General features: G+C 68.6%; 45 protein-coding genes and 1 pseudogene (2 of these 46 only partly in view). 19 read left to right on the top strand and 27 right to left on the bottom strand.

Translation table 11 applies throughout. The annotated features are described in order from the left end of the window. Window positions 1–188, bottom strand: the beginning of a protein-coding gene (locus F4X11_11595; protein ID MYN65656.1) for a TVP38/TMEM64 family protein. Its footprint begins 616 nt before the window's first position; 188 of the gene's 804 nt are visible here — the first part of the coding sequence; its start codon is at window positions 186–188; the stop codon falls past the left edge of the window. After that, a protein-coding gene (locus F4X11_11590; GenBank protein MYN65655.1) for a PQQ-binding-like beta-propeller repeat protein crosses the window boundary here: on the bottom strand, window positions 1–1222 show its 5' portion. It extends 56 nt beyond the left edge of the window; the window shows 1222 of its 1278 coding nt (coding positions 1–1222); the start codon lies at window positions 1220–1222; the stop codon falls past the left edge of the window. Before F4X11_11590 ends, F4X11_11595 begins: the two co-directional genes overlap by 244 nt. After that, complete coding sequence (gene msrB, locus F4X11_11585; GenBank protein MYN65654.1) at window positions 1222–1647, bottom strand: peptide-methionine (R)-S-oxide reductase MsrB; 426 nt, start codon at window positions 1645–1647, stop codon at window positions 1222–1224. The genes F4X11_11590 and msrB overlap by 1 nt, the downstream gene beginning before the upstream one ends. Before the next feature lie 128 nt (window positions 1648–1775). Beyond that, on the bottom strand, window positions 1776–4094 hold the full coding sequence (locus F4X11_11580) for a carbohydrate binding family 9 domain-containing protein (protein MYN65653.1): 2319 nt from the start codon (window positions 4092–4094) through the stop codon (window positions 1776–1778). 242 nt (window positions 4095–4336) lie between these two features. Here F4X11_11580 and F4X11_11575 point away from each other — a divergent pair. The 4 genes and pseudogenes from F4X11_11575 to F4X11_11560 all read left to right on the top strand — a co-directional run bounded on the left by F4X11_11575 (window position 4337) and on the right by F4X11_11560 (window position 8594). Next, window positions 4337–4504: pseudogene (locus F4X11_11575) on the top strand (integrase). 70 nt (window positions 4505–4574) lie between these two features. Further along, window positions 4575–5900 (top strand): hypothetical protein, encoded by a 1326-nt coding sequence (locus F4X11_11570; GenBank protein ID MYN65652.1) that lies wholly within the window; start codon window positions 4575–4577, stop codon window positions 5898–5900. Between the two features lie 134 nt (window positions 5901–6034). Beyond that, a complete protein-coding gene (locus tag F4X11_11565) occupies window positions 6035–8041 on the top strand; it encodes a DNA mismatch repair protein MutS (protein MYN65651.1) in 2007 nt (668 codons plus the stop codon). Window positions 8042–8069: 28 nt separating this feature from the next. Further along, window positions 8070–8594 carry a hypothetical protein gene (locus F4X11_11560; protein MYN65650.1) on the top strand — a complete coding sequence of 175 codons (525 nt, stop codon included), beginning with the start codon at window positions 8070–8072 and terminating at the stop codon, window positions 8592–8594. A 119-nt stretch (window positions 8595–8713) separates the two neighbouring features. Here the strand turns inward: F4X11_11560 and F4X11_11555 are convergent, their stop codons facing one another. The 4 genes from F4X11_11555 to F4X11_11540 all read right to left on the bottom strand — a co-directional run bounded on the left by F4X11_11555 (window position 8714) and on the right by F4X11_11540 (window position 12491). After that, entirely contained in the window at window positions 8714–10117 is a 1404-nt protein-coding gene (locus tag F4X11_11555; protein ID MYN65649.1) for a PQQ-binding-like beta-propeller repeat protein, read from the bottom strand. Then, window positions 10003–10233 carry a hypothetical protein gene (locus tag F4X11_11550; protein MYN65648.1) on the bottom strand — a complete coding sequence of 77 codons (231 nt, stop codon included), beginning with the start codon at window positions 10231–10233 and terminating at the stop codon, window positions 10003–10005. Before F4X11_11550 ends, F4X11_11555 begins: the two co-directional genes overlap by 115 nt. Before the next feature lie 26 nt (window positions 10234–10259). Further along, on the bottom strand, window positions 10260–11627 hold the full coding sequence (locus F4X11_11545; GenBank protein MYN65647.1) for a PQQ-binding-like beta-propeller repeat protein: 1368 nt from the start codon (window positions 11625–11627) through the stop codon (window positions 10260–10262). 150 nt (window positions 11628–11777) lie between these two features. Then, window positions 11778–12491 (bottom strand): type II toxin-antitoxin system VapC family toxin, encoded by a 714-nt coding sequence (locus tag F4X11_11540; protein MYN65646.1) that lies wholly within the window; start codon window positions 12489–12491, stop codon window positions 11778–11780. Window positions 12492–12705: 214 nt separating this feature from the next. Between F4X11_11540 and F4X11_11535 the strand changes: the two genes are divergently transcribed. From F4X11_11535 to F4X11_11505, 7 genes are all read left to right on the top strand, one after another. Then, a complete protein-coding gene (locus tag F4X11_11535) occupies window positions 12706–13176 on the top strand; it encodes a BlaI/MecI/CopY family transcriptional regulator (protein MYN65645.1) in 471 nt (156 codons plus the stop codon). Beyond that, the gene (locus F4X11_11530) at window positions 13173–15113 is read left to right on the top strand and encodes a TonB family protein (GenBank protein MYN65644.1); all 1941 of its coding nucleotides are present in this window, start codon (window positions 13173–13175) and stop codon (window positions 15111–15113) included. The genes F4X11_11535 and F4X11_11530 overlap by 4 nt, the downstream gene beginning before the upstream one ends. Before the next feature lie 178 nt (window positions 15114–15291). Then, on the top strand, window positions 15292–16446 hold the full coding sequence (locus F4X11_11525; GenBank protein MYN65643.1) for an ATP-binding protein: 1155 nt from the start codon (window positions 15292–15294) through the stop codon (window positions 16444–16446). 45 nt (window positions 16447–16491) lie between these two features. Beyond that, entirely contained in the window at window positions 16492–16839 is a 348-nt protein-coding gene (locus F4X11_11520) for a PadR family transcriptional regulator (GenBank protein MYN65642.1), read from the top strand. Continuing rightward, window positions 16836–19112 (top strand): FtsX-like permease family protein, encoded by a 2277-nt coding sequence (locus F4X11_11515; protein MYN65641.1) that lies wholly within the window; start codon window positions 16836–16838, stop codon window positions 19110–19112. Before F4X11_11520 ends, F4X11_11515 begins: the two co-directional genes overlap by 4 nt. 20 nt (window positions 19113–19132) lie before the next feature. After that, window positions 19133–19897, top strand: a complete 765-nt coding sequence (locus F4X11_11510) for an ABC transporter ATP-binding protein (GenBank protein MYN65640.1) — start codon at window positions 19133–19135, stop codon at window positions 19895–19897. Continuing rightward, window positions 19894–21696 carry a hypothetical protein gene (locus F4X11_11505; GenBank protein MYN65639.1) on the top strand — a complete coding sequence of 601 codons (1803 nt, stop codon included), beginning with the start codon at window positions 19894–19896 and terminating at the stop codon, window positions 21694–21696. Before F4X11_11510 ends, F4X11_11505 begins: the two co-directional genes overlap by 4 nt. A gap of 44 nt (window positions 21697–21740) precedes the next feature. Here the strand turns inward: F4X11_11505 and F4X11_11500 are convergent, their stop codons facing one another. The 3 genes from F4X11_11500 to F4X11_11490 form a co-directional block, all read right to left on the bottom strand. Then, entirely contained in the window at window positions 21741–23210 is a 1470-nt protein-coding gene (locus F4X11_11500) for an amidase (protein MYN65638.1), read from the bottom strand. Window positions 23211–23878: 668 nt separating this feature from the next. Then, on the bottom strand, window positions 23879–25315 hold the full coding sequence (locus F4X11_11495; GenBank protein ID MYN65637.1) for an arylsulfatase: 1437 nt from the start codon (window positions 25313–25315) through the stop codon (window positions 23879–23881). A 107-nt stretch (window positions 25316–25422) separates the two neighbouring features. Continuing rightward, window positions 25423–26013: a nitroreductase gene (locus F4X11_11490; GenBank protein ID MYN65636.1), complete on the bottom strand. Its 591-nt coding sequence runs from the start codon at window positions 26011–26013 to the stop codon at window positions 25423–25425. 177 nt (window positions 26014–26190) lie between these two features. Between F4X11_11490 and F4X11_11485 the strand changes: the two genes are divergently transcribed. After that, window positions 26191–26823 (top strand): SRPBCC family protein, encoded by a 633-nt coding sequence (locus F4X11_11485; protein ID MYN65635.1) that lies wholly within the window; start codon window positions 26191–26193, stop codon window positions 26821–26823. 96 nt (window positions 26824–26919) lie between these two features. Here F4X11_11485 and F4X11_11480 read toward each other — a convergent pair whose 3' ends face one another. From F4X11_11480 to F4X11_11460, 5 genes are all read right to left on the bottom strand, one after another. Further along, on the bottom strand, window positions 26920–27945 hold the full coding sequence (locus F4X11_11480; GenBank protein MYN65634.1) for a DUF4097 domain-containing protein: 1026 nt from the start codon (window positions 27943–27945) through the stop codon (window positions 26920–26922). A 22-nt stretch (window positions 27946–27967) separates the two neighbouring features. Beyond that, window positions 27968–28729 (bottom strand): hypothetical protein, encoded by a 762-nt coding sequence (locus F4X11_11475; GenBank protein ID MYN65633.1) that lies wholly within the window; start codon window positions 28727–28729, stop codon window positions 27968–27970. After that, a complete protein-coding gene (locus F4X11_11470) occupies window positions 28726–29295 on the bottom strand; it encodes an RNA polymerase sigma factor (GenBank protein MYN65632.1) in 570 nt (189 codons plus the stop codon). Before F4X11_11470 ends, F4X11_11475 begins: the two co-directional genes overlap by 4 nt. Window positions 29296–29412: 117 nt before the next feature. Next, a complete protein-coding gene (locus tag F4X11_11465) occupies window positions 29413–30666 on the bottom strand; it encodes a type II toxin-antitoxin system HipA family toxin (GenBank protein MYN65631.1) in 1254 nt (417 codons plus the stop codon). Then, complete coding sequence (locus F4X11_11460; GenBank protein ID MYN65630.1) at window positions 30666–31007, bottom strand: helix-turn-helix domain-containing protein; 342 nt, start codon at window positions 31005–31007, stop codon at window positions 30666–30668. Before F4X11_11460 ends, F4X11_11465 begins: the two co-directional genes overlap by 1 nt. A gap of 199 nt (window positions 31008–31206) precedes the next feature. Here F4X11_11460 and F4X11_11455 point away from each other — a divergent pair, with 199 nt between their 5' ends. Together F4X11_11455 and F4X11_11450 are read left to right on the top strand one after the other, a co-directional pair. Further along, the gene (locus F4X11_11455; GenBank protein MYN65629.1) at window positions 31207–32202 is read left to right on the top strand and encodes a peptidyl-prolyl cis-trans isomerase; all 996 of its coding nucleotides are present in this window, start codon (window positions 31207–31209) and stop codon (window positions 32200–32202) included. Beyond that, window positions 32144–34309 (top strand): DUF3604 domain-containing protein, encoded by a 2166-nt coding sequence (locus F4X11_11450; protein ID MYN65628.1) that lies wholly within the window; start codon window positions 32144–32146, stop codon window positions 34307–34309. The genes F4X11_11455 and F4X11_11450 overlap by 59 nt, the downstream gene beginning before the upstream one ends. A gap of 38 nt (window positions 34310–34347) precedes the next feature. Here F4X11_11450 and F4X11_11445 read toward each other — a convergent pair whose 3' ends face one another. Next, the gene (locus F4X11_11445; GenBank protein ID MYN65627.1) at window positions 34348–34626 is read right to left on the bottom strand and encodes a hypothetical protein; all 279 of its coding nucleotides are present in this window, start codon (window positions 34624–34626) and stop codon (window positions 34348–34350) included. Window positions 34627–34872: 246 nt separating this feature from the next. Between F4X11_11445 and F4X11_11440 the strand changes: the two genes are divergently transcribed. Further along, a complete protein-coding gene (locus F4X11_11440; protein ID MYN65626.1) occupies window positions 34873–35592 on the top strand; it encodes a Uma2 family endonuclease in 720 nt (239 codons plus the stop codon). Window positions 35593–35692: 100 nt separating this feature from the next. Here the strand turns inward: F4X11_11440 and F4X11_11435 are convergent, their stop codons facing one another. Next, window positions 35693–37204, bottom strand: a complete 1512-nt coding sequence (locus F4X11_11435) for a sulfatase-like hydrolase/transferase (GenBank protein ID MYN65625.1) — start codon at window positions 37202–37204, stop codon at window positions 35693–35695. Between the two features lie 120 nt (window positions 37205–37324). Here F4X11_11435 and F4X11_11430 point away from each other — a divergent pair, with 120 nt between their 5' ends. Next, window positions 37325–38848: a VCBS repeat-containing protein gene (locus F4X11_11430; GenBank protein ID MYN65624.1), complete on the top strand. Its 1524-nt coding sequence runs from the start codon at window positions 37325–37327 to the stop codon at window positions 38846–38848. 109 nt (window positions 38849–38957) lie between these two features. Further along, window positions 38958–40688 (top strand): PQQ-binding-like beta-propeller repeat protein, encoded by a 1731-nt coding sequence (locus F4X11_11425; GenBank protein ID MYN65623.1) that lies wholly within the window; start codon window positions 38958–38960, stop codon window positions 40686–40688. Between the two features lie 48 nt (window positions 40689–40736). On the opposite strand, the gene F4X11_11420 is transcribed toward F4X11_11425, so the two are convergent. From F4X11_11420 to F4X11_11400, 5 genes are all read right to left on the bottom strand, one after another. After that, complete coding sequence (locus F4X11_11420) at window positions 40737–40970, bottom strand: hypothetical protein (protein MYN65622.1); 234 nt, start codon at window positions 40968–40970, stop codon at window positions 40737–40739. 173 nt (window positions 40971–41143) lie between these two features. Continuing rightward, complete coding sequence (locus tag F4X11_11415; GenBank protein ID MYN65621.1) at window positions 41144–41902, bottom strand: response regulator transcription factor; 759 nt, start codon at window positions 41900–41902, stop codon at window positions 41144–41146. After that, entirely contained in the window at window positions 41902–42813 is a 912-nt protein-coding gene (locus tag F4X11_11410) for a HAMP domain-containing histidine kinase (protein MYN65620.1), read from the bottom strand. The genes F4X11_11415 and F4X11_11410 overlap by 1 nt, the downstream gene beginning before the upstream one ends. A 146-nt stretch (window positions 42814–42959) precedes the next feature. Further along, a complete protein-coding gene (locus F4X11_11405; GenBank protein MYN65619.1) occupies window positions 42960–43880 on the bottom strand; it encodes an acyl-CoA desaturase in 921 nt (306 codons plus the stop codon). 113 nt (window positions 43881–43993) lie between these two features. Further along, the gene (locus F4X11_11400) at window positions 43994–44158 is read right to left on the bottom strand and encodes a type II toxin-antitoxin system HicB family antitoxin (protein ID MYN65618.1); all 165 of its coding nucleotides are present in this window, start codon (window positions 44156–44158) and stop codon (window positions 43994–43996) included. 164 nt (window positions 44159–44322) lie between these two features. Between F4X11_11400 and F4X11_11395 the strand changes: the two genes are divergently transcribed. Beyond that, complete coding sequence (locus F4X11_11395) at window positions 44323–45552, top strand: ATP-binding protein (protein ID MYN65617.1); 1230 nt, start codon at window positions 44323–44325, stop codon at window positions 45550–45552. A gap of 136 nt (window positions 45553–45688) precedes the next feature. After that, window positions 45689–47065 (top strand): amidohydrolase family protein, encoded by a 1377-nt coding sequence (locus F4X11_11390; protein ID MYN65616.1) that lies wholly within the window; start codon window positions 45689–45691, stop codon window positions 47063–47065. Window positions 47066–47304: 239 nt separating this feature from the next. Here F4X11_11390 and F4X11_11385 read toward each other — a convergent pair whose 3' ends face one another. From F4X11_11385 to F4X11_11370, 4 genes are all read right to left on the bottom strand, one after another. Continuing rightward, window positions 47305–49491, bottom strand: coding sequence for an NTPase KAP (locus F4X11_11385; GenBank protein ID MYN65615.1), 2187 nt, complete (start codon window positions 49489–49491; stop codon window positions 47305–47307). A 103-nt stretch (window positions 49492–49594) separates the two neighbouring features. Then, complete coding sequence (locus tag F4X11_11380) at window positions 49595–53536, bottom strand: N-6 DNA methylase (GenBank protein ID MYN65614.1); 3942 nt, start codon at window positions 53534–53536, stop codon at window positions 49595–49597. Further along, a complete protein-coding gene (locus tag F4X11_11375; protein ID MYN65613.1) occupies window positions 53533–56373 on the bottom strand; it encodes a DEAD/DEAH box helicase in 2841 nt (946 codons plus the stop codon). Before F4X11_11375 ends, F4X11_11380 begins: the two co-directional genes overlap by 4 nt. Then, a partial coding sequence (locus F4X11_11370; protein ID MYN65612.1) for an AAA family ATPase occupies window positions 56370–57671 on the bottom strand: 1302 nt, incomplete at its 5' end. The genes F4X11_11375 and F4X11_11370, both read right to left, overlap by 4 nt.

Raw genomic sequence — 57671 nt, 5'->3', positions numbered from 1 at the left:
GGCCGTCGGGCAACGGAACCGGCATCGACCAGGTGGCCCCGTCCGCCACCTCGTACTGGCGCGCGACGGCGAACGCCTCCGCGTTCGGCTCGGCCACAACCAGCTCGGCGTCGCTGTTCAGCAGCAGGAGATCGTCTCCGGCGAGCAGCACGGACGCGAGGTCGCCCTCCCTTCCCTCGCTCGCCCATTGCACGGCGCCGCTGGCGGCATCCAGTGCCACGAACTGGCCGCTACGAGTGGACGAGTGTCCGTAGAGGGTGCCGGCCACCAGCACCGGCGAGCTCATGTACATCGTGACCCTCGCGTTGCTCCAACCGGGAGCGGCTCGCCAGCCGTCGTTCTCGCGCCGGATCGCGAACGCGTGGGTTCCCTGGCGGGGACCGGAGACCACCAGGTGCTCGCCGGTCCAGACGGGCGTCATGATGTTCTCGTGCCATTCGTCGGTGAACGGCATGCTCCACAACAGTGCGCCGTTCTCCGCGGCGAGCCCGACGACCGACGATTCGGTCAGCGTCACAATCTGGCGATGCCCCTCGATCTCGGCCACGATCGGCGACGCATATCCAGGGCCCACGCCGCGCCAGACCCAGACCTCGTCCCCCGTCGCCGGGTCCAGCGCGAGTACGCGGCCGCCCCCGGCGTCGCTGCCGACCTGCACGATCAGCATCCCATCGGCGACGAGCGGCGAGGCCGATGTGCCGCAGAACAGACCGGTCACCTGCACCGACGCCGAGTAGTCGTTCCGCCAGAGCAGCGCGCCCGACGCCGCGTCCCAGCTCGAGAGGATGCCGGCCGCGCCCAGCGTGAACAGGCGACCACCATCGACCAACGGCGTCGCGAACGGACCCGGCATGCCACCCGGAACGATGTCGTTCTGGACGTAGAGCGCCGGGTAGTCCTGTCGCCACAGGCGCACGCCGCCCGACAGGTCGAACGCGGTCACGACCTCCGCGTCGCCCTCCCGACTGTGGAGGAAGACGCGCCCGCCGGAAACCACCGGCGAAGAGTAGCCCTCTCCAATCTCGACCCGCCAGGCGCGGGCGAACGCTTCGGGCCAAGCCTCGAGCGTCCGCGAGGCCGCCACGATCCCGTCGCGTTCCGGTCCGCGCCATCCGGTCCACTCCTGCGCGGACCCCACCGCACCGGCCGCTACCACGAGCGCCGCGACAATCGCCCGTTGCACCACGACCCGATCGTCACTCGGCATCCCGGTCTCGATCATTACCGCAGCGGGGGCAGCTCCTCGCCGGCGGGCACGAACCGCAGCGCGACGCCGTTGTTGCAGTAGCGCTGCCCGGTCGGCCGCGGGCCGTCCTTGAACACGTGCCCCTGGTGACCGCCGCAGCGCACGCAGTGGTACTCGGTGCGCGGCAGGATCAGCTTGAAGTCCGTCTTCGTGCCGACGCTGCCGGGAATGGCATCGAAGAAGCTCGGCCAGCCGGTGCCGCTCTCGTACTTGGCGGACGACTCGAAGAGCGGCAGGTTGCAGGCCGCGCAGATGAACGTTCCCTTGCGCTTCTCGTGGTTGAGCGCGCTCGAGCCGGGCGGCTCGGTCGCCTCCTTGAACAGGACGGCGTAGGACTCCTGCGAGAGCAGCTCGCACCACTCCGCATCCGACATCTCCACCTTCTCGGCATCGTCACTCATGCGTCACCCGGACCTTTCGCAGCTCCCCAAGTCGGAGCGCCCTCGCTGTGAAGCGTCTACATTCCGCGAGCCGAATCGCCCATTGCCCCCTGCGGCTGCCGGGGAACCCACGTCCGGACTCCTCGGCGTCAGTAGCGGAACAGAATCCGCAGCTTCGTGAAGAGCGCGCGGTTCGTCCGCCGGTAGGCCGTCGACTGGAAGAACCGCGAACCGTGCACGTCGATCAGGTCCTCCTGCCGGTAGTGATCATCGTAGCCGACGTAGAACACGGTCAGCGCGTTGATGCGATAGGTGAAGAGAAGGTTCGTCCCCAGCGTGCCCCGGAACGAGTTGTACTCGGTGATGTTCCGCAGCAGCAGCCGGTCGGTGAAGGTGAATGTCGACAGCGCCCGAAGCACCTGCACGTTGAACACCTCGCGACTGCCGTTGCGGACGTCGAAGAAGCGGCTGGTGACGAGGTCGAGCTGCGAGGTGAGCCGCGGATCCGGCCGGACCGTAGCAGAGAGCGACGCGCTGTTGCCGCGCCCCAGGTACGGATTCCGCCGGTCGATGTAGTAGATCTCGTCCCCCCACCGGTAGCTGCCGCCGAGCGAGAACAGGCGGCTCGTGCTGATGAAGGTGGAGACATCGTAGTTGCGGCGGTCGAAGTCGACGCCCCCGAACCGCTCGTGGGCCTGGATGGCGTTCGCGCCGACGTTGATGTTCCGGGAGAAGTCGAAGTTCACCTCGGCATCGATGATCTCGTCCTCCCGGATGCCCGCGTGGGTGTAGCTGAGCTGGTAGTCGATGGACGGCCCCCAACTGATGAGCCAGTGCTCGGGCCACCAGCGGTATCCGACGTTGGCGCCCCCGAGCCGCTGGTCCACGCGCTGCAGGAACCCGACGTCGGTACGGAAGTCGGGGTCGATGCGCGCTCCGAAGAACCTGGCCTGCAGGTTACGGCCCTCGTGCCCGACCATGGCGCCGAGCATCGGCCCGCTGCGCTCTACGCCCTGCTCGTCCCGGTCCTGCGACTGGAACGCGACGAAGTTGAGCCGGGTGGCCTGACTCAGCCGGAACTGGCCGTCGATGCCCCCCACGCGGTTGTACCCGTCGAGGAACTCGCGGTCCGTCGCCAGCACCCCGATGTGCGACTCCGAGTAGAGGTCGTAGCGCGCCCGGCCGATCGCCACCTGCGCGTTCCTGCCGAACCCCGGATCGTTCGGGTCGTCGCGCTTGCCCGGCGCCTCGTCGTCGGTCACCATCACACCGAGCGTCGTGTTGCCCACCTTGCCGGTCAGCTTGGCGCCGACATTCGGGTCCACCAACGTCCGGGTATGCACCAGGTCGACCGGCGAGACGAACTCGAAGATCTCGGCTCCCTCCAGGAAAAAGGGCCGCAGCTCGGGGAAGAACAGGGGGAAGCGCTGGTTGACCTCGATCTGCGGCAGGTCCGACTCGATCTGCGAGAAGTCGGGGTTGCCGGTGAAGTCGGCGGTCAGGTTCGACGTGATGCCGTACTTGACGTTCACGCCCCCTTCCGGGTCGGTGCCCCGGTTGACGAAGTCGCCGGTCTCGCTATCGATCGAGCTGTACTGGATAGCGGTGAACGACGGCAGGACCTCCAGGTTGCGGCTCGTCGACAGATCGGTCATCCCCTCGAGCACGCCCATCTGCGCCATGAAGCTCTGCACGTCGCGCGACATCGGCGCCCAGACCACGTTCTCCTGGTTCTTGCCCTTGATCTCGCGCACGATCTGGAAGCCCCAGCGGTGCTCCACGCCGGGGGGCTGCTCCGGGTAGCGGAAGCTCTTGAACGGAATCGCCATCTCGGCCGTGTAGCCGTCCTCGACGATCTGCGTCCCGCTGTAGAACAGCGCCTCCCAGGACCGGTCGGCGACCGGGATCGGGCCGCCGCGCGGCTGACTGGCATTGATGATGCCGTCGCCCTGCACGTTGTAGCCGTTGAGATCGAAGTCGTAGCAGACCTGCTGATCCATGAACGTGTCGAGGTAGACCGTCATCAGATCGTCCTGCCACGCCGTGTCGCGGTCCACCCGGCTGGCCCGCATGATGCTCGGGTCGGCGTAGTGCAGGTAGAAGGCGAAGTAGATGTGGTCGCTGTCGTAGGAGATGTAGATCTCGGTCTCTTCCGTCGCCGGGGCGCCGTCGAGCGGGGACTGCTGCACGAACTCCGAGAGCATGGCGGCGGTGCGCCACACCTCGTCGTCGAGGCGGCCGTCGATCTCCGGCGGCGTGTCGGTGCGCCGCACCCTGACGCGCGGCCGGCCGCCGAGGATTCCGTAGCCCGCGCCCGACGTCGCGACGACGGAGTCGTCCACGCGGGGGCGATCGGGCCCGTGGATGCCCATCGGGAACCCTGCGCCGGATTGCGCGCGGAGGTCCACCACCGCGGTTGCGGTCAACAGGCACAGCGAGAGCATCGGTATCTTGATGAGTCGCGGCATTGACGTGGTCCGTGGGGTGGTCGTCACGAAGGCTCGATGCGTGACGCACCCGAACCGGGAAGCTTCGGGAACTACCCCGCTTCAACGAGTCTGACGCCTCGCGCCGGTCTACAGTTTACAGGGTGCGCCAGCCGGCCAGCGGATTCCGCATGTAGCTCGTGCGACCGGCCCGGATTCCCTGCGGCGACCAGGCGCGTCCGTGTCGGTTGTCAGGAAGGTCCCCGACGGCTACAGTGGAAGCGATGAGCGTCATCGTCAGCGAGGTCTACGACGCCCTGATCGAGGCGGGCGCCTCTCACGACAAGGCCCGCGCTGCGGCCGCGGCGATCCCGGTGGGGGAACAGCTCGCCACCAAAGCGGATATCGCCGACGTGAAGGCCGATATCAAGGTCCTCAAGGCAGTCTTCGGGCCGATCGTGATCGGACTGCTCCTGAGCACCACGGGAATGGTGTTCAAGCTCACATTCCTTCCGTAGATCGATGCCGAACCGCGCGGCCATCGCACGCGCCGCGGTGATCGCCTGCGGCCTCATCGCCGCCACCGGCGCCGGCGCGGCGACGCTGGCGGAGCGCTTCTCGGCGTCACACCGGCATCCCGCCATCGAGTACGGCACACGCATCCGCACCGACCGGGTGGCGCAGTTGAACGCGCGGCTGCGGACCGGCGAGGCGACGCTCTCGTTCGATGCGCGCCGGGGATTCCTGCCGACCGTGCTCGACGCCCTCGACGTGCCGGTCGAGTCGCAGACCCTGGTCTTCTCGAAGACGAGCCTGCAGTCGGACTTCATCGGCCCCGACAACCCGCGCGCCCTCTACTTCAACGACGATGTCGCCGTCGCCTGGATTCGCGGCGCGCCCGCGATCGAGCTGGCCGCCCTCGACCCGCAGCAGGGCGTGATGTTCTACGCGCTCTCGCAGCGGCGCCGCGCGCGCGGATTCCAACGGCCGCGGTCGTGCCTGGAATGCCACGTCTCGGACGAAACGCTCGGCGTTCCGGGACTGGCCGTCGGCAGCGCCGTCATCGATCCGGAGGGCGTGCCGTACGTCTCGATTCCCGTCGACCAGCGCACGCCGATCTCGTCACGCTGGGGCGGCTGGTACGTCACCGGGAGCACGGGCCTGGGCCCGCACGTCGGCAACACGGTGGCGACCGATCCCGACCAGCCGATGCTTCTGGAAGACGAGGCCAACTTCAACCTGCCCACCGTCGAGGGTCGGTTCGACACGTCGGGCTACCTGACCCCGTACAGCGACATCGCGGCGCTGATGGTGCTGGAGCACCAGACCCACATGACGAACCTGCTCGTCCGCACCGGGTGGGAGTTCCGGGTCGCGGCCCACGAGCACCGCGCCACCCGCGGTCTGTTCCGCCGGCCCGGCGCGTCGCTACGAATGACGGTGGATGAAGACGATACGCTGCGCGAGGCGGTGCGAGCGCTCGTCGACTACATGGTCTTCGTCGACGAGTCGCCGCTGACCGACCGCATGCTGGGAACTGCCGGTTTCGAAGCGGCCTTCGAGGCGCGCGGGCCGTTCGACCGGCGCGGGCGGACGCTGCGGGAGATCGATCTCGACCTGCGCCTGTTCCGCTACCCGTGCAGCTACATGGTCTACACTGCCGCGTTCGACGCGCTGCCGGCCGACGCGAAGGACGCCGTCTACCGGCGTCTGTGGCAGGTGCTGTCGGGCGCCGACCGCGACTCGCGGTACGAGCACCTGACGCGCGACGATCGGCGGGCCATCGTCGAGATCCTCCGCGATACGAAGCCGGACCTGCCCGGCTACTTCGGGGCCGTCAGAAGGTAGCGGCGGCCGCTCATCGGCGCCGTCCTCTCCGGACCGCCACGATCCCCTGCGGCCCCACCGAACCTGGGAAAGACGATCCACGTAAGGAAGACAGCAGCCCTCGACGAACTGCGGCGGGACGACGGGTTACCTTCATGAAAGAACGGACGCCTGCCTCACGGCCAACCGAACAGGATCCTCGTACCGTCTACCAGGAACGGCGGGCGGCTCGCCGGACGGCGCACGCGGCCGCCGAGCGGCGGCACCACGCCATCGGCAACGTCCGGTTGCTCCTGGTGGGCATCGCCGCGGTGCTGGGGATCGGCATCGTCGGCGGGGCGGGATACTCCGCCTGGTGGCTGCTGGCGCCGGTGGCCGGCGTCGTCTGGCTCGGGTTTCGCCTCGACCGGATCGAGACCGAGCGCAGCCGCCTGGAACGGGCCATCGGGTTCTACGACCGCGGCCTCGATCGGCTGGACGACGCCTGGGCCGGGACCGGCGAGCGCGGGGACGGGTTCGCCGACCCGAAGCACCTGTACGCGGCCGACCTCGACCTGTTCGGCGACGGCTCGCTGTTCCAGCGCCTCTGCGCCGCGCGAACGCGCCGCGGAATGGCGACGCTGGCCGACTGGCTGCTCTCCCCCGCCGCGCCCGCCGTCGTGCGCGCGAGGCAGGCCGCGGTCGAGGAGCTCACACCCAACCTGGACCTGCGGGAGGACCTGGCGGTGCTGGGCGACGACGCGCGGGCCGCCGTCGACGCACGGGCTCTGGCCGCCTGGGGCGCGGCGCCGCCCGCCTTCGATTCGCCGGCGCTTCTGGCGGCGGGGCGCGTCGCATCGGTGGCCGGGACGCTGGCCCTCGCCGCCGGCTTCGCCTACGCGCTGGCGGCGGGGCGCTCCCTCGATCTCTCGGCCGGCGTCCAGTCGCTGCTCGGCTGGTACTTCGTCGCCGCCGTGGTCGGGGTGGCGTTCGTGCAGTTGCGCATCCAGCCGGCCGCGGCACAGGTCTTCAAAGGGATCGACAGCGCGGCAAGGCACGTCGCGTTGCTCGGCGGCTTGCTCGCGCGGCTCGAGACCGAACGCTTCCGCGCGCCGCGCCTCGCCGCGCTTCGCGCCCGGCTCGACGTGGCGGGAGAGCCTCCGTCGCGGCAGGTCGCCCGGCTGACCCGTCTGATGGAGCAGGTCGATTCGCGCCACAACGCCTTCGCCCTGCTGTTCGGGTTCTTCGTGGTCTGGGACGTGCACCTCGCGCACGCGGTCGAGCGCTGGCGCCTCGCCTCCGGCCCGAAGTTGGGCACGTGGCTCGACACCGTCGGCGAGATGGAGGCCCTGGTGTCGCTGGCCGGATATCGATTCGAACGACCCGGCGACGTCTGGCCGGAGCTGGCGGACGGGGCGCCGCGCTTCGAGGCGGAGGACATCGCGCATCCCCTGCTGAACGCGAAGGCGGTCGCCAACGACGTCCTGCTGGACGGCCGGCCGCAGGTGCTCGTCCTGAGCGGCTCGAACATGTCGGGCAAGAGCACGCTGCTCCGCGCCATCGGCGTCAACACGGTTCTCGCCCAGGCCGGCGCACCGGTGCGGGCCCGCCGGCTGCGGATGTCGCCCCTCGCGGTCGGCGCGTCCATCCGCATCCTCGACTCGCTGCAGGACGGCAGCTCTCGCTTCCACGCGGAAATCGTCCGGCTGCGGGCCATCCTGGCCAGGACCTCCCTGCCGGCGCCGAGCCCGGACAACCCGTCGAGCCGGGATGACGCGGCACCCGATGCGCCGCCCGACGCCCTGCCCGTCCTCTTCCTGATCGACGAATGCCTGCACGGCACGAACTCGCACGATCGGCGGATCGGCGCCGATGCGGTCGTCAGGAGCCTCGTCGAGCGGGGCGCGGTCGGCCTGGTGACGACGCACGACCTGGCATTGACGGCGATCACCGACGCGCTCGGCCCGCGCGCCGAGAACGTGCACTTCACGGACCACTTCACGAATGGAAAGCTCCGCTTCGACTACACGCTGCGGGCCGGCGTGGTCGGCAAGGGCAACGCCCTCGAGCTGATGCGTTCAGTCGGCTTCGACATTCCCAGGGACGACTATCTGCAGGGTCCTGCCGGAACCATGAGTGAATGGACCTCGCCGGAAGATGAGGACGCGGCGCGTGACCTGTGATCGGCAGGTTCGGATAGTGTACCGCCCCATGCCAACCATGCGCCTCGTGCTCGCCCTGTTCCTCGTGCTGTCCGGCGCGACGGCCCACGCCCAGACTCCGAACTTCTCCGGCTTCTGGACGCTCGATCGCGAAGCCAGCGACATCACCCCACCCGCGTTCAGCGGCGGCCGGGGCGGCGCGTCCATCGACCGGCTCTTCATCACCCACGCGGCCAACGACACGGTGGTCATCGGCACCGAGACCAATGGTCTGAAGGCGTGGCACTACACGCCCGGACAGGAAGGCACGATCCCGGTCGGGCGCGACACGACGATGCGCGCCGCCTCGCGGTGGGACGGCAAGCGGCTGATAGCGGAGGGCACGCGGGGCGGCATGCGGATGCACGAGGTGATGACGCTCGACGACGGCGGCAGCCGGCTCACCATCGACGTGACGACCACCACGCCGGAGGGCGTCGCGAAGAACCGGCTCGTCTACCGCAAGGACCAGCCGGTCGGCGCTTGCGAGACGTGGGCGATGCCCTGCAAGGACTTCACCCACCAGCAGCGATAGCCGGCCCGGAAGACAAACGGGCACCAAGAGGACCCCATCAACCGGGCGACCGTTCGCCGTCCTTGCCAACGCGACTTGGAGAAATTCACGACCCGCAGGCACCGGCGGTTGCCGAAGTGCTACTCCGACAGATCGAGTGCCACGATCTTCTCGCGGTCGCGCGCGTACAGGGTGGTTCCGACCAGCGTCGGCGCGGTCCAGGAGCGCGTGTCGAACAGCGGCGTCGACGCCAGCCGCGTCATGCCGCCCGGCGTCAGGACGACCAGACTCAGGTCGCCGTCCTCCTCCAGGATCAGCGTCTTGCCGTCGGCGTGCAGCAGGCTCGCCCGGCTGAAGCCGCGCTCGCGCCACGCGGTCTCGCCGGTGGCGACGCGCGTCGCGGTCATGACGGCGGTGGCGCCCTGTCCGCTCGTGCCGTAGACGAAATCACCGAGGCGGATCGGGTTCAGGAACGTGAAGCGGAGCTGCGGGTCGTACCAGAGCTCCTCCACGCGCGTCACGTCCCCGTCCTTCGTGAGCTGGATTGCCCGGCTGCCGCCGATGTACCCGGAAGACAGGAAGAGGATATGGTCCTCGTCGCTCCAGAGCGGGATCTGGAAGTTGAAGTCGTTGCCGGCGTCGTGGGGATGCGCCCACAGGATCTCGCCGGTATCCGGGTCGAGCCCGACGACGACCTGCCCGGCGAAGACCACCAGGTGCCGCTCGCCGTCGACGTCGATGAGCCCCGGCGGCGCCTCCGACACCAGGAAGCTGCCGCTGCGCCACACCACGCTGCCGTCGTCCTGCCGCAACGCCATCACCGCCTGGCCGGGACCGCCCACCTGCACGATGATCGTGTCCTTGTACGGCAGCGGGCTGACGCCGTAGCCCGACTTGATCATCGAGCGGATGAGCAGCGGGGGCGCGCCGAAGTCGGTCACGAAGTCGCGCGACCAGGCAACCTCGCCGGTGGCCGCGTCGAAGACGTGCAACTCCTTGTTGGTCCCGATCGTGAAGAGCCGGTCGCCCAGCAGCAGCGGCGTCGCGTGCGGGCCGGCGCCCTGGTCGAAGTCCTGCACGACCGACGGATAGGCATGCTCCCAGAGGGTCTCGCCGGTCGCCGCGTCGAGCGCGATCACGGCTTCCTCTCCGGCCCAGGGCGAGCTGCCGCCTTCGCCGTAGGCGACGCGGTACATCGTGTACAGCCGGCCGGCGGCGGCGATGATCGCCGAGTGCCCGGCTCCGAGCGACCGGCTCCATATGACCGGCGGCCCCTCCGCCGGCCACGTCTCGGCCAATCCCTCGACGTCGTACAGGAAGTCGCGGCTCGGGCCGCCCCATTGCCACCAGTCACGGGCGGCGTCCACCTCCTGGGCAACGAGCGCGGCCGGTGATAGCAGGAGAGAGGCGACGAAAGCAGTCAGCAACCTCATCCGCGTTTCACGGTTACGAAGCGGGCCAGATTGCGCCCCTTGTTGACTTCCGTGCCATAGGACTGCGGGAGGCTTGCCATCCTCACGATTTCGGATGGTGAAGCACCGCATGCTGCGATTTCGTCGGAATACTTGATCCCGAACAAGTGGATCATCGTGACCTTCTGGCCATCTACAGCGGTCTCGTACATTCGATGGAGGGTGTTCGCCAGATCTTGAGCACTCACTTACAAGTACCTCGGGGTCGGACAGCCTACTCGTAGTCCTCGGCGGCTAGCGACAGCCGCACCACCTCGGCGTCGTTGCGCGCGACGACGTGGCGGTTGGCGAACGCCGGGTGCGACCACAGGACCGCGCGGTCGTCCCAGCGGCCCGAGGCGCCGCCGCGGGTGCGGGTGGTCGGCGTCAGCAACAGCGTGCGGTCGATTTCCTCGTACCCGGCGGGCGTGAAGCGCGCGATGACCAGCTCGCCCGTCTCGTTGATCACGAACCAGCGGTCGCCGTTCTGCACGAGGTAGGAGTTCGCCCACCGCTCGTGCGGCGTCAGCCGGTCCGTCGACCAGAGCCGCTCGCCGGTCGCCGCGTCGAGGCCGCGGAACTCGCCGTAGCTGCTCAGGCCGTACATCGCATCCCCCGCGACGATCGGCGTCGACAGGGTCGCCCCCTGCGGCGGCCGGTCGGTCCGGTTGGGGTTGGTGCCCTCCCAGAGCATGCGCGCCGCGGGGCGGTCGGCGTTGAGCGCCAGCATCAAGCCCCCGTTCTCGACTTGCGTCACCAGCAGGTACCGCCCGCGCCGGACCGGCGTGCCGATCGTCAGCCCGCTCGGCACCACGAAGTCGTACTGCCACCAGGTGTCGCCGGTCTCCGGATCGAGCGAGGTCACCGCCGCGGCGTGCCAGACGATCAACTGGCGCACCCCGCCCGCGGAGATCACGATCGGCGAGGAGTAACCCGGCTCCGAGGTGGTCTCGATGGCGCGCCACGCTTCGGCCCCGGTCAGCTTGTCGAACGCCACCACCATCGCGTCCGGCTCGCCGCCGAGCAGCGCGATCAGGTTGCCGCCCTCGACCAGCGGCGACTGCGACACGCCGAACACCGGCACGGTCACGCCGTAGTCGGCGACGGTGTCGACGCGCCAGATCAGCTCTCCCGTCGGGACGTCGAAGCACGACAGCATCCCCGCCGCACCGAGAACGTAGACCCGCTCGCCGTCCACCGTGGGGGTCGCCCGCGGACCGATGGCGAACTTGAAGTGGATGTTGCGGTAGGTCGCCGGCCACTCCCGCGTCCAGAGCACGTCGCCGGTCTCCTCGTCGAGCACCAGCAGCCGTTCGTGGCCGTCCATGGTGCGGCTTCCCGGCGTCTCCTGGTAGTCGAGGACGAACACGCGGCCGCCGGCCACCGCCGGCCCGGCGAAGCCGCCGCGGATCGGCGTCCGCCACTTGGCGACCAGCCCGTCGTCGGCGAAGCGCTCGATGAGGCCGGTGTCGCTCCACACCGCGTCCCGGTTGACGCCGCGCCACTGCGGCCAGTCCTCGGCGTGCAGTCCGATCGTCGCGAGGCACACGATGGCACACGAAATCGCAACGCGCATTCGGCTCGGTGCATGACGGTCGGACATCGGCTACCCCACGGCTGTACGAGACCACCTCGACGCCCGCACCTGTTCGATATGCCGGCGGTTACGGAAGCGAATCGGTCGTCAGGATAGACGATCGCGGGGGGACTCGCACAGATCCGGCCGAGGCCGCGACACCTTCCTCGGACGAGCTCACGGGCCCGCGACGACGATGCCGGCCGGCCGCAGCCGCTCGAAGTCCGCCAGGTTGTACGTGAAGATGCGGTCCACCGGGATTCTCTCCGCGCAGCAGGCGTGCAGCGCGTCGTAGACGACGCCGCTGCCGAGGCCGCCGTGGCTGACGCGGCGGATCGCCTCGACGTAGTCGGCCTCGGTCAACGGAACCGCGGTCAGTCGCTCCAGGAGACTCTCCTCGACGAGCCGTCTCGCTTCCACGGGAAGGACGCGTCGCCTCAGCGGCAAGGCGGTCACGGTGGCGTAGCACTCGGCGAGCGCGTGCGTCGAGCAATATCCCGCGTGCTCGCCGGCGGTGTAGCTCAGGAGGGCGTCGAGTGCCGCCTCGTGGTTGGCCAACTGGTCGACGACCGCCGGCACCAGGACCGAAGTATCGAAGAGAACGCGCACTACCCGGCGCCCTCGGGGAGAATTCGGCGGCTCCTCGAATCGCGCTCCGCCCGGATGAACGCCGTGACGTCCAGGTTCGCGCGCTCGCCGCCGTGGTGCACCAGAATCCCCTTCTTCTTCAGGAGCGCAGGCTCGGCACCCGTCCGGCAGATCTGCAGGAACTCGCCTCGGGCCTCGATCTCCAACTCCGTGCCCGCGACCAGGTTGAAGCGCTCGCGAAGACTCTTGGGCACGACGATGCGACCCGCCCCGTCGATGGCAATTCTCATGACACGATGGTATTCATGATGGGACACGACGGTCAACGCCGCGAGGCGGCCCCACGGCCATTCGGGCCTCCCCTCCCCCATTAGGCTTCAATTGCCGAGCCTTCGCCTCACTGCCCTTTGAGCCCACTCGAGGAAACAGTTGTTAATTTAGTAACCAGTGTGCTATAAAAATAACCTTCCGGGCCGGCAGGAGCCCGGAGCAACCGACCGAGAGCGCTCACATGCACATGAAGCCACCCTGGCACAGCCGGCTGTCGCGTCGCGAGCGACAGATCATGGACATCCTCTTCCGGCACGGGCGCGCCCCGGCCAGCGTCGTCCGGGAGGAGCTTCCCGGCGAGCCGAGCTCGTCGACGGTGCGCACGCAACTGCGCATCCTCGAGAAGAAGGGGCACGTGCGCCACGAGGAGGAGGGGTTGCGGTACGTGTATCGCCCGGTGACCCCTCGTCGGACCGCGCGCCGGTCGGCGTTGCAGCATCTGGTCGAGACGTTCTTCGACGGGTCCGCCGAGCAGGCCGTGGCCGCGCTGCTCGGCGGCGAGGCGAGGCATCTGACCGAGCCGGAGCTCGACCGGATCGCACGGATCGTCTCGGACGCGCGCGCGGCGCAACGAAGCGCCGGTCGACCCGCCGGCGCGTCACGAGGCGACGGGCCGGACAGCAGGGAGTTGCGCGACGAGCCGGAGGAACCGTCATGAGCCTGCTGGCCGCGTTGACGGTCAAGGTGTCGGCAATCCTGCTCCTGGCGCTGATCGGCGCCCTTTTTCTGCGCACTCGATCGGCGGCTGCGAGGCGCTGGGTGCTGGCGGCCGGCGTCGTGTCGGCTTGCGTGGCGCCCGCCCTCCACGTGCTGCCGTTTCCGCCGGTGTTGCGGGTGGCGCCGCTCGGGGCGCTCGACTGGAGCGCCGGCCCCGTCTTCGACCTGCTCGGGCTGCGTCCCTACGCCCTGTTCACGCCGGATGCCGATGTGCTCGGATCCGCCGGTGCGTCGGAGGCGGGTTTCCGATCCGGTCGCTCCGGAGACGCCGCGGCGGCCGGCGCGCGCGGCCATGTCGTCGGCCTGTTGGCCGTGACGATCTGGCTGGCCGGCGCGATCGCGCGCGCCGGCGTGCTGCTGGTCGGGTTGGCGCGACTCCGCTGGCTCCGCGCGACGTCGACCCGCTTGACGGACGGGCCGTGGCATCGCCTGTGCGCCGACCTCGCGCGGTCGTGCGGCCTGCGACGCGGCGTCGACCTGCTGTTCGGCCCGCGTCCGGGGCTGGTGGCGACCTGGGGATGGCGGCGGCCGGCCGTCATGCTGCCGGCGGCCGCGGCCGGGTGGTCGGCGGAACGGATGCGCGTCGTGCTGCTGCACGAGCTGGCGCACGCCCGCCACGGCGACTGGCTGCTGCAGATGGCGGCCGAAGCGCTGCGCTGCGTCTGGTGGTTCAACCCGCTGGCGTGGGTGGTCCGTGCCCGGCTGCGCCGCGAGAGCGAGCACGCGGCCGACGACCTCGTCCTGGCTCGGGGCGTTCCCGCCACCACCTGCGCGACGCATCTCGTCGAGCTCGCGAAAGAGGCTCGGAAACACCGGCGGACGTGGTTGCCGGCGCCGGCGATGGCGCGTCCGTCACACCTGGAACGGAGGTTGTCCGCCATGTTGAATTCGCATACGAATCGGCGTCCGATGACGCGCCTCGCCCGCCTGTGGAGCCTCGGTCTGCTCGTGCCGGCCTCGATCCTTGTCGCCGGCCTGCAGGTCGGTGCGCAGACGGGCCGGATCAGCGGCACCGTCGTCGACCAGGACGGTAACGTCGTTCGGAATCCCGACGTCACGTTCACCATCCGCACCGCCGGGCGGCAGGTGCGCTTGGGGAGCTATGCGTTCTTCGATCGGGCCGGGAACCTGGTTCGGAATCCCGACGTCACGATCAGCCGCACCACCTCGCAGTTCGCGCGCCCGAGCGGCCATGACGACGGCCGCTTCGAGATCTTCGATCTGGGACCGGGCGAGTACGGCCTCGCCGTGAGAGCACCGGGCTTCGAGCCGTTGGTCCGGCAGTTCTCGCTGGAAGCGGGGGAGCAGCGTGAAGAAGAGCTGGTGCTCTCCCGGATGCCGGCGGGTCGCCAAACGCTGACCGCAGCGGAGTCGGGGACGACCGGAACGGCGCCCGCCACGACCGGCCCGCTCGCCGAAACGACCGCCAGCGCGGTCGGGCAGCAGCCGCCGAGCGAACCGTCGAGCGAGCGCATCGCGGCGCTCGTCGAGCGGGCCGCCGCCCTCCAGGAACAGTTGCAGAGTGTGCTCGACGAGCTGCGCACTGTGCTCGACGATCCCGACCAACCCGCCGACCGCCCGGACGAGCCGATCCGGATCGGCGACGGGGTCCCGCCGCCCGCGAAGATCCACGATGTCCCGCCGGTCTATCCCCCCGCGGCCCGGGAAGCCGGCGTTCAGGGCCTGGTAGTCCTGGAAGCGACCATCGACCCGACGGGCGTGGTGGGTAACATCGAGGTGCTGCGTTCCGTGCCGGAGCTCGAAGAGGCGGCGACCGCCGCTGTCGAGCAGTGGCGGTACGAGCCCACGCTGGTCGACGGTGCGCCCGTCTCCGTGCTGATGACGGTGACCATCAACTTCCTGCTGCCGTCGCCCTGAGGAACCGTGGGGACGACGGGTGGGGACCTCGACCGGCGGCGGTAGAGGTTCCGCTCACGGCCCCACCGGCTCGACGGGCTGCGGCCGCGGCGACCGCCCGCACGCGCGGGTGTGTGGACGCACTCTATTGTGAAAATTGGATTCCAAGCATCCAATTTTCATGCTAAATTGGCTGGCGATGATCCCTCGCAACGGGCATCGCACGGCCCTCGAACGTCTCCTGACGCGCGCGCGGGTCGTCGCCCTTCTCGGGGCGCGTCAAGTCGGCAAGACGACCTTGGCGCGCGAGATCGCAAGGCGCCGGAAGGGACCGACCCACATTTTCGATCTCGAGTCGTCGGCCGATGTGGCGCGGCTCTCTGATCCGCTGCTCACCCTGTCGCCGCTCCGGGGTCTCGTTGTCATCGACGAGGTCCAGCGGCGTCCCGACCTCTTCCCGAGTCTGCGGGTCCTGGCGGACCGCCCTCGCGGAGCGCGGTTTCTCGTGCTCGGTAGCGCCTCTCCGGATCTGCTGCGGCAGAGCGCAGAGACGCTGGCCGGACGCGTCGCCCACTACGAGTTGCCCGGGTTCACGCTTCCCGAGGTTACCCCGCGCGACGCCGAACGCCTCTGGCTGCGCGGCGGATTCCCGCCGTCGTACACGGCCCGCAGCCACGCCGACAGCTATCGCTGGCGGGGCGATTTCATCCGCACGTTTCTCGAGCGCGACGTGCCGCAGCTCGGCATAGCCATTCCGAGCGCGGTCCTCGAACGCTTCTGGTCGATGCTTGCGCACTACCACGCGCAGGTGTGGAACGGATCGGAACTCGGCCGGGCCTTCGGCGTCTCGCATCACGCCGTGCGCCGGTATCTCGATGCCCTCGAGTCGACCTACATGCTGCGGAGCCTGAAACCCTGGAGCGCGAACCTGAAGAAACGGCAGGTCAAGTCTCCCAAGATCTACATTCGCGACACCGGGCTCCTGCACCACTTCCTGGGTCTGACCACCCGGGCGGAACTCGAACGCCACCCCAAGATCGGCGCGTCCTGGGAGGGTTTCATCATCGAGAACCTGATTCTTGCGCTCGGCCTGGAAGCACGGCAGTGCCACTACTGGGCCACGCATTCCGGGCCGGAGATCGACCTGGTCGTGCAGCGCGGCTCCCGGTTGCGCGGCTTCGAGATCAAGCGCACGAGCTCGCCCACCTTGACCCGCTCCATGCGTTCGGCGATGGACGACCTCGGGTTGAGTCGACTCGACGTGATCCACGCCGGCGACCACAGCTTTCCGCTGGCAGCACACGTGCGCGCCATCGCGGGAGCACGAATTCTCGACGACCTCCAAATACCTTGACCTTCTACATGTGATCCTGTACATGTAGAAGACAGAGGTATCCGGATGACCATACCCAGGACGGATCTGCCGCAGGGCACGCTAGACCTGCTGGTGCTGCAGGTGGCGGCCTCCGGCCCGATACACGGCTACGGCATCGCCCAGCGCATCAAGCAGGTCTCGCGCGACGTGCTCCAGGTACCGCAGGGCTCGCTCTATCCCGCGCTCCACCGGCTGGAACGGCGGGGATTGCTGACCGCGGAGTGGAAGCCGTCGGACACCGGCCGCGACGCGAAGTTCTATCGGCTGACGCCGAAGGGCCGCGCGCAGTTGCAAGCGGAGACCGAAAGCTGGGCCCGGCTGGCAGAGGCGGTCGGGTTGATTCTCGGCGCCGCGAGCGGAGGCGCGCGGTGAGCTGGCGGCAGGCGCTGCCGCGGCTGCTCCATCGTAATCGGGCGGAGGACGAGCTCGACGCCGAGTTGCGCGACCACGTCGCGCGGCAGGTGGCCGACCACATCCGGGCCGGCATGTCCGCGAGTGAGGCGCGCAGACTCGCCCGGCTGGAGTTCGGCGGGCTGGACCAGATCAAGGAGCTGTGCCGCGACGCCCGCGGCACACGGTGGATCGAGGACCTCGGACGCGAAGTCCGGTACGCCCTGCGCCGCCAGTTCAAGGGGGCGCATTCCCGCGTCCCGATTCTCGCTGTCGTCACACTGGCCCTGGGCATCGGCGCGAGCACCGCCATGTTCGGGGTCCTGGACACCGTCGTGCTCCAGCCCCTTCCGTTTCCGCAGGAGGAGCGCCTCGTGGCCGGCTGGAAAACCAGCCGCAACGACCCTACGCGGTTCATCGAGCTCTCCTACCCAGAGTTCCTGGAGTGGCGGGCGCAATCGACGAGCTTCGAGGGACTCGCCGCCCTGCCGACCACCGTCTACGGGTACAGCTACGTCCTGACCGGCCGCGGCGACCCGGTCGCCATCGAGAGCGCACGAGTCACCGGCGAGTTCTTCGACGTGCTCGGCGTGCGGCCGATGCTCGGACGCACCTTCACGGCGACGGACGACCGGGAGGGAGCCCAGCCGACGGTAGTGCTCACGCACGCGTTCTGGACGAACATCCTCGGCGCGGACCCCGAGGCGATCGGATCCGGCCTGACGCTCACCGGCGTCGACTTCACCGTGATCGGCATTCTCCCGGCCGGGCTCGTCTTTCCGCAGGGCGTCGACGTCTTCACGGCGCTCGGCACGCGGCCCGGACTGGCCACCAACCGGACGGTGTTCCTGCAAGTGATCGGGCGACTGCGCCCGGGCGTGTCGCGCGGACAGGCGGCCGCCGAGCTCGACGGGATCGTGTCGCGACAGCAGGCACAGCGTGCGGGCTCGAACGTCGAGGATCAGGCGGCGGCGCTCACGCCGCTGCGGGAGCACATACTGGGAAACGCGCGGGTCATCGCGGCGCTGCTGTTCGCCGGCGCGGTCGTGTTGCTGCTCGTCGCGATCGTCAACCTGAGCGGGCTGCTGGCGACGGGCGCGGCCCGCCGCGGCGGCGAGGTGGCGCTACGTCTCGGCCTCGGCGCCTCGAACCGCGATCTCCTGCGGCAGTTCGCGGCCGAGGGGCTGGTCCTCGCGACCCTGGGCGCCATCGTCGGGATCGGCCTGGCGGTCGCGATCCTCGACGCGGTGGTCGCGCTCGCGCCGGACGGCATCGCCCGGATCGCCTCCGCGTCGATCGACGGCCGGTCACTCCTGTTCGCCGCAGCGTGTCTCGTGGCGGTCACCCTCGCGATCGGGTGCGTCCCCTTGATGGCGGTCGGGGCCCCGTCCATCGAAGCGCTCCTCCGCGGCAGGGCGGCCGGCGTCGGCGGCTCGACCCGCGCCGCGCGATTCGGCAGCGCGCTGCTCACCGTCGAGGTGGCCGGGACGGCAGCGCTGCTGATCGTCGCCGGGGCACTCACCGTGAGCTTCCTCAATCTGCACCGCGCCGACCTGGGCTTCGACCGCGAGAGCGTACTGACCGCCTTCGTGAACCCGAGCCGCGTGCGCTACCCCGACGCGGCCGCCCGGCGGCGGTTCTTTCGGGACGTGATTGCACGACTGGGAGCGAACGCGGAAGTAGGCGACGTGTTCCTGCCCTACACGCAGACGGCCATTCCGTTGCGGTACGTCGTGGTCCGCACGACCGCCGGCCCCGCCGCGGCACGGGCAGTCCTGCGCCGCGCGCTCGCCGAGGTGGACCCGGAACAACCGATGAGCGCCGACCTCACCACGGCGGAGCTCGTCGAGCGCGCGCTGTCGCGGGAGCGGTTCCAGAGCGCGTTGTTGCTCCCGTTCGGAGTGGGGTCCGCGCTGCTGGCGGCGCTCGGCGTCTTCGGGATGGTGAGCGATACTGCGAATCGCCGACTGCGCGAGCTCGCGCTGCGCCAGGCGCTCGGTGCGAGGCGGAGCCGGGTTCTCGCCGAGCTGCTGCGCTCGACCCTGGCGTGCGTGCTGGCCGGCCTGTGCGCCGGCGCGCTCCTTGCCATCGCGGCGAGTCGCGCCCTGAGCCTGGAGCTGTTCGAGATCGGCCTGGCCGACCCGTGGATCGTCGTCGCCGTCTGCTCGCTGATCCTCGGTGTGTCGGTCGTGGCCTGTATCGGTCCGGCGGCGCGTGTCGGCCGGCTCGATGTGGGGGCGATGTTGCGGGAGTGACGCGCCCGAAGGAGAGTCGCATGCTCGATGTGGTGAGCGTCACCAAGTACTACGGCGCGCTGGCCGCGGTCCGCGACGTCAGCTTCTCGGTCCGCCCCGGCGACGTGCTCGGCTACCTGGGCCCGAACGGTTCCGGCAAGTCGACGACGGTCAACATGGTCGCGGGGCTCCTCGAGCCGACGGACGGCGAGATCCGCGTCCACGGCGAGGACATCCGGAACGATCTCCTCGGGCACCGGCGCCGGATCGGGTACGTGCCGGAAACACCCGACCTCTATTCGTACCTGACCGGTCCCGAGTACCTGACGCTCGTCGGACGGCTCCGGCAGATGGAAGCCAGTGTGCTCGACGAGAAGATCGACCGGTTCCTCCGGCTCTTCGACATCTACGACGACCGGCACGCCCGGCTCTCGGCCTACTCGAAGGGCATGCGCCAGAAAATCCTGATCGCGGCCGGGCTGCTGCACGATCCGGAGATCGTCATTCTCGACGAGCCGTCCTCCGGTCTCGACGTCGGCGCGACGCTCGTCCTGAAGCAGCTCATTCGGGCGCTGGCGGCCCGCGGCAAGATCGTCATCTACAGCTCGCACATCCTCGAGATGGTCGAGCAGATCTGCTCGTCGGTCGTCATCCTGCGGGAGGGGCGGGTGGCCGCGGCGGATCGCGTCGAACGGCTGCGGGCGCTGATGCGCCAGCCGTCGCTCGAAGGGGTGTTCACGCAACTCGCGGGGCAGGACGACGCCGAACAGGTGGCGGGCGGGCTGGTGGAGGCGATGAAGCTGTGACGGGCAGGGGCCGCGGCACCGGGGTCGACGATGAGCGAGCGCAGTTCCGGCTCCTGTTCCGGACCTTCCTGGGCGGGCTGTTCGAGAACGACCTCGTCCCCGAAACGGTCGACCTGCGCCAGTCGGCGCTCTGGCTGGCCGCCGTGTTCATGATTCCCCCGGCGATCTTCGCCCTGTTCGTCTCCCTGTCCTACGGCTCGTGGATGACCGACGAGGAGCTGGCGCTCAGAGCGGTGCCGCAGAAGCTCTACTTCATCGGCTACTCGATGGCCGCCGTCGGGTTCGTCACGGTGCTGGTGTGGGACAAGCTCTTCCCCGACCGCCGCGACGCGATCGTGGCCGGCAGCCTGCCGATACGCACGCGCACGCTCGTGTTCGCAAGGCTCTCGGCGCTGATCGCCGTCGTGGTCGGCTTCGCGATCGTGGTGAACCTGCCGGGCACGGTGATCTTCTCCTTCGTCGCCGGAAACTACCTTCCGCTCGAGGCGTTCCTGCGCTACCCGGTGGCGCACTTCATGGCGACGGTTTCCGCGGGCCTGCTGGTGTTCCTCGCCCTGGCCGCGTTGCAGGCGTGCCTCGCCCTCGTCCTTCCCGTGCGTTTGCTGCGACGGGTATCGATGCTCGCGCAATTGCTGTTCGTCATCGTCCTGATCGAATGGCTCGTCTTCGCGCCGGGGCTGCTGGTCAGGCTGGCCGCCATCGACCCCGGGGCGACGAGCGAGGCACTGGCCGCGGCGGACGGCCCGTACGCGTTCGTCGGGCTGACGAGCAGCCGCGCCGGGATCTGGTTGCCGCCCGTGTGGTTCCTCGGGGTCTACGAGATCATCTGGGGCTTCGACCCGGAAGCGTTTCGAGGTCTGGCTGTCGCAGGCCTGCTAGCGCTCGTCGTCACGCTCACGATCGCGACACTCGCCTACGGCGCCGTCTTTCGACGGGTCGTCAGGCACGCGCTGGAAACGCCGCCGGACGTTGCGCGACCGGCCGGTCTCGTCTTGCGCGCGGCAAGTCGCGTAGCGAGCGCGACCATCCTGCGACATCCGGTGGAGCAGGGCATCGTGGCGTTCGCCGCACGGAGCCTGACCCGCAGCCGCCGCCATCGGCTGCTCGTCGCGGCCTACGTCGGCGTCGGACTGGCGTTCGTCGTCGGCTCGTTCCTGAGCCCGATCACGGGCGTCGCCGAGAACGCCCTGAGCGAGTCGCTTTCGAGACCGTCGGCGCGGCTGCTATCGATTCCCCTCGTGCTCTCGTTCTTCGTGCTCGTGGCGCTGCGGGTGCTGTTCGCGATCCCGACCCAGATCCGTGCGAACCGGGTCTTCGTCATGACCGAGATCGACGACAAGGCGGCCTACCTGAACGGGTCGCGGAAAGCGATGTGGCTGCTCGGCGCACTGCCGATCGTCGGCGTGACGCTTCCCGTCTACGCCGCGTGGTGGGGACCCGCAGCGGCGTTGCAACATACCGCCTTCTGGCTGCTGATGTCCGCCTGCCTGACAGAACTGCTGTTGTGCGGCTTCCACAAGATGCCTTTCGCCTGCAGCTACGTGCCGGGCAAGGCGAACGTGAAGTACCTGTGGCCGGTCTATGCGCTCGCCCTGACGGCGTACGCCTGGTGGACGGCGCGGCTGGAGCTGTGGCTGCTGGCCGCGCCACTGCGGTGGAGCATCGCTTGTGCCCTTCTGATCGCCTGCCTGGCAGCCTGCATTACGCTCCGGCGAGACAGGCTGGCGTCATCGACGCCGCTCACCTACGAGGAAGAGGTCGAGGAAGCGGTCCAGGTCCTGGGGGTCATGCGGACCTGAAGCAGTCCCCCGCACCCGTCGCGCCAACCAGTGCGCCGCACGATTCACAGCGGCGGCGTGCGCCCGTGCCAGTCGGTCGCCTGCTCGTAGGCGTGCGCGAGGGCGAGCACGTCGACTTCGCCCAGGGCGCGGCCGCAGATCTGCAAGCCGATGGGCAGGCCTTCCCGGCTGAATCCGCAGGGAACGGTGATCGCCGGAGTCCCGTAGGAATTGAATGGCGCGGTGTTGCGGATCAGGATCCGGGTCGCTTCGAGCGGCGACTCGCGGGCCGCGTCGATCCCGACCGGCAGTATCGGCAACGTCGGCGTGACCAGCAGATCCACGTCGTCGAACACGCCCGCGATTGCTTTTCGCACCAGCTTCAACTGATAGAGCGCTGCGGCGTATTCCGTGGCGGGCACCTCGGCGCCGGGCTCGATGCGCGCCAGCGTGCTCTCCTCGTACAGCTCCCGGCTCTCGTCGAGCAGACTGGCGTGATACGCGTAGGACTCGACCGCCACGGGACGGGCCTGCGGCAGCGCCGGCAACTGCACGTCCCGCGTGCTCGCCGTGAGGTCGGTCAGCACGGGGAGCGCCCGATCGACCGCCTGGGCGACCTGCGGGTCCAGGTCGTCGTAGAACGGCGTGCGGGGCACGCCGAGGCGCAGCGACGATGTGCGGTGCAGCAGGGCGCTGGCGTAGTCGGGCACCTGCGCGCGGATGCTCGCGATGCCGCGCGGATCGTATCCGGCCAGCGCCTGCAGCAGCAGCGCGGAATCGGCCACCGTCCGGCACATCGGGCCGACGTGATCGAGCGACACGCTGAGCGGGATGATGCCGCGAATGCTGGCCAACCCGTAGGTCGGCTTCAGACCGGCGATGCCGCAGTGGGCGGCCGGAATGCGCACCGATCCGCCGGTATCAGTCCCCAGGGCGCCAGCGCACAGCCGCGCGGCGACCGCCGCGCCGGAGCCGCCGGACGACCCGCCGGCGATGCGGTCCGCGTCCCACGGATTGCGCACGGGGCCGGTGTGCGTGAACGCCGACGTCCCGCCGTAGGCGAACTCGTGCATGTTGAGCTTGCCCACGATGACGGCGCCGGCCGCCTCGAGCCGCGTCACCACCTCGGCGTCCTCGTCCGGCACGCGGTCCGCGTACACCGCGCTCGCGGCGGTGGTCAGCACGCCGGCCGTGTCGATGTTGTCCTTCAGCGCGATCGGAATGCCGTGCAGCGGGCCGCGCCATCCCCCGCGGGCGAGCTCGGCCTCCAGTGACCGCGCGCGCGCCACGGCGCGTTCGCCGGTCACGGTGACGAAGGCGTTCAGGCGATCGTCGAAGCGCCCGATGCGCTCCAGGTAGGCCTCCACCAGCTCCAGCGGCGAGAGCGCCCCGGCACGAATCAGCCGCTGCGCCTCGGCAATGCTCAGCGTGGTCGGATCGGTGGCCTGCGCGAACGCGGGACCGCTCAACGCGTACGCGGCGGCCGCGACCGCACCGGTCCCAAGGAACTCGCGCCGATCGAGGGCTCTTGCCATGTCACACCTCTAGTGCAATTCGCACTCGCGTGAACGCTTCGCGAACGGGCGCAGATCCACGCCTCCAAGCCTCCGGCTGACGTCTCCATGCGCTCCGCTATCGTATCCGACCGACTGCCTCCTCGACGGCCACCCCCGGCATGTCGCCGCGCAGACCGGCGCGCACAGCAACGACCGGAGACTCCCGCAGGAGCAGCGCCAACCGACGGAGATGGTGTGCCGACGAACCTCCATCGCATTGAAGAATGAGCACACGCTGCACATAATTCAATGACTTGTGTCTGCAGGCGCAGTTGGTTGCCGCGCTCACTCGACGATCGCGTCTCCCCACAACTCGCTCAGAAAATCCCGAACCGGCACGATCTCGACGCCGTTTTCCTCCCGCCGCCGGCGCGGCTCGTGGCAGACCACCAGCTTCCGGTGGAGCGGGACCTCCTCAGCCAGCGCGAGCAGGCCCTTGTAGCAAGTTGCCGATGGAGCGGGTCAGCCCTTCCGCCTGAATCTCCTCCTGCACGTACGTGCCGACATAGGCCCGCAGGTCTTCCCGCGGCTCCGGTCTGCCGGGGGCCGAACAGGAAGACGAACCGGTGCTCGACGAGGGCGCGGAGACTCAGGACGCGACGGTACATCCAGCGATTCTATTGCTGATTTTCATGAAATTCAGCAACTCAATGGCTGGTTTTCAGCGGCGCGCTCCGGCCGGTGCGCCGGAAACGCTCCAGCGCCGCCTCGAGCCGCTCGACGACCTCCGGGTGATCCGCCGCGACGTCGCGGGCCTCGGCGGGATCCCGCGACAGGTCGAATAGCTGATAGGGCCGTCCGAAGGGCTCGCCCCGCGGCTCCTGGCGCCCGCCCGACCCGTTGCCCAGCACCAGCTTCCACGCCCCGTCGCGAATCGCGAACATCCCGCCGGAGGAATGGTGGACCACCGGCACGCCGCGCGCCATCGGCTCGCCCCGCAGCATCGGCAGCAGCGACACGCTGTCCTCCGCGGCATCGGGGCCGGGCGCGGCGCCGACGATGTCGGCCAGCGTCGCGTAGAGGTCGGCATGGACGACAGTGGCGGTAGACTCCGACCCCGGCTCGACCACGCCCGGCCAGCGCGCCACGAACGGCACGCGGTGGCCGCCCTCCCAGATGTCGGCCTTCGTACCGCGCCAGTCGGCATTCGAGCGGTGGCGGCCGACGCGGTAGGCCTGAATCGACGGGTCGTCCACGTGATCCGGCGCCGCGTCGTCGCGGCGGTACATGTACGAGCCGTTGTCGGAGGTGAAGATCACCAGCGTCTCGTCGCCGGCGCTCGCCCGGTCCAGGGCCGCGAGCACCTGTCCGACCGCATCGTCCACCTGCGCCACGAAGTCGCCGTACTCGCCGAGGCCCGTGCCGCCCCGGAACCGCTCGTGGGGCTGCGTCGGCTTGTGCGGCGCGGTCAGCGGAAAGTAGAGGAAGAACGGATCACCGGTTTGCGCCGACCGATCGATGAAGCCGACCGCCTCTTCCACCAGCCGGTCGAGCACCTCGTCGATGACGAAGTCGTCGGCCCGCGGTCCGTGGCGGAGGAAGTACGGGAACGGCACGGCCGGCTGCTCGTGCGTCGGGAGCGCCGTGAAGCGGTCGTCGCGGATGTAGACGTAGGGCGCCATGTCGAGCGACGCGCTGACCCCGAAGTACTCGTCGAAGCCGTGGTGAACGGGGCTGTCGGTGATTACGCCGCCGAAGTCGATGCCGGGATCGCCCTCCCACGGCTCGCTCCGTTCCGCCGTTGGGTCGAGGTACGGCAGGTCCATGCCGAGATGCCACTTGCCGATGGCGGCGGTCCGGTAGCCCTGCGCCTGGAGCAGCGTCCCCAGGGTCGGGCGGTCCGGCTCCAGCAGCGGCGGGCTGTAGCCGCCCAGCACGCCCCGGGTCAGCCGCGTCCGCCAGGTGTAGCGTCCGGTGAGCAGCGCATAGCGCGTCGGCGTGCAAACGCCCGAGGGCGAGTGCGCGTCCACGAAGCGCATCCCCTCGTCGGCGAGCCTGTCGATGTGCGGCGTCCGGATTGCGGAAGCGGGATGCATCGCGCCGACGTCGCCCCAGCCCAGGTCGTCGGCGAGGATGAGCACCACGTTGGGGGTGGCAGCGCTCTCCTGCGCCCCCGACGGTCCCGGAAACGCACCAGCCACGAACGTCGCACCCACCACGAACATCGGAACGGCGAGCAGCTTGAGCAGCCTCATGACGATCTCCATTTGCCCCGGTGCGCTATCTCGCCGAGCGGCTTGCGGTCGTCCTTCGGCAGCTCGCGTTCCCGCAACGCCGGCGGCAGCGCCTCCGGCGGGCCGATCCGCCCGGCCGCGAACGCGCACATCACCGTCCAGAGCTCGGTGTCGACGCCCAGCCTCTCGTGCGCCGCGTCGACGTCGATGCCGGCCATCCCGTGCGTGTAGATGCCCAGCGCCAGGGCCTGCAGCGCCAGCGACATCCACGCCGCGCCGGCGTCGAACTGCGCGGTGCGCGGCTCGCGGCCGTCCGCCGTGCGCGTGTTGGCGAAGAGGAAGCCCAGAAACGGGGCCTTCGCCGCCCACTCCCGGTTGCGCGGCTTGAGGATGGAATCGAAGACCTCCCGGTCGGGGCCGTCCGTCTCGTACAGGAAGAGCCACGGCTGGACGTTGGACGACGAAGGCGCCCAGCGCGCCGCCTCGAACATCGAGGCGATGTCGGCCTCGGTCAGCGGCTCCGGCGAGAAGGCTCGCGGCGACCAGCGGTCGATGAACAGCGCGTCGACGCGGGCCGCCGCCACGCGGGGATTCGGATGTCGAGTCATGAGATCGTGACCTTCGCCGGGAGATCGTAGTCGATTCACCGGGGGCTCGGGATTTTCATCCCGATCGCCCGTGTACCATGATCCCATGCCCGCCAGAACGCATGATGCCGGCGAGTACTTGCGGACACCGGCGGACTTCGCCGCGTATCTGAACGCCGCGATGGAAGAGGAGCAACGATGAAGTTCGATGTCGAAACCCACCTCGGCGCCATGGAGCGCTCGGTGTCGGCGCTCGAGCGCGAGGGACAACCCGCCCGCGCGGTCACGCTGTCTCGCAGCTTCGCGACGACGGTCGACGACCTGTGGGACGCGGTGACGAACGGCGAGCGCATCCCCCGCTGGTTCGCGCCCGTCAGCGGCGATCTCCAGCTTGGCGGCCGCTACCAGTTGGAGGGCAACGCCGGCGGCGTGATAACCGGGTGCGAACCGCCCTCGCACTTCGAGCTCACGTGGGAGTTCTACGGCGTCAGTTGGGTGGAAGTGCGCGTCGCGGACGGCGGAGACGGCAGCGCCCGGCTCACGCTCTCGCACATCGCGCACCTGTCCGATCACTGGGACCAGTACGGACCGGGCGCAGCCGGCGTCGGCTGGGAGATGGGCCTGCTGGGACTCGCGCTCCACATTGCGCAGCCGGACGCCGCGAAGCCCGACGAAGCCGCCTTCGCCGCTTCGCCGGACGGCAAGGCTTTCATCACCGGCAGCAGCGAGGGATGGGAGCAGGCCGCGGTCGCCGCCGGTACGGATCCCGAGGCCGCGCATGCGGCGGCGACGCGGACAACCGCCTTCTACACCGGCGAAACCGTCCCCTGAGAGTCTGCGCCGCGACAAGCAGCAGCGCAGACTCCTGGACCGGCATCGTCGGGCGGCAACCGGAACCGAAGCCAACGACCGGGCAGGACAAGAGCGTCATGGGACCGGTCCCAGTTCGATCCGCATGTCCCCGCTGAAGGTGGACAGCTCCAGGCGGCCGCCCCCGTCGCCGGCGACGCCTTCTATCGAGCGGCTCCCCGACTCGAAGACGGTCACCTCGCCGGCCCGGTCGCCCCGGCCGACGACGATGGGGATGGCCGAGCGCAGGCCGCCGCTGAACGACTCGGACTCCAGCTCGAATCCCGTGCCCTCCGGCACCGTCAGGTGGATGCCGCCCGAGTGCGACTCGAACTCGTAGCGTCCGTTCGTCGCCAGCGCCCCGGAGAAGGTCACCGATCCCGACACCGTCTCCACCTCGACGCGCCGCGCCTCCACCCCGCGCAGCGCTACGGCGCCGCTCACCGACGAGGCCTCCAGCCGCGGCGCCCGGACCGTTTCGATGTCGATTCGACCGCTGACCGCCTCGACCGTCATCGCGTCGTCGCTGCTCACGTCGGCGATCCGCACACGGCCGGACACCGCCTCCACCTCGACCAGATTCGCCAGCGAAGCGAGCCGCACGTCGCCGCTCACCACCTCGATGCGCGTCTCGCCCGCCACGTCTTCGACGGTGACGTTGCCGGACACGGACTCGATCGTGACGCCGGCGCTGCGGGGCACGGTCACCACGTAGTCCACGGCCACGGATCCCGGACCGCCGCCCAGCAGGCTGCCCAGCGACCGCAGGAGGGAGCGCCGCCGGTACCGGGGCTCGACGTCGACCCGGTTGCCGCGCTCCTCGATCTCGATCTCGACGCGGTCCAACGACTCGGCACTGCCGCGGCCGACGAGCCGCTTCGTCGCCCGAAGCGTCAGGTCGTCGCCGTCCACCCCCGTCACCGTCGTATCGCCGCTGATGTTGCTGAGCGTGAGCAGGCCGCCGGGCTGCATCGGGATGGTCCGTACCAGTTCTTCCGTCTGCCCCGCGGCCGCGCCGGCCGCGCCGATCAGGACGATAGCGACGAGTGCGCTCCGCATTGCCAGTCCGGTCATGGTCTGTTGCCTCCAGTTCCGCCGGTTCATCTCTGTTCGATTCGTGAGGTTCTCAGGGTCGAGGATCGCCACGGCCGCCAGGTTCGAGCCCCAGGGCCGCGCTCGTCCGCAGCAGCGCGAGCTTGCGCGCCAACCCGGCCCGGAGCCGGTCGCGAGCCACTGCGCTTCCCGGTGCGGCCTCGACCGCGGAACGACTCTCGGTGATCGCGCGCTCCACCACCGCCAGGTTCCCGGCAAGAACGGTCTGAACCGCCGGAAGAGCCGGTCCCCGCGAGCCGGCGAGCTGCTCCAGATCCCGGATCGCGGAAACGTATGCGGGTTCGAAGGGTCCAAGGCCGCCGGCCGCAGTCGAAAGCTCGGCGCCGCCCGGCATGTCCGATGTCGGTAGCGGCACCCGGTCCAGGCTCCGCACCAGGACGGTCGCCAGTACGATACCGGCCGCCGCGGCAAGGGCCGTCCCCCCGACGGACCACCGCGGCCAGAGGCCGGCTGCCCGGATCGGCCCCGCACCGCCGAAGGACCACCGCGACCACCATCCGGCCGCCGCCCGCGACGCCCGTCCCTCCGCCGCGACCCGCCGCCTGACGTCGTGCCAGACCCGCGCCGGCGGCTCGATGGGCTTCAGCGTGGCGGCGAGGGACCGGATCGCCCGCAGGTCGGCCAGGAGCCCCCGGCAGGCCTCGCAGTCGGCCAGATGGGCGTCGACCCGCCGCCGGTCGCGCGGATCGAGACTCTCGTCGACCAGCGCGGCGAGCGCGTCGGCGAACCGTTCGCACTCGGATTCGGACGCCGGCTCACGGTTGCTCATGGTCATGTCCGCCTCAGAAGCGCACGGAGGCGCAGGCGAGCCTTGTGCACCTGCGACTTGGAAGTGCCGGCCGCAATGCCGAGCAACGCGGCGATCTCGCGGTGCTCGTAGCCCTCGACGTCATGCAGCACGAATGCGGCGCGGCAGCCGTCCGGGAGCTGCGCAATCGCCCGTTCGAGGTCCAGACGGGTGATCGGGCTTGAGGTCCGGGCCTGCGGCTGCGGCCGCGCCTCGTCAGCCAGCGATCCCGTCCTCGCATCCTGTCGGGCCGCGCGGCTCCGCAGATGATCCAGACAGCGGTTGACAGCAAGCCGGTGCAGCCAGGTCGACAACGCCGCCTCCTGCCGGAAGCTGTCGAGCCTCCGATACGCCTGCAGGAAGATGTCCTGCAGCAGCTCTTCCGCGTCGGCCGCGTTGCCCGTGAACCGGTAGGCAAGCGAGTAGATCCGCTTCGCGTGGGTGCGATAGAGCGCCTCGAAAGCCGGCTCCTCCGCGTTCGTGTCGGCAGCGGTCTCGTCCGCACCCGTCTCGGTGGCCAGCGGCAAGCCGTCCACCACCCGCGTCTCGATCATCAACGGGTTGGACGGCGCCGGCGCCGCTCGGGTTGCCTTCGCGTTTCTCGGTCCGAGACCTGCGGGCCGAGGTCGAGCGCCGGAAGAGCACGTCGTAGGTGCACCGAAACTGTAGGATCAGAGACGCCGCGCCGCGTCCAGGTCGGCGTGCTCGAACGCGGACGCTATCCGGTCGATGTCCTGCCGGGCCGCACCCAGGCGGCGAGCCATCGCGCGCCACTGGACGACTGCGTTCGCCACCTCCCTCGCGATCGTCCTCGCCTCGTTCAAGCCCAACCGGTAGTGCCCGGCGGTCTCCAGCGCCAGGTCGAGCGATGCCGTGGGATCGTGGGCGGCAATCGACGTGGAGAGCACCCGCGGCCGGATGTCGGTGGGCACCGGATTGAGATCGTAGGCGGGAGACAAGCGCCAGCCCCGGTGGTCTTCGTACAGGAACCCGTGGTTCCGAAGGTGGTCGTCGGTGTTCGAGATCAACACGTTGAAGACGACGCGCCGCCACAACTGGTGCAAGTCGTGGGGCGCCGCCGCGCCGTGTCGCTGCAGGGCAGCGGCGATTTCCGGATACGAGCGGGGCTCACGATCCGTCGCGCCGAGCATGCTCATGGCCGAGAGAAACGGGACGCGGTGTTCCGCCCGGCGGTCGAAGCGCCGGACGATCAGCACGCGCTTGCCGGCGACCGTCTCGATCCGCCGTTCCGGCACGTCGATGCCGCTCTCCTCGGCAAGCGCGAGCGCAATTCCCTCCCAGAGGACGACGTCCACCTCGTCCTGCGAATGCGGGAACTTCGCGATGCAGAGCCGGCCGTCGGCATCGCGAACGGAGGCCTTGGGGCGCGCGCCGCCGAGTGAAGAACCGGGTCCGAGGAGCAGCCGGATGTCATCGTCGTCCTCCTTGTCGTCAGCGACGCGCTCCGCGCCAGCGAGAAGGCGCGGGAGTTCCACAAGCGGGGGAATACGGCTGAGACCGGGCTCCGCCAGAAACGGACCGGTCGTCTCGGTAGAGAAACGCAGCGCTCCTTGCCTCGTCTCGTCGTCGACGCGCAGGAGGACGTCCGCTTCGGAGAGGGCCCGTGGAGCGCGGCCTTCTTGCCGGGCGCGGCGGCGTTCCGCGCGACGCATCAGGAGCCGGCCCCAGCGGTCGGGCGTCGAATCGCCGACGGCGCCGAACAACGACCGTCCGGGTGCAGTGTGAAACGGACCGGGAGTCAGCGCCAGGGCCGGCTCGAGGGCGAAGCGCTCCGGGTGCTCGAGCCACCCGGGGTCGTACTCGAACGAGGCGCTCTCCCGGCCCTTGCGGCTTCGCCACCACAGACGTCCGACGAAGACGGGCGCGCCATGGAGATCGACGGAAACGAGGACCTCTCTATCCATCACGCACCGGTCGTCGGCGTGCGCCGGCGTCGACCGCGGATGCGCTTGGGCAGCGCTTCGGCTTCGAGATCCAGGCCCACCGCGTCGTTTCGCGGATCGGCCAGTCCGGCGAGGCGCTCCTCCAACCCCAGCACGAACAGCACCGTGGCATAGATGCCCAGGGAGACGCCCGGGTCACCCCGCTCGACCTTGTGCAGGGTCGTGCGGCTGATCCCCGCGCGTTCCGCCATCGTCGCCGTGGGGATGCGGCGGCGCCGCCGGGCGTCGCGGATGTCCGCGCCGAGCCTGGTGAGCGCACGTCCGACCGGCAACGGCAGAGCCTTACTTCTCGGCACGCCCATAGCGTCCATAATCATAAGCTGAAATCTTTTTAATGTCCTTTATTATGGACTTTATAGCTGCTACCACTGAGGCCCGACTGCGACGTCACCGGGGCCGCCACGCGGATCGCACCATCACTGCAACGCATGGCATTCACGACACACCGGAGCGCAACTCTCCCGCGCCAGGAGTCCGCGCCTCGTTCTATGTGCAGACTCCATGGTTGGGCGGCAGCCGGAGCCGCAGGCGACGATTGACGGGCTAGAATGCGGTCGACCCGCGGTCACTCGACCGATGCGCGCAGACAACGCTCCCGACGGTCCCCCATCCAACACGGCGTCGGGCGGCGCGCCGGCCGACCGGATGCCGCGCTGGCTGCGCGATCCCCTCGTCGTCTTCGTGCTCCTCGGCATCGGCGTGTTCGCGCTCGACGGCTGGCTGGCCGGCGGCGAGACGGCGCGACCCGTGGTGGAGATCACGCCGGACGAGGTCGAGCGCCTCCGCGCGCGGTGGATCGCGCAGTGGGGCCGCGAACCGACAGGAGACGAATTGCAGACGTTGATCGACGAAGCGGTCGACGAGGAGATCCTGTACCGCGAGGCGCAGCGCCTGGGCCTCGACCGCGACGACGCCATCGTGCGGCGGCGGCTCGCCCAGAAGCTGACGTTCATCCTGGAGGACGCCGGCGCCGCCGGGCCGCCGTCACAAGCGGAGGTCGAGGAGTACTACGCCCGGCACGCCGAGCGCTACCGGCGGCCGGGACGGACGACGTTCGACCACGTGTTCCTGTCGGGGGACAGCAGGACCGACCCGGCGGGCGACGCGAGGGTCCTCCTCGGCGACTTGCGCGGCGTCGACGACGACGGCTGGCAGCGGTTGGGCGACCCCTTCATGCTGGCACGCAGCTACGCCGAGCGAGGCGACCAGGAGATCGCAGGGCTCTTCGGCAGAGTCTTCGCGGAGGCCGTGGCCGGGCTCCCGGTGGGCGGCTGGAACGGACCCGTGGAATCGACCTACGGCGCACACCTCGTGCGGGTGAACGGCCGGACGGCGTCCCGCGCGCCGGCGCTCGCCGAGGTTCGGGATCGCGTCCTCGCGGACCTGCGCGAGGACCGCCGCCGCGACCGTAGCCTGGCCGCGTACCAGGAGCTGCGCGATGCCTACGAAGTGCGGCTCCCGGAGACGGCGAGCGGCGCCGACTCGACACGAGAATAGAGGTGCCGCCACGCAGCTTCCCGGGTGCGGCGTCCGCTGCAAGCGGCGACGGAGCACGGAACTGGACGCGTCCCCCCGACGCGTGGGAGAGTTTCGCATGACGGCATTACGATTCGCAGCCTGCCTGTTGACCCTGGTTGCCCTAGCCTGCGGCCAAGCCGAAGCGCCGCCCGACGACGCACAGCCTCGGGCCGTGGGGGCGGACCGCCCCGTCGTGGAGTGGAGCCCGCCGAGCGCGCCGGCGCAGGCGGCCGATCTGGCCCCGCGGGAGCCGTGCGCGCACAACGACCCGCTGCGGCAGGCCTTCTTCGGCGACCTGCACACGCACACCGCCTTCTCGCTGGACGCCCTGGGACGCGGCGGCTTCCAGACGCCGGACGACGCCTACCGCTTCGCACGCGGCGAGGCGATCGGCCTGAGCCCGGTCGATGCCGAGGGCCGGCCGATGCGCACGGCGCAGTTGGACCGTCCCCTCGATTTCGCGGCGGTCACGGACCACTCCGAGTGGCTGGGAGAGGTGGCGGTGTGCACCGACCCGTCCTCCCCGGCTTACGACACGCCGGTCTGCCGCGGCCTGCGGCCCGGCGGCAACGACGAGGAGCGCGCCGTCTGGCAGGCGGACCGGCTCGCCGGCCGGGGCCCGCTGGTCTGCGGCGAGGACGGCACCCAGTGCCGGGACGGCCTCCTCACCGCCTGGGAGGCAACCCGCGCGGCGGCCGAGCGCCACTACGACCGCTCCAGCGACTGCTCGTTCACGGCGTTCCACGCGTGGGAGTACACGCGGGCGCCGGGCCGCTCCAAGGTGCACCGCAACGTCATCCTGCGCAACGAGATCGGGCCGGAGCTGCCGATCTCGTGGATCGACGCGGACCAGCCGCTCGACCTGTGGACCCGGCTGAAGGCGCGCTGCAACGACACCGGCACCGGCTGCGAGGCGCTCACCATCCCCCACAACCCCAACATCTCCAACGGCCAGATGTTCACTCTGGATTGGGGCGGGCTGCCGATCGACGAGCAGCGGGCGCGGGCCGCGCTGCGCAGCGAGATGGAGCCGCTGGTGGAGATGATGCAGGCCAAGGGCGAGTCCGAGTGCCGCCGCGGCATGTGGAACGTGATCGGCGGCGAGGACGAGCTGTGCGACTTCGAGAAGGTGCGCTACATCGACGGCGAGCGCCCCCCCGACTGCGAGGACGGCACCGGGCAGGGCGGGCTGCGCGGCGAGGGCTGCCAGTCGCGCCTCGACTTCGTCCGCTACGCGCTCATCGAAGGCATCGCGCAGGAGGAGCGCATCGGGATCAACCCCATCCAGCTGGGCCTGATCGCCAGCACGGACGGGCACAACGGCCTGCCGGGCGACACCGACGAGTACGACTATCAGGGCCAGAACTCGAACGTCGACTCCGACCTGGAGAAGCGCCTGACGACCGATGCCTACGCCCCGCATCCGCTGCGGAATCCCGGCGGGCTGGTCGGCGTCTGGGCCGAGGAGAACTCGCGCGACTCGCTGTTCGACGCGATGCAGCGCAAGGAAACCTTCGGCACCAGCGGCGTGCGGATTCAGGCGCGGCTGTTCGGCGGCTGGGACCTGCCCGACCTGTGCGCGAGCGACGACATGATCGCCGACGCGTACGAGGCGGGCGTGCCGATGGGCAGCGTGCTGCCCGGCCGGGACGGAACGGAGGCGCCCAGCTTCTTCCTGACCGCGCTCGCCGATCCGGGGACGGACGCGTACCCGGGAACGCCGCTGCAGCGCCTCCAGATCATCAAGGGCTGGGTGGGCGACGACGGCCTGTTCCATGAGGCGATCCACGACGTGGCCGGCGACGCCGACAACGGCGCCGACGTGTCGCGGGCGACCTGCGAGCGCAGCGGCGACGGCGCCGCCTCCCTGTGCGCGGTCTGGACCGATCCCGACTTCGACCCCTCCCGTTCGGCCGTCTACTACGCGCGCGTGGTCGAGAACCCGAGCTGCCGCTGGAACGCGCTGCAGTGCACGGCCCTGCCCGAGGAGGAGCGCCCGGCGGCGTGCATGGCGCCCGACCTGCCCTGGCAGATCCAGGAGCGGGCGTGGACGTCGCCGATCTGGTACCGGGCCACGGAGGAGTAGCGCGTTCCTGGTTGCGCGGAGAGCCCGCCCGAGACTCTCTACCCGAGGGTGCGCAAGGCGGCAAACAGTAGTCCGCCACCAGCTACGGCGATCCCGGCCATCCACTTGATCAGGCGTGTCTCGAGGGCCGCGAGATCCGCTTTGGTCGCGAAATGCTCGGTGATTCCGTCGCTGAATTGTCGAAGGTCGGTCCTGGTGGCCGACTCTCCGACCACATGGCTGAACACTTCGACAAGTGCTTCGGCCTGCTGTTCGCTGAGGTCGGCGGCGCGGAGCTTCCGAACGGCGGCGTGCGTGTCGAAGGTGACGGCGTTCATGGGCAGGTACTCAAAGCATAGTGGCTCGGGACAGTGACTGACGTCGGCCGACGGTTGGCACGATACGTGCTTTCACTTCCGCACGGACGCCCCGACGTGGAAGCGGCGTCGCAGCGTGTGGTAGCTTGGGAGAATCGTGCGCGCCGCCGGCGCCCCGTGGCCGCGCCTGCCTGAAGAGGTCCCGCGATGGTCCAACCCGCACCTGCCGCCGTCCCGATCGACTACCCGAGCTCCGACGGCCAGCCGATGGCGGAGAACGACGCCCAGCGCAGCGCCATCATGTACGGGATCGGCGCACTGGCCCGCCACTTCAAGAGCCGGCAGGACGTGTACGTCTCCGGGGATCTGCTTATCTACTACCGGGAGGGGAACCCGCGGTTGTCGGTCGCCCCCGACGTCTTCGTGGTGTTCGGTGTGGACAAACGCGAGCGGCCCAACTACAAGCTGTGGGAAGAGGGCCGGGCGCCGGCCTTCGTGCTGGAGGTGGCCTCGCCGAGCACGTGGCGGGATGATCTCGGCCGGAAGCGGTCCCTGTATGCGCGCCTCGGCGTGCGCGAGTACTGGCAGTACGACCCGGCGGGAGCGCATCTGCCGGCGCGCCTGCAAGGGGAGCGGCTGACGCCGGCGGGTTACGTGCGTCAACCGGCGGCGACGGCGCGGGACGGCACGCTGACGCTGCGGAGCCGAACCCTCGGCCTGGAGTTGCGGGCGGCCCCGGGGCGGGAAATGCGCTTCCGGGACCCCGCAACCGGCTGCGATCTGCTCAGCCACGACGAGGAAGCCGAAGCGCGCCGAACGGAAGTCGAGGCGCGCCGGGCGGAAGCCGAGGCGCGCCGGGCGGCCGAGACCCGCGCAGCCGCCGCGGAGGCCCGTGCCACGGCCGCCGAAGCAAGGGTGACCGAACTCGAGAGGCGGCTCCGCGGGCGGTATCGCGAGATTTCTCGATCGGAGCCCGATCGCCGGTGATGCGCGTCCGGCGGGCAGTTCCCGGCTACCGGGCCGCCTGCGCCTCGCTGTAGAGCATCCGCACGAAGTTGGTCGCGATCGACCGAGCGCCCGCGCGCCGCTACCGATAGTCCGCGCCGGTCAGGCTCTGCAGCACCGATTCCTGCCACGCCCGCAGCCGTTGCCGCAGGTCCTGCAGCACGTCGGTCTCGACCGCGGCCAGGTCGCGGCTCTCCGCCCTGTCGCCGCGCAGGTCGAACAGCTCGGCCCCCGACCCGCGGGAGCCGTCGACGACCAGCTTGTAGTCGTCGTGCAGCATCACGCGCGCCCCGCCGAAGTCCTGCGCGTCGACGGCCGGATAGCGGAAGTTCTCGAAGTTGCGGGTCGCGATGCCGTTCATCAGCTTGACCAGGGGCGTCGTGCCCACCTGCAGGGCCGGATCGATCCAGGGATCGTGGTCGCGGCCCGCCAGGACGCCGGTGTCGAAGCTCCAGAAGAAGATGGGCGCCGGGCGTGCAGTCATCCGGCCGTCGATGAGCGGCTCCAGATCGATCCCGTCCAGGGGCCGGTTCGGGACCGGCTGGCCGGCAAGGGCGGCCAGGGTGGGGAGCATGTCGCTGGTGACCGCGGCCACATCGGTGGTGCGCGGCGCCGGAATGCGCGCGGGCCATTCGATGATGCCGGGCACGCGGATCCCGCCCTCGTACATCGTCCCCTTCAGGCCGCGCAGGGGTGTTTCCGCCAATCCGCTGCGGGGCGTCCCGTTATCGCCGTTGTACCAGAGCAGGGTGTTCTCGCGCAGCCCCGCCCCGTCCAGGTAGTCGCGCAGCGTGCCTATGGCACGGTCCATGGCGGTGATCTCGGCGTAGCGCTCGCGCAGGACGTCGCCCAGCGGCCGCTCGATCTGCAGACCGGTCTCGTTCGAGGTCAGCGGCACCATCCGGTCCGCGTACTGCGCCGGCAGCTCGTCGTAGAGGGCCAGGTCCTCCGGCAGCCCGCTGTAGGGCTCGTGGGGCGATCCGAACCAGACGACGGCCAGGAACGGCTTGCCGGAATCCCGCGACTTCTCGATGAAGCGGATGGTCTCGTCGACGACGATCGCCGAGCTCTCCCCCTCGAAACGCTCGGGCGGGCCGCCGTTGCGCGACAGGGTCGGGTGCAGCTCGAAGAAGTTGTCGTGCGACAGCCACTCGTCGAAGCCCATCGCACCGGGATTGAGCGGCGAGCCGGCCTTCACGGTGCCGACGTGCCACTTGCCGAAGTGGCCGGTCGCGTAGCCGGCCTCGCGCAGCACGTGGGCGACGGTGATCTCCTCCGGACGCATCGACCAGTTGGGCGCGAACGTGCCGTAGCGCACCGGATGCCGCCCCGTCAGCACGCTGCCGCGGGTGGGCGAGCAGGACGGGTGCGCCGCGTAGAAGCGGTCCATGCGCAGGCCGGAGGCGGCCATCCTGTCGAGCACCGGCGTCTGCAGGTGGGCGTGCCCGTTGTAGCCGGTCTCTTCCCAGCCGTGGTCGTCGCCCATCAGCAGGATGAAGTTCGGCCGGTCCTCGGCGCGCAACGGCGACAGGGCCGCGAGCAGCGCGGCGAGGCAGGTCAGGACGATACCGGGCACCAGTCTTGTCTTCTTCATCGCGTGCATCCCACTCGCTTGCATCCCGCTGGTCGGCTCGGGTGCGGTGCCCAACAATGCCGGCACGGCAGTCCCACGTCAAGTAGGATTGCGACCTGCGGACGACAGACCACGAGGAGGATGACGATGACTCTCGATCAAGCCCACCTGGGAACCCGCGGCATGCGCCCCGCTGCATTCGAGCGGCGAGGCGGCCCGCGCGGACGGCATCGCTCCTCGGTCGAATACGCCGCCGCACTCCTCCTCGTCTGCCTCGTGTTTCTCTGGCCGCAGCCGGCCGGCGCGCAGCTCGTCGGGGACACCCCCACGGCCGCGCGGGCGGCGGACGGCAGCTACATTAGCTGGCGCGAGCACGTCATCGACGAGCCGGCGACCGCCGGGTTCGGCCTGAGCGGCAGCGACGGCCTCGTGATGGCCGACCTCGACAACGACGGATTCGAGGACATCGTGTCGGTGCACGAGTCGGACAGCGAGTACGACTCGACCGTGCCCGACCCCGACTACGTGCCGGACGCCGAGGGCCACGTGCGCGTGGCGTTCGGCTCGGCCGACCCGGACGCATGGACGAACGTCACCATCGCCGAGGGAGCCGACGCGCCCGCGCCGGAGGACGCCGACATCGCCGACGTCAACGGCGACGGGTACCTCGACGTCGTGGTGGCGGCCGAGCTCTCGCACCTCATCTATCTGCAGAACCCGGGCGCCGACGCCCGCGGCGCCAAGTGGCCGCGGCTGATCCTGCCGATGACCAAGGGCCGCGGGTCGTACATCCGCGTCTTCCTGGCCGACCTCGACGGCGACGGCGTCCCCGAGATGACCGCCCCGAACAAGGGGGCGCAGCGGCCCGCGCCGGAGGACTTCGCGCGCTCGACGCCGGTCTCGATCTTCTCGGTCGAGGGGGATCCGCTCAAGGGTGGCAACTGGACCGAGACGGTGCTCGGGCGCTACAGCGTGCCGCAGAACGCCGAGCCGGTGGACATCGACGGCGACGGCGACCTCGACATCGTGGTGGGCACGCGGGGCGAGAACCGGATCCTGTTCTTCGAGAATCCGGGCGACGGCAGCCTCGATTTCCGCGAGCACGCCATCGGCATCTACGGCGCGCGGGCGGCCGGCTTCAACCTGGAGTACGCGGACCTGAACGGGGACGGGCGCCTCGACATCATCGGCGCGGCCGGCGGCGGCCTCGCCTGGCTGGAGCAGCCCGCGCGGATCGACGACGCCTGGAACGCGCACGTCATCGGCACCTTCGCCCCCGACAGCATGACCGGCCTCGAGGTGGCGGACATCAACGGCGACGGCCGCCTGGACGTCATGGCCGGCAGCTACAGCCGCGGCCCGCGGGAAGGCGACGGCGACGTCGACAAGGACGACGCCCTCGGGCGCATCGGCTGGTTCGAGCACCCCGGCGACGCCAGCGGCGAGTGGGTGCGGCACGACGTCTCCCGCCGCAAGCGGGGCATGTACGACAAGTTCATCGCCCGCGATGTCGACGGCGACGGGGACGTCGACTTCCTGGGCACGCGGGGCAACAGCGCGCCCTACGACGGCGTGTTCTGGCTGGAGCAGGTGCGCTCGGAGACGCCGCACCCCGCCTTCGAGCGGGCGCGTAGCGAGGACAGCCCGGAGATGCCGCTGCCGTAAACGTGGAACTCATACGCAGCCTGATGGCGTATAGAGGGTTGTGATCAGAACAGACTCCGCTCCACGGCAGCCCCCGCGCGCGCTCAGACTCCGGCCCGGCATCGTCATCGTGACGCTGTTGTGGTCGACCTGGATCGGACTGCCGCTGCTGGTCCCGGCCGCGGCGCCGATCGCCATGGTCGGCGCGCTGCTGGGCGGGCTGGGGATCCTGGTGTGGTGGGCGTTCTTCAGCGGGGCGGCACCGATCGAGCGCTGGGGCGCGCCGCTGCTGATGCTGGCCGTGTCGCTCGCCACCGTGCCGCTGCTCGACGTCTCGATCTCCAGCTCGATGATGGGGCTGATGTTCCCGGTCTACACCGCGCCCGTGCTGAGCCTGGTCTTCGTGGCGTGGGCGGTGGCCACCCGCCGGATGGCCGACCGGCCGCGGCGGGTTGGTCTGGTGGCGGCGATCGTGCTGGCCTCCGGCTTTTGGACCACGTTGCGCACCGACGGGATGACCGGCGACGGCCGTCAGGAACTGACCTGGCGCTGGACGGAGACCGCCGAATCACGGTTGCTGGCGACGACCGCCGGTGAACGACTCGCGCCGCCGCCCGGTGCGACGATGGCGACGACCGTCGATGAACGACTTACGCCACCGCCGAAAGCGACGATGGCGCCGAGCGCCACGAACGACGCGAACGACGCGGACTGGCCGGGGTTCCGCGGCCGCAACCGCGACGGCGTCGTACGGGGCATCCGCATCGCGACCGATTGGGACACCTCGCCGCCGGAAGCGCTGTGGCGCCGGCCCGTCGGCCCGGGGGTGGGTTCGTTCTCGGTCCGGGGGCGGCAGGTCTTCACCCAGGAGCAGCGCGGCGAACAGGAGGTGGTGTCGAGCTATCTGCTGGCGACCGGCGAGCCGGTCTGGCGGCACGCCGACCCGGTGCGGTTCTGGGACTCGCACGCCGGCGCCGGCCCCCGCGGCACCCCGACGGTGGCGGGCGATCGCGTGTACACGTTGGGCGGCACCGGACTGCTGACGGCGCTGGACGCCCGGACCGGCCGGCGGTTGTGGGGGCGCGACATGGCCGCCGAACACGACGTGTTCTCGTCGGGGTGGGGCTTCGCAGGCTCGCCGCTGGTGGTCGACGATGTCGTGATCGTCGCGGCCATCGGCACCCTGGCCGCCTACGATGCCGAGACCGGCGCCCCGCGGTGGTCCGCGCCGGGCGCGGGCGACAGCTACAGCTCGCCGCATCCGGTGACCCTCGACGGTGTGCCGCAGGTACTGCTGCTCACCTCCGCCGGCGTCACCAGCGTCGCGCCGGCCGACGGCACGGTGCTGTGGACCCACGACTGGCCCACCTCCAGCCGCGTCGTGCAGCCGGCGCTGACCGCCGCCGGCGACATCCTCGTCGGCGCGGACGGCTTCGCGGGTCTGCGGCGCGTGTCAGCGACGCGGACGGCCGGCGAGCACGCCGGCTGGGCGACCGAGGTGCGCTGGACGACGAGAGGCCTCAAACCGTACTTCAACGACTTCGTGGCGCACGAGGGCCACGCCTACGGCTTCGACGGCAGCATCCTGGCCAGCGTCGACCTGGAGACGGGTGAGCGTGCCTGGAAGGGCGGCCGCTACGGCCACGGGCAGCTCCTGCTGCTGGCCGACCAGGACCTGCTGCTCGTCCTGGGCGAGCGGGGAGACCTGGCGCTGGTCGACGCGACGCCGGCGGGGTTCAAGGAACGGGCGCGGGTACCGGCGATCGAGGGCAAGACCTGGAACCACCCGGTGCTGGTCGACGACATCCTGCTCGTGCGCAACACCGAGGAGATGGCGGCGTTTCGGCTCACGCGGCAGTGAAGACCCCGCTGGCAGGACGACGGCTCTCTCGCACAGCGCGGCCTGGTCTCAGTATCTCGACACCGGACGGAGGTACGGCTGCACCTCCACCAGCTCCGGCGGCTTGCTCCTGATCCGATCCATCCCGACCTCGAGGCCGAGGACATCCTGGCTACGCACGTGAAAGAGCCCGGATGCGTGGATGAACGTCAAGCCCGCGCGGCCATCCTGGATCGCGTCAACGTCCTCGACTGCCTCGACACGACCGTCCTTGTAACGAATCGTCACCTGCACCGTGCTCACCTGAAGGGCGTCCGATCCGATATCCGGCAAGATCACCGGATTGGAACTCTACCACTTCAGGTGAGCGATGGGTGAAGGTCGGCGCTCGGCCGAAGCGACGCGGCGTGTCACGGGGATCATGCGCACGCGGACGGGCCAAGATTGGCACGGTGTGCTCAGCCCCCCGGGGCCGGCTATCCGTCGCCGTCCGGCTGCTCGACGAAGCGGTAGCCGACGCCGCGCACCGTCAGCAGGTGCCGCGGACGGGCCGGCTTCTCTTCGATGTAGCGCCGCAGCCGGGCCATGAAGTTGTCGACGGTGCGGGTGTCGGTGTCGTGCCGCACGCCCCAGACCTCCTCGAGGAGCGACTTGCGGGACACCGTCTCCCCGGCGTGCCGGACCAGGTAGCCCAGCAGCGTCGCCTCCATCACGGTCAGCGGCTGCTCCGCCTTGCCGCGGCGCAGCACCTGGTTGCGGAAGTCGATGACGACGTCGGCGAAGCGGTACTCGTGGAGCTCCTGTTCCTGCCCGGCACCGTCGTCGCCCCGCAGCCACGTGCGCCGGCGGAGCAGGCCGGCGATGCGCGCCAGCAGGATGGAGAGGTCGAACGGCTTGGGCAGGTAGTCGTCGGCGCCCGCCTCGAAGCCGCGCAGCACGTCGTCGGTGTCCGAGCGGGCGGTCAGCAGCATCACCGGCACGAACTGCCGCGCCGCGCGCAGCCGCCGCACCACCTCGAAGCCGTCGAGGCCGGGCAGCATGACGTCGAGCAGGACGACATCGAACCCGCCCGCGCCGGCGGCGGCCCCGACGAGGCGTTGCAGGGCCACCTCGCCGTTCTCCTCCACCTCGGCGGCGAAGCCCTCCGCCTCGAGGTTCAGCTTGAGGCCGCGGGCCAGGTGCTCCTCGTCTTCGACGATGAGGACGCGGCTCGTGACGCCGTCGGCGGCAGTCATCACGCCTTCAGCGGCAGCTCGAGGGTGAAGGTGCTCCCGCGGCCGGCCCCGCGGCTCTCGGCGAACGCGCGCCCGCCGTGCCGCCGCGCCACCGCGCGCACGATCGACAGCCCGAGCCCGGTCCCCCGCACCCGCGCCCGCAGCGCGGCCGGCAGCCGGTAGAAGCGGCGAAACACCCGCTTCAGCTCGTCGCCGGTGATGCCCATGCCCTGGTCGCGCACGCTGATCGCCACCCGCCGCGCGCCGACCCGCGCCACCTCCACCGCCACCCGCACCTGCGCGCCGGAGTACTTGATGGCGTTGTCGACCAGGTTGGTGACCGCGGCCAGCAGCTCGTCGCGGTCTCCGCTGACCACGAACGCCCCGTCGGGCGGGCGGTGGACGTAGGCCACCTCGCCGTTCTGCAGGTGATGCCGCTTCCCGGCGAGCGACACGCACTCGCCCACCACCTCGGACACGTCGACGTCGGCCGGGTGGTCGACCCGCCGGGCGTCCCCGGTCTTGCCGGCCAGCAGAATCTGGTCGATGGTCCGCTGCAGCCGGTCCGAGTCGTCGAGCATCGTGTCGATGACCTCGTGCCGGGTGCCGGGCGCCAGCTCGCGCTGGCGCAGCGTCTGCAGGTACAGCTTGATGCTCGCCAGCGGCGTCTTCAGCTCGTGGGTCACCGCGTGGATGAAGGCGTCGTGCTGCTCGCCGCGGCGGATTTCGCGAATCAGGAACAGCGTGTTCAGCACCAGGCCGCCCACCAGGACGACGGAGGTGATCACGCCCAGCAGCACCAGCAGCCCGGCGCGCCAGTTGACGACGATGAAACTGACGTTGAGGAAGACGGCGACGGCGATCAGGCCGCTGCCGAACAGCGCCGCCAGGACGATGGACCGCTTGCGGTTGCCGCCGCCGAAGCGTTGCATGGCGGGGAATAGGATAACCCCGGCCCGTATCCGCTGCACGCCCGAACCGGGGCGCGGCCCGGGCACGGGCTACGGCCCCGCGATCCACGGCGCGGGGGTCGCACGCCACCGAGCCGACAGCCCGGCGCGCCGACGGCTGGCCGCGCTCACTGCGCGGGGGCGCCGAGCACCGGACCGGCGGCCGGCTCGATCACCGCCCCGACGATGTCCTGCTCGGCCGTGATCGCCTTGTTGGCGATCTGCGCCGGGGTGGGCACCCTCACGTCCCAGGCCAGCCCCACCCACGACATCAGCTTGATCTGCATCCAGCTCAGGTCCACCTCGCGCCACGACATGCCGTGCCGGGCCGACGTGGGATAGGCGTGGTGGTTGTTGTGCCAGCCCTCGCCGAAGGTGAACAGCGCCACCCAGAACGAGTTCTTCGAGTCGTCGCGGGTCTGGAAGCGGCGGCGGCCCCAGATATGCGTCACCGAGTTGATCGCCCACGTACAGTGGAGGCCGACGACGACGCGCAGGAACACGCCCCACAGCAGCCACGGCAGGCCGCCGATGGCCAGCAGCGACAGCCCCAGGACCACCAGCGGCACCCAGTGCCACTTCGACAGCGCCCGGTAGAAGGGGTCCTTCATCAGGTCGGGCGCGTACTTCCCCAGGTTCTCGGTGTCGCCGTGCAGCGACTCGCCGAAGATGGTCCACAGCATGTGCGACCACCACTTGCCGTCGCGCGGCGTGTGCGGGTCGCCGTCCCGGTCGGAGTGCTGGTGATGGATGCGGTGCAGCGCCGTCCAGAAGATCGGCCCGCCCTGCAACGTCATCGTGGCGCAGACGGCGAAGAAGTACTCCACCAGCTTCGGCGTCTTGTAGGAGCGGTGCGTGTGGAGCCGGTGATAGCCCAGCCCGATGCCCCACCCGATGCACATCCAGTGCAGCGCGACGGCGACGAGCACGGCCCCCCAGGTGGCATTGAAGAGGGCGACGACCGCCAGCACGTGGAAGATGGCGAACGCGGTGGCGGTGCTCCAACTGATCCCGTCGGCGCTGGCGAAATCTATCTCCCTTGCGGGCATGGCAACTCCTTGGAAACCGGGCCGGGCACCGGCGCCCGGGCAACGGGCGATTAGCCTACCAAGCCGCGGCCGGACGCGGTGTAATAGTTGTGTAATTCCGCGATTCGAGGGGTTCAGCGCCAGCCGTCATCGAGAAGCATTGCGATGACTTCCTTGAGGTTCTCGTTGAGTTCCTCGAGAGTGTCGCCCTGGCTGTGGGCTCCAGGGAACCCGGGCACGTACCCGACGTAGAGGCGCGTAGCCGGGCAACGTTCCACGACGGCTGTGTAGCTCCGCATCCTGGTCAACGGTATGACCGGGACTCGACCGCGGTCAAGGCGTAGATCGTCGCGCCTCGCCCCCTTTGGGGTAGAGCGTTTGCCCCGTCGGCGCATCTCCAACATTTCGTTTATGATCGAATTTATATCCAAATTTTCACTTTTGTTCGACTGTATCTGAAACAATGGAGCTTCTACGCCAGGAGTACCTCAACCGCCTCCGGCGGTTGCTGGACGCCCCCGCGATCACCGCGGTGACAGGCATCCGGCGGGCCGGAAAGAGCGTCCTGCTGCGGCAGTTCGCGGCCTCGCTGCGCGACGACCGGCAGGTGGTCTACGTCGACAAGGAGTCGTTCGCGTTCGACGCGCTGCGGACGGCGCGCGACCTGATCGACCACGTGGAGTCCGCCACGCGCCGGGGCGAGCCGCGGGTGGTGATCGTCGACGAGGTGCAACAGATCGTCGACTGGGAGCGCGCGGTAGCCTCGCTGAACGGCGAGGACCGCACCGAGGTCGTCATCTCCGGCTCCAACGCCACGCTGCTGTCGGCCGAGCTCGCGACGCTGATCGCCGGCCGGTACATCACACTCCAGGTCTTCCCGCTGACGCTGGCCGAGTTCGGAGAGCTGTACCGGCAGCGTCCCGACGCGACGCTGGACGACGCCGAGCTCTTCCGGCTCTACCTGCGCATCGGCGGTCTACCGGGGCTGCTTCACACCGACCTGAGCGAGCTGGTGGTCGACCAGATGCTGGCGGACATGGTCAGCACGATCGCCATCCGGGACGTGGTCCGGCGGCACCGCATCCGCGATGTGGCCCTGTTCGAGGCGATCCTGCGGTTCGCGGTCGACAGCATCGGCAGCCTCGTGTCCGCCAAGCGCATCGCCGACTTCCTGAAGAGCCAGCGCCGAACGGCGGCGGTGGATACGGTGCTCAACTACCTCGCGCACCTGGGCGACGCGTTCCTGCTGACGGCCGTGCCCCGCTTCGACGTGCAGGGCCGAAAGCTGTTGCAGGTGAACCAGAAGCACTACCTGGGCGACATCGGCCTGCGCAACGGGATCATCGGCTACCGCGAGCGCGACATCGGCGGCATCCTGGAGAACCTGGTCTTCCTGGAGCTGCGCCGCCGCGGCTACACGGTGACGGTCGGCGTAGCGGGATCGCGCGAGATCGACTTCGTGGCGGAACGACGGTCCGGACGCCGCTACGTGCAGGTCGCCTACCTGCTCGAATCGCCCGCCACCATCGAGCGCGAGCTCGCCGCCTTCGATGCGGTGCGCGACGCCTACCCGCGGGTGCTGCTCTCCCTCGACCCGCACCAGCCCGCCGACCTGCAGGGCGTGCGACACCAGTCGCTGACCGACTTCCTGCGCGGCGCCCCGCTCGGCGCCTCGGCGGGCGAGGAGCACTGACGGCGCGACAGGGCGGCAGCGTTCGCGCGAAGCCGCGGTCAAGTTCGAACCGCTTGCGACGCGGCAACGGCCGCAGGGCGCCGTGCTCGATCCCCCGAATCGCCATGCTACGGGCCGCCCCGATGAGCGTGCTACGATGCGCGGCAGCATGGCCGGATTCCTGAAGGTCCTCGCCGTCTTGGTCGCCGTCGCCGCCTTGGCCGCCTGCGCGGGCAGCCCGTCGCCGCCCGCCGAGCCGGGCGGCCTGGCCATCGTCGGCGCCCAGCTCATCGACGGCACGGGCGGGGATCCGATCCCCGATTCGGTCATCGTCATCCGCGACGACCGCATCGTCGCCGCCGGGCCGCGCGCGACCACCGGGATTCCGGCGGGCGCGGAGGTCGTCGACGCCGCCGGCCAGACCGTCATCCCCGGGCTGGTGGACATGCACAACCACTACGGGAGCGACGCCGACGCGGCCCTGGAGATGCTGCGGACGCAGCTCTACTTCGGCGTCACCACCGCCCGCAGCATCGGCACCGACAACCCCGAGCAGACGGCCCTGATGCTCGAGGCCCATGCCGGCCGCCCCGACACGCCGCGCATGTTCACCGCCGGCCGCGGCTTCACGCACCCCGGCGGCTTCAACGCCGGCGCGCAGCAGCCCACCTCGCCGGACGAGGCGCGCGAGATGGTCCGCGCCCTGGCCGGCCAGGGAGTCCACTTCGTCAAGATGTGGGTCAACGAGATGCCGGAGCCGAATCTCAAGATCACGCCCGAGATCCGCACCGCCATCGTCGACGAGGCCATCGCCAACGGCCTCGTCCCCGTCGCCCACATCGACGAGGAGGCCGACGGCCGCCAGTTGGTCGAGGCCGGCCTCAGCGACTTCCTGCACTCGACCGTGCGCACCTTCGGCCCCGGCAGCGGCGCGCCGATGGCCGACCCCACGCCCTCGGCCGAGTTCATCCGGATGTGCCTGGACAACGACGTCTCGTTCACGCCGACGCTGTCGAGCGTCCAGAACAACTGGCACTTCGCCGAACACCCCGAGCTGCTCGACGACCCTGAGCTGCGCGCGGCCATGAACCCGCAGGCGCTGGCGCGGTGGAGCGACCCCGAGGCGCGGGCCGCAGTGGTCGAGGCCGACGACTTCGAGGACCGCAAGGCGGCGTTCCGGCAACTGCAGGACTTCGTCAAGACCATGCACGACGCCGGCGTCCGCATCGCCCTCGGCACCGACAGCGGCACCGCCAACGTCCCGATGGGCTGGGGGACGCACCACGAGCTGGAGCTCTACGTGGAGGCCGGGTTGACGCCGATGGAGGCGATCGTCGCGGCGACCGCGACCAGCGCTGGCGTGACGCCGCCGGTGGGGGAGGCGGAGTTCGGGACGCTGGAGGCGGGGAAGCTTGCGGACCTGGTGGTGCTGGATGCGGATCCGCTGGAGGATATTCGGAATACGCTCGCGATTGACCGGGTCATGCAGGGTGGAGCGTGGGTGAACCGAGAGGGCTTGCTGCCGGTGAGGTAGCACGACCGTTGCAACTGCCCAGACATCCAACGCACTGCTCGATCGGCCACCGCACGGATCCCACGGAAGAGACGGTCCGCCGGTACGCGCTGTTCGGGCGCCGGAGAGCCGAAAGTTTACGGCATAGCTCGTCAACCCAACGCAGGCGCACGCCTTGTCGTAACCAGTGGGAACGATCGTGGTACATCGGGATCGGCGCGTCGATCTCCCAAGACTCGATTCTTCAGAGCCTGTTAATGTTAATTGTCCTCGCTTATGTCGTCAGGCTGCCAGCCGGAAAGATACTTGTCCGCCAAGTCCAGCAGGTCTTTAGAATCCTCCGGACACGAAGCCCTTATTGCTCCGATCCGCGTCTTCAAGGTGTCCTCGTCCCCGTACACGCCAACCAGCACATCCCAAGCAAGACGAGAAGACCGAGTTATCGCGCGACTTCCCACCGCCTGCTGTCGCACTTCGCAACGCCCCGCTCTCAATAGTGCAAGAGTCATCTGTGCCGTATCGGGGATTATAACGTCCGGCTCGGGCGGCAACAATCCTCCTTTCGCCAGTCGCAAGATCCTGAGAGGGTCCGCTTCCCGCCGTATCGCATCTGCTGACGCTGACCGAACTTCGTCGCGCCACGCGCGCTCCAGTGCACGCGCTGCCGGTTCGGACACCAGTTTGTGACCTACATTCTCGCGATGCCCTACGATGTCAATGAGTTCCAGCTTTGCTGACAGTGTTCTGAGTTCGCGCAAGATACTCTGCGCTACTTGCGCAATCTGTTCGCCGTCCCGAATTGAGCGCAGGAGGCGGTAAACCACCCGCGTTACGTAGACGCTACTGTCGAGTTCGAACATGCCCTTCGGCCGTTCAGGCAGATCCGGCATCAGGTTGAGCAAGACAACAGATCCGGGGACGACATGCTCACGAGCGAACTGTCCCTCGTACGTTTCGAGCGAGTGTATGACAGCGTGCAAACGCTTTGGGTCTAGCGACCGCAAGTAGGTGTCAAGGGCTTGCTGGTCGGCCATACAGGCCCATGCGTGTTCCGCCTGCATAAAGGACTCGAGGCCTTCCCCAACAACTCGTTCGAGATAAAGCCGAAGCACGTACTCATGAGCAACGCGGCGGTTCTGTAGCCACTGAGTCTTCCAATCACTCCCATAGTGCGGGCCGCCGACGTGACATTGCGCTGCAGGAAACAACCGCTGGATCATTGCTCTCACGACCGCCGCGTGTTCTTCAGCTATTTCTAGCAACAGGTCAATGCGCTTCTTGAAGTGCTCGGCGGGGCCGGGGTTTCTTGCATACTCGTCAGACGTCATAGTAAGGGCGTTGACTGAGCCGTGCATGAAGCGAAATACATCTGGCAAGAAAACTCGAATCGCATCGAGGGCTAGAACATCGACGAGGTCTACTTGGCCACCGAGTTGACGCACCGTAACATGTACGGAGAGCGCGTAACGGCGGACGTCCCTTATATTCCTGATCAAAGGACGAATGACTTCCATGAGCACGTCCGGCCAAGCGGTCTCATCGAACGAGCCTGGCTGCTTGACCGGGGAAACGACTTCATCGATTGCGTTCGATGTGTTCCTGATGAGAACGTCTTCCGGCACCTCCGGAAGATCGACAGCAAACTGCAAAATTTTCTCGATATAGGCGCGCCCTGGAATCTTGTGCTCGGCAAGTGCCTCTTCAATCCTGATGCGATCAAAAGAAACAATGTATACGATGTTCGAAAAATTTGCTGTTAAGCGTACAAGCTTAAACATATCCCGGATTTCCCGAGTACTAAGCCGGTCAATGTCATCGAGCACGACTACGATCGGTTGATTGAGTGCGGCTAGGGCTGTTTGTATCTTCTCCCGATGACTGGCGACGGTCCCACCCCGCCCCTTGGACTGCTTGGCCAGGAACTTCGCAATCACACGGAGGCGGTCGAGCCACGGACCGAAGACGGGCAGCCATCCTAGCTCCGCCAGAAAATCACCGTACGCGGCGAGATTCTCGCCAAGGGTAGCGAGATTGGGGCGTAGCTTCATCTGGGCTGACAGTTCTGAGAAGAAGGAACTCACCAGCTGCTCGGCACCGCTAAACATCCATGGATTGAACTCAAGTACATCTATGCCGAGGCCCTTCAGATGAGATCGTGCGAGGTTAACGAATGATGTCTTGCCCGCGCCCCAAGGCCCCAAGACGCCGACGACCAGTCCTTGACGTGAATCAATCTCAAGGATGTGCTCCGCAAAAGATCGCGCGGTGGAGGCTCGCTCAAGGAGGTCCTCTTTGGCTTCACGAATTGGATTGTCTGCTGGAACAGCCACGACTCGTTGCTCGGAATTGGTAATCGTTGTATCTGCACTCGCTCGGCGTAAGCACGTCATTATATACCACCCGAGGAGACCGGTGGAGATGTTTCCCAAAAAAACGAAGTGGCTCAACGCTCGGTCTGGGCGGTCGGGCCTCCTTAACGCCGGAGTTCATGCCCTGGCGTTGGAACCGCACCACGTTCCTGAGCCGAAGCAGCAGGCTGCGAAGGTCGCTTCATGTTCGGGATCTCGATTGTGACGGCACCTGGATCGCCCTGTAGTTGGGCGTAACGTCCGAGCGTTCGTCCACTTCCGCCGGGAGCTGCTCATAGGCGTTTAGGACTAAGTGCTTCGTCCTGAATTCGCCGAAGCGCTTGCTGTCCTGTTTCTTGACGATCGGGAACGTGTCCAGCACGTGGGCCAGCTCATCGCGGGTGAGTCTGTATACGTCCCGCGCGACGCATGCATCGATCTCGCTCCGCAATAGTCTGCGTTCGCCCTCGTCGGTCGTTCCCGGGACTGCGTGCCTCTCCCGGTGCTGGGGCACCCAGTCATCTTCGGCCGCCATGTTCCAGAAGTCAATCATTTCGGGCCCCGTGCACGTCAGCCGCAGGACTCGCGGAACCAACGCACGCACCACGGCATCCTGTGATGCAGGTCGGGGAAACGGCATGCCATCAAGGATCGTGTACGTCATCGAGAGGCCGACCTTCATGCGCACCAAGAAGTCCATGACGAAGCTGTTGGCGACGGCGAGCCACACTGCGTAGGTCCATGGCGCAGCGTCGCCAAACGAGATCGTTGGCACCTTGTCACCGCAAACAGTGTACCTCGGAATGAGTGCCGCGACGAGGCTGCGCTCGTTCGTCGGACTCGCCACATCGCAGAACCCGATCCGATAGTCCTGGCACCGTTCGAGTGCCCTGTCGGGTACAAGGTGGGTAGGAATTCTCCATTGTGGCTGAATCGATTTTGTCGGTTCAGAGAAGGGGAGTTCCTCCCAGACCGCCTTTCGCCCTCGCCCGGATCGGTAGCCCTTGGCGCGATGATCGTACTGCGCGACCATCCGGCCCTCGTAGAGCGGCGCTCCGGACGGGTCCTCGTCGAACAGGGACCGGTCGTTGCCCATGTCGACTTCCCGCATGTAGTGACGGCGCGGTTGACCATCGCGCTCGTCGTCGAACCGGGGGTGACGCCTGTACATCTTCTCCGCGATGTCGATGTCTCGCTGGCTCGAAAACTCCATGATCGCCAGGGCGTCCGCGGAGAACGCCTTGACAAGCCCTGGCGTCATCAAGAGAAGGTTGCCAGCTTGTGCATCGGTAAGCTCCTGCACTGAACGTATGTTGAACGCGGCTCGAAACCGGGTGGTCCTGCTGGCCCTGCGAGCAGTGTAGATGGTGAACTTCGCGCTGCCGTGGATATCGGTGAACCACGACTTTCGCCAGTTTTCGAACCCGAGAATCTGGTCGAGCTGGCATCGCTCAAACAGCTCTCTGCGAATCGCCATGCAGTTGGCACCGGAATAAAGCCCGTCAGGTACGACCTGAGCTATGAGCCCTCCCTCGCGAATCGTCCTGAGCGAAGTCTCGACGAACATACGATAGACATTGAAGTCGCCCTTGCCGAGGTTACCGGGTGCAAACAGCGTGTACCGACCACTCGCTTTCATGAAGTGCACCGCGCCGTAAAGGTCGCGGCGGTATTTCGCCCATGCCGTCGCGGTCGGTGTGTCCTCCAGCAGTCGACTCATGATCTCTCGTTGGCCAGCACTATCCTGACTCCGAATGCTGGGCTCGTACCGCGAGAAGAACTCCTTGACGTCCGGGCTCAAGGTGTCCCAAGGGGGATTGCCGAGGACAACGTCGAACCCGTCATTCCACCCGGTAGGTTCGCCAGGATCTTCCTGAGCATTCTCCGTTTCCGTCGCGAAGACGGTCGGGAACGCCAGATGCCAGTGAAAGAAGCGGTGGCAGCGGGACAGCTCGCGCACGATCCGGCGCGTGGCGCGCGGCGTCGTGCTCGTGTCGGTCGAGATATCGCGCCATCGATCCGCGGTGATGGCAGCGTCGGCAAGGTCGCCGGTCTGCTTCGGCCAAACGAACGACGCGCACCATGCGTCCGCCCGGAACCACAGGTCGCTGAATGCGCCCGATCGAGCGAGATCGTCCCACCGCCGTTCCTTCAGGCGCAGCGCGCCGATGTCGTCGTCACGCTCACTATCGATGGCAAGAATCCTCTCCGTGATGGCCGCAATGTCCTTTGCGATGGGTGCCTCGAACGCCGCGTGCATCGTTCGCTGCCCCGACGCTAGACTGGCGCGCTCCTTCTTGTTGCGTCTCCTGAGATCCGTCGCGATTGTCTTGTCGTCCCCTTCGATCGCCGTGAACGCGATATCCGGTATCCCGCGTGCCATCAGGGCAGGAGTGGCGCCGATCAGCGCATTCCCGCACTGGATGTGACTGTCGAGGAAGGAAAGAGGGCGCCCGGGCTCGATAGCCTCCAACCACAGGCTGACCTTACAGAGCTCGACGGCCATCGGGTTGATGTCCACGCCGAACAGGCAGCGGCCAACCACGTCGCGCAGTGCATGTTGGACCTCCCGGGGGCTCGGCTCGTCCTCACCAACTCGGATAGCGGCCAGCCGCGTCGCGATCCGGCGCGCCGCGGCCACGAGAAAGTGTCCGGACCCGCATGCCGGATCGCAGATTCTGAGCCCCAGGATCGCTTGCTCGGGGTTGGGCTGCCTCGCGGCTTCTTCGAGAACCGGCTGGAGTGCGGAATCCAGCAGGCAATCGACGAGGGGCGCCGGCGTATAGTAGCTGCCGGTCGTCTTGCGCTCGTGTCCGCCCGCTGTGTCGAGCTGGAACGTGCCCGCGTCCCGGTTAAGGCGCGGATGCAGTTCCAGAAGACTCTCGTAGATGCTCCCAAGTTCGTCGGCGCCGATGCTGCGCCAGTTGACCGGGTAGGGAATCCCCTGCTCGCGGATGGTGGAAAGGTGACGAACTGCGTCCAGAACATGTGCATTGCTGCACTCTGCACTCACTAGCGCCGCGCAAGCTTCCGGGTTCCAGAGGGCGCTGCCAAGTGCCGGCAAGGCGAGTTCGGGACATCCGTTGTAGAGTCTCGACATGACGACGCGCAGACCGTGCCACAAGTCGCCGTGCGAGCCGCCACGCCGACGGTCGCCCAGCAGTCGAAGCCTGCGGGTTGCATAGAACTGCAGGTATCTGTTCGCCGCCACGTCGTTCGCGGCAGGATCCAGCAGCACGTCGCGCTCTTCCGCGACGAAGAGGAAGATCAGCCGGTACACGAGCCGGAGCAGTTGGCGGTAGTACTCCCGCGTGTCGAGCTCGCCAGACGCCAGCGCTGCATGCAGCGGGGCGTTTGCCGCGTTCGTGAGGAAGCCCGAGCCGAATGCCTCGATCGCTTGTTGGACGCCACCGCGTAGCTTGTCGAGCGCCCGGACACCTTGGTCGCGTGCGGCGGTGAACCAGCGCTCAAGCCAGCACTCCGAGGGACGCTCGGCTTCGACGCGGCTTTGATGGCAGAGGACCCAGAGGAGCAGGAAGTCGCTGAACTGCTCGCCCCGCATGATTGCTTGGAGGTCGAACTCGATGTACGCCTGCCGGGTCAGGCTCCGATGGTTGCGCAACAGGCGCAGTTGCAGGCCATTGGATACGAAACCCCACAGGTGCCGGTCCGAGCGGTTCAGAAAGTCCTGCACCAACCCGTGCGGCGACGTTCTTGCCGCGCCGGCGACGCCGGCCTGCCGGCGGTCGAGATCCACGCCGCAGCCCAGCAAGTGCACCGGCGAGTGGTGCCAGGTGTGGGAAATGGCAAAGGTCTTTTGGTCGATCTGTATTGGTTGTGCGCGCGGCAGGCGTCCGAACCCGAGCTCCTGAAACAGCGGCAGGAGCCAACGCTCGCGGGTCGGTCCGGTCGCCGGCGGCACCGCGCGCCCCCGCGCTTCCTCGAACGAACGCCATGCGGTGACCAGACGACCCCACGCGCGGTTTGCCGCTTCCCCAATCCGCTCGCGCGGAGCGAGATGGTAGCTCTCACCGGTCAGCCCAGGAAGAGTGCCGTCTCCCGACCGGAGACGCGCCAGCAAATCCTGGGGCAGCAGGCCACCTTCAGTCCGCACGGCGCTGAAGCGACCGCGGTGGCCGATCATCCGTGCCCTCCCGCGACTACCGGAAGCAGCATATAGACGCCGAGAACGTCGGGAGGTGTGTGCACGTCGACCCTCAACGCTCGGACGCCGCTCCGGGTCGCCCGCCGGACTCGGCGGTGCGCGTCGAAGAGCGCACGCCCGCGCTCCTCGGCGATTGCGTCTAGTCTCGGCCTGAGGGCATCGAGGCGATCCAGCACGCGTTGGATATGAGTCTGCGCCTGATCGGCGCCGATGTTGGCGTCTGCGCCGACATCGAGGAATGGCTCGATGTCATCCGGCGCGAGCCAGTCTGCGTGGTCCGGGCTGCCGCGAAAGCCTGCCAGGGCAAGTTCCTCCGCAAGCAGTGGACGCTCCGCATCGTCCCGTCCCCGATTGACGATGTGGAACCGGACGCGCAGAAGGACGAGCGTGGTACGTCGTTGCACCGCGTTCGTCCGAACCACGCCACACCGCAACCCCAAGCCGTTCCGCGTCCTATCGAGCGCGATTTCAAGCACGTGAGCGGCCAAACCCTCGACGATCGGGTGGGTTCTGGTGAGGCGGTGCGCGTCGCGCTCCGGCGCCCCGGAGAAGACCGCCACAAAGCGTCCTTCTTCGCCGATCGCGTCCCGTAGGGCGCGGGTCGTCTCGCGCATGTCGACCTGCATTGGTTCATTGCCGGACACCTGAGCGCCAAGCGTTCGTAACGCCGTGGCCGTGAACCTTCGCACGTCTGCGCCGCTTCCAATCGCTCGGCGTAGCTCATCGAGCTCGACTCGCACCTCTGTGTTCACCAGCCGGAGGATCTGGTTCTGCGCGAACAGGGTCCGGCTCCGCTTCTCCCGCTCGACGGCCGCGTCCCACTGCCCGTCGACGTCTCGATGAAGCGGTTCAAGGAAGTCGAACGAAAGCTGCGTGGTATCGGCCTCACGCATCAGTAGCCCTTCGAGGACGGCGTCTTCAATGATTCGGGTGTCCATCGGCACGGGCACGATGACACCGAGGCGCTCGTGGATGGTCTTGTGCTTCCGGAGCAGAACCTGCAGTACGATGCCGTCGACCGGATTGTTCTGGCCGTAGTAGGTGAGAGTCCGCACGGTCGAGCGATTCTGCCCATAGCGGTCCACGCGACCCTCGCGCTGTTCATGGCGAGTCGGATTCCACGACAAGTCGTAGTGCATCACCGCGTCGAAGGCATCCTGTAGGTTGATACCCTCGCTCAGGCAGTCCGTACACACGAGGATACGGCCTTCGTGAGCCCCGAGAGCTTCCACACGACGTTTCCGTTCCTCGGGAGGCAACCGGCCAGTAACAGCCTCAACCACGACGCCCCTGCGTTCGAGTCTGGCGCGGAGGAACGCCGCCACGTAGTCGACAGTCGGCACAAAACGGCAAAAGACGATCGGCGCGTACCCGTCATCAAGCAGATCCCGGACGAGTTCCAAGGCGCGCGAGAGTTTGGCATCGCCCTCCCCGGCGAGCTCATCGGCCTCACGGGCGAGTCGCATGAGTCGTCCCCTATCGCGATCAGCGTCTTCCTCGGACTCGCAGCCCGACACCACATCGATCGCCTCGGTTAGGTCCTCATCGAGATCGAGCACCGCGCGCCGTCCTTCCTCGTCGACCTGCTCGATGGTCTCTGCATCCTCCGCTACTGAACGGTTACGCAGGGTTGCTGCGGCCGCCGCCGGACTGGAGGCCAGGGCTCGGAGAAGCGCCAGCGCTGACCACCAGCGGACGCGCTGGCGCCGCCTTTCCAGCGACTTGTCGAGCACACTCTCACGGCAATAGCCCAGTACTCGATCGAGAAACTCGCGATACCGCGGCGTGAGCGTGTAATGCTCCTCGGCGATCTCGCGGGTCGGAAACGGCGTCACCGTGTCAAGGTACGCCTTGAGATCACCCCGTCGCCGCTGCACGAAATGTCGTGCAAGCGCCTCACGGTGCCCCCGGTTCTGCTCCCCGGACAGGTCGGCAGGCAGATCGGCGAATCGATTGTCCAACAGCACAAGCAGAGAACGGAAGGTCTCTTCGTTCCCGCTGTGCGGGGTCGCAGTGACAAGCACGAGGTGACGAGATGCGCCGCCTCTCGTGTCCGGCCGGACGAGGGCCTGCAGCAACTCGTGCCGCTGCTGCCCAGAAGAAAGGGTCGTCGCAGTGGCGCAAGTGTGTGCCTCGTCGACGATCACGAGATCAGGACAGGCTCGCAGGAACTCGTCGCGACGGCGTTCACTCTTGATGTAGTCGGTGGAAACAACAGTGAACGGGTAACGGTCGAAGAGAGACTCGTCTTGCCGACAGGTCCGCTCGAGGCGGGCAGCCGTGCCGGCTAGTACGAGTTCGGCATCGAGGTGAAACTGCCCTGCCAGCGACGCTTGCCACTGCTCGGCAAGATGCGGTGGACAGAGTACGCACAAACCGTCGACCTCACATCGGTCAACGAGTTCGCGCGCCACGAGGCACGCCTCCACGGTCTTCCCGACTCCGACGTCGTCGGCGATCAGCAGGCGGACAGGATCGAGCCGGAGCGCCATGAGAAGCGGCACAAGCTGGTACGGGCGGGGCTCAACCGCGATGCGGGCGAGCGATCGAAACGGCCCTGCACCAGCGCGAAATCCCAGGCGCACGGCGTCCCGCAACAGGCTGAATGACAGGTGGTTGCCCAGATCTGTCGCCGGGTCGGGCAAGTCGAACTGCGCCGGCTCGACGCGCTCCAAGGGCAAGTAGATGCCCGTGACTTCGTGCTCAGTGCCACCCAAGGGACGCAAGATGAGCGTGTCCGGGTCATCGCGGTTCTGGGGCAGAACGACCCACTCGCGCCCCCGCGCCCTGACGAGCGCGCCAACATCGAAACTCACGCGCCGGTTTCCTTGGTACCAATGAGCGGATCGAGAAAACGACTCGGTGTTCCTGTCCAGAAAACAGCCACTTCGTCTCGGGCGCGAGTGATCGCGACGTACAGCAAACGCCGCTCCCGGGCTTCTGCGGCCTCGCGATCCTGAGGGTCATCGGCAGAACGCAGGGCGGCGCGACTCGGAACCTCTGCGTCGCCGCAACCCAAGACGAGAACTGCCTTGAACTCGAGTCCCTTGGCCCGATGCATCGTGCCGAGATGCACCTTGCCTTCACCCGCTGCGTCTCTGTCGGACAGGCGATGCCACGACACGCCAGTCTTGTCAAAGGCCTCGCACAAATCGTCGAGACGCTTGTTTGTACGCGCGAAGATCCCGACAGCCTCCGGCGCCAAGCCATCCGCCACCCAGGCACGGACCGTCGCAACGGCAGCGGTGATCTCGTCCTCGCGGGTCGGATGACCCGCGAAGCGTGGCTCCGGGCCGCGAAGGAGACTCCGTGTGCCGGCCCGCTGTTCGTCCCCGCCGTCCATATCGTCAGTGACGGCGCCCAGGATGCGATCAGCGCAGCGTCGGATCTGCTCCGTCGTGCGGTAGTTGATGCGCAGCACCGAGGCCCGCCCGCGGACCTCGATGCCCAGCGTCCTGAGGCTGAACCCTCCAGGGTAGATGCGCTGCCCAGTGTCGCCGCAAAGAAGCAGGTTGCCAGGCTGGACGCTGCACAACGCCTTTAGAAAACGAAGCTCCGGTGGAGTGAGATCCTGGACTTCGTCGACGACTACTGCGGTGTACGGACTGCGGACGCTGCCATCGGTCAGCAGCTCCAACCCTCGTTGACACAACCCGGACCAGTCCAACAGGTCCCGGCCCTCAAAGTTGTCGAGCGTTCCCCCGAACACTTGCCAGAGCCGACGTCGTTCCTTGATCCCCAGGCCGCGCCCGCGTCCAGTGCGCTGGGCGCTACGGTACTCCTCCCAGCGGCCAATCCCCTGCAGGCGCACGACGTTGTCCCACTCCCCGCGGACGAACCCGGCGTCGTACTCGGGCGCGTGACGAAGGCGCAGGGTTTCGACGCATTCTCGAACATCTGCTTCCGTCGCCGGAAACATCCGCGGGTGTACCTTCCGAACCAGCGCGAGAGCCTCCTTATGGACCGTGGAAACGGCAATCGCTTCGCGCTCCTCCGCTGTACACAGGATGTGCAGGTTCCGCTCTATGTTCTCGCAGAGTGTCGTGACATAGCTGCTCAGGTGATCAACGACAATTATTTTTGCCGGTTGGCGAGGACGCGATCGGCCGGTTCG

Source organism: Acidobacteriota bacterium (assembly GCA_009861545.1).
In the GTDB taxonomy this organism is placed as follows: Bacteria; Acidobacteriota; Vicinamibacteria; order Vicinamibacterales; family UBA8438; genus WTFV01.
Note: the sequence above shows the minus strand (reverse complement) of the source record. Positions and strands in the feature narration are given on the sequence as shown.

What these genes read in the sequence shown, in the direction of transcription:
- msrB (MYN65654.1), bottom strand. Translation starts at nt 1,647, where the DNA reads ATGAGTGACGATGCCGAGAAGGTGGAGATGTCGGATGCGGAGTGGTGC.
- F4X11_11580 (MYN65653.1), bottom strand. Translation starts at nt 4,094, where the DNA reads ATGCCGCGACTCATCAAGATACCGATGCTCTCGCTGTGCCTGTTGACC.
- F4X11_11570 (MYN65652.1), top strand. Translation starts at nt 4,575, where the DNA reads ATGCCGAACCGCGCGGCCATCGCACGCGCCGCGGTGATCGCCTGCGGC.
- F4X11_11565 (MYN65651.1), top strand. Translation starts at nt 6,035, where the DNA reads ATGAAAGAACGGACGCCTGCCTCACGGCCAACCGAACAGGATCCTCGT.
- F4X11_11560 (MYN65650.1), top strand. Translation starts at nt 8,070, where the DNA reads ATGCCAACCATGCGCCTCGTGCTCGCCCTGTTCCTCGTGCTGTCCGGC.
- F4X11_11555 (MYN65649.1), bottom strand. Translation starts at nt 10,117, where the DNA reads ATGCGGTGCTTCACCATCCGAAATCGTGAGGATGGCAAGCCTCCCGCA.
- F4X11_11545 (MYN65647.1), bottom strand. Translation starts at nt 11,627, where the DNA reads ATGTCCGACCGTCATGCACCGAGCCGAATGCGCGTTGCGATTTCGTGT.
- F4X11_11535 (MYN65645.1), top strand. Translation starts at nt 12,706, where the DNA reads ATGAAGCCACCCTGGCACAGCCGGCTGTCGCGTCGCGAGCGACAGATC.
- F4X11_11530 (MYN65644.1), top strand. Translation starts at nt 13,173, where the DNA reads ATGAGCCTGCTGGCCGCGTTGACGGTCAAGGTGTCGGCAATCCTGCTC.
- F4X11_11525 (MYN65643.1), top strand. Translation starts at nt 15,292, where the DNA reads ATGATCCCTCGCAACGGGCATCGCACGGCCCTCGAACGTCTCCTGACG.
- F4X11_11520 (MYN65642.1), top strand. Translation starts at nt 16,492, where the DNA reads ATGACCATACCCAGGACGGATCTGCCGCAGGGCACGCTAGACCTGCTG.
- F4X11_11510 (MYN65640.1), top strand. Translation starts at nt 19,133, where the DNA reads ATGCTCGATGTGGTGAGCGTCACCAAGTACTACGGCGCGCTGGCCGCG.
- F4X11_11500 (MYN65638.1), bottom strand. Translation starts at nt 23,210, where the DNA reads ATGGCAAGAGCCCTCGATCGGCGCGAGTTCCTTGGGACCGGTGCGGTC.
- F4X11_11490 (MYN65636.1), bottom strand. Translation starts at nt 26,013, where the DNA reads ATGACTCGACATCCGAATCCCCGCGTGGCGGCGGCCCGCGTCGACGCG.
- F4X11_11485 (MYN65635.1), top strand. Translation starts at nt 26,191, where the DNA reads ATGAAGTTCGATGTCGAAACCCACCTCGGCGCCATGGAGCGCTCGGTG.
- F4X11_11480 (MYN65634.1), bottom strand. Translation starts at nt 27,945, where the DNA reads ATGAACCGGCGGAACTGGAGGCAACAGACCATGACCGGACTGGCAATG.
- F4X11_11475 (MYN65633.1), bottom strand. Translation starts at nt 28,729, where the DNA reads ATGACCATGAGCAACCGTGAGCCGGCGTCCGAATCCGAGTGCGAACGG.
- F4X11_11470 (MYN65632.1), bottom strand. Translation starts at nt 29,295, where the DNA reads ATGATCGAGACGCGGGTGGTGGACGGCTTGCCGCTGGCCACCGAGACG.
- F4X11_11465 (MYN65631.1), bottom strand. Translation starts at nt 30,666, where the DNA reads ATGGATAGAGAGGTCCTCGTTTCCGTCGATCTCCATGGCGCGCCCGTC.
- F4X11_11460 (MYN65630.1), bottom strand. Translation starts at nt 31,007, where the DNA reads ATGGGCGTGCCGAGAAGTAAGGCTCTGCCGTTGCCGGTCGGACGTGCG.
- F4X11_11455 (MYN65629.1), top strand. Translation starts at nt 31,207, where the DNA reads ATGGTTGGGCGGCAGCCGGAGCCGCAGGCGACGATTGACGGGCTAGAA.
- F4X11_11450 (MYN65628.1), top strand. Translation starts at nt 32,144, where the DNA reads ATGCCTACGAAGTGCGGCTCCCGGAGACGGCGAGCGGCGCCGACTCGA.
- F4X11_11445 (MYN65627.1), bottom strand. Translation starts at nt 34,626, where the DNA reads ATGAACGCCGTCACCTTCGACACGCACGCCGCCGTTCGGAAGCTCCGC.
- F4X11_11440 (MYN65626.1), top strand. Translation starts at nt 34,873, where the DNA reads ATGGCGGAGAACGACGCCCAGCGCAGCGCCATCATGTACGGGATCGGC.
- F4X11_11435 (MYN65625.1), bottom strand. Translation starts at nt 37,204, where the DNA reads ATGAAGAAGACAAGACTGGTGCCCGGTATCGTCCTGACCTGCCTCGCC.
- F4X11_11430 (MYN65624.1), top strand. Translation starts at nt 37,325, where the DNA reads ATGACGATGACTCTCGATCAAGCCCACCTGGGAACCCGCGGCATGCGC.
- F4X11_11415 (MYN65621.1), bottom strand. Translation starts at nt 41,902, where the DNA reads ATGACTGCCGCCGACGGCGTCACGAGCCGCGTCCTCATCGTCGAAGAC.
- F4X11_11410 (MYN65620.1), bottom strand. Translation starts at nt 42,813, where the DNA reads ATGCAACGCTTCGGCGGCGGCAACCGCAAGCGGTCCATCGTCCTGGCG.
- F4X11_11405 (MYN65619.1), bottom strand. Translation starts at nt 43,880, where the DNA reads ATGCCCGCAAGGGAGATAGATTTCGCCAGCGCCGACGGGATCAGTTGG.
- F4X11_11400 (MYN65618.1), bottom strand. Translation starts at nt 44,158, where the DNA reads ATGCGGAGCTACACAGCCGTCGTGGAACGTTGCCCGGCTACGCGCCTC.
- F4X11_11395 (MYN65617.1), top strand. Translation starts at nt 44,323, where the DNA reads ATGGAGCTTCTACGCCAGGAGTACCTCAACCGCCTCCGGCGGTTGCTG.
- F4X11_11390 (MYN65616.1), top strand. Translation starts at nt 45,689, where the DNA reads ATGCGCGGCAGCATGGCCGGATTCCTGAAGGTCCTCGCCGTCTTGGTC.
- F4X11_11380 (MYN65614.1), bottom strand. Translation starts at nt 53,536, where the DNA reads ATGATCGGCCACCGCGGTCGCTTCAGCGCCGTGCGGACTGAAGGTGGC.